A 49804-nucleotide genomic window follows, 5' to 3' on the forward strand; every position below is an offset into this window, starting at 1 on the left:
TCCGAGGGGTATATCCAGTGTTTTGGACGACCTTCTTCGGAACCGTTGTTTTCTCAGGACCACTCAATCGCTGCTTGTGCCATCTTGATTTCGAGGCCCTTTCGAGGATCAGGCAATCAAGGCCCAGGCTACGAAATCTAGATAGGGTGGAGGTGAGTCATGATTGGTAGTGTCAATAATCTGAGCTATACGCAAGCAGCTGGGTCCAACACACCTGAGCCAACGGGGAGTGGTCAGTCTCGCTTTGAGGTCGATGCCCGTGCACTGGGTAAGCCGCTGCCGGCCACGCAGCCAATCAACCCCCGTTTCGCGAACGGCGCCGACCGGCACTTCGACGGCCAGAACCTGTATGGAGGCATGACGAAAGTTGGCAACCCCTTCGTCAGCTCGGACGACCATCTGCTGGCGACCGACTTGAAAAACAACCTGTCATTGCTGGACGCTTTCAAGAAGGATGGCCGACTGACCCAAGGTTCATTGCAGGAAATCGCCAAAGAAGAACCCAGCAGTAGCAAAGTATCTGAGCGCACCATCATGTTGGTGCGAGAGATACTCAACCGTCCTCGATTGAACGATGCGATCACCGCGAGGGGTGGTGAAATCACGCATGACAGCTTGACTAAGGCTGGCGACTCGCAGATTGGCAATACCAACCCCAATACGCAGAGCGCGGACCCGTTCCATGCGAAAACCGATGCTCAGGTTGTCCAGGCGTTCAAGGGCATGTTTGATGACTGGCGGGACAAATCGGAAGACCGCACGTTCTTTTTCGGTACACAAAGACATCGGTACGTGAATAAAGACACGATTATTGAAATCGCCAAGGACCCCAATCAAATAGGCAACAACGGTGAACCTCTGCGGGATGTGCGCACCGGGTTTCCTTTGAAAAAGTACAGCGAGCAACAGGTGTACCTGGCCAAGAACCTGATGGAGAGGCCGGGTTTGATGGCCTCTCTGGACAGTTACAAAGCCAATGGTTACAGCCCTTTCGGAAGCCTGAATGACGATGGCTGGCTGAAGAACTACAGCATTGATCGCTGGCTTGAAAACGACAAAGAAGAGAAGGGGAAGTAGTCTACGCAAGCCCGCATGAGCCGCTTGAAGGACACAATCTGCTCATGCCGCTTGGTGTTCATACGCGCAGTATCTTTCCGCTGATTGCCACCGCCGCCAGCAGCACACCGATCAACAGGAACGCGGTCGCCAGGCTGCTGCCATGGGCGATGAACCCGATCACGGCCGGTCCAGCCAATATCCCCGCATAGCCCAGGGTGGTGATGGCCGGCACGGCGATATGTTCTGGCATGACCTTCTGCTTGCCGACAGCGGTATAGAGCACCGGCACGATGTTGGAGCAACCGGCGCCTATCAATGCATAACCCAGCAGGGCCATTTCCCAGGCCGGTGACAAGGTGGCGAGGAATGTGCCGGCGGCCGCCAGCGCGCCGCCGGCCACAATCACCCGGGTAGCGCCCAGCCGACGCACGATGGCATCTCCGGTCAATCGACCCGCAGTCATGGTCAAGGCAAAGGCCGCGTAACCCAGTCCCGCATAGGCTTCGTCCAAGCCGCGTTCGGCACTGAGGAACACCGCGCTCCAGTCGAGTACCGCACCTTCGGCCAGGAACACGATAAAACACAGGCAACCGATGAACAGCACCACGCCGTGGGGCACGGCAAACGCCGGGCCCGAACTCTCGCTGCCGTAGGGCAGCAGGTGCGGCGCGGCCTTGAGCAGTGCCGCCAGCGTGATGACGATCACCACCAGGGTCGCTTGCAGTGGCGAAAGTCCTAGTCCCAGTAACGCTGAAACGCCCGCTGCACCGACAATCCCACCCAGGCTGAACAGCCCGTGAAAGCCTGACATCATGGTCTTGCCGCTGGCCCGCTCGACGATCACCGCCTGTAGGTTGACTGTGGAATCCACCGTTCCCAGGCCGGCGCCAAACAGAAACAACCCTGCCATCAATAACGGAATAGAACTGACCGTCGCCAGCATCGGCAATGCCAGGCAGATCATGATCGTCCCGGCGCTGAGCACGCGTCGGCAGCCAAAACGTGAGGCCAACGCACCGGCGGCAGGCATGGCGATGATCGAACCGACGCCCAGGCACAACAGCAGCAGGCCAAGAGTGCCTTCGCTCAAATCGGCACGGGCCTTGGCATAGGGCACCAGCGGCGCCCAGGCTGCGATGCCGAAGCCGGCAATGAAGAAAGCGATACGGGTCGACATTTGCTCCAGCCGCCCGGGAACCACGGGCACTGAGGTGGGGATGGCAGTCATGAAAAATCCTTGGTTTTGCGTTCTACGAACGATGTCCGGCGTGACATCCTTGCACATCAGGCCATGGGGCGCGAGCCGCGTTCCCTTGAGATGGCGATGGTCATGAATTTTATTTTTACACATCTGGAACGTCACGACGGTTCGTCGCCACACAAGCAGTATCGAGTGCGTAGGAGACGGTCTGGAAGGTGCGTAATCCCTGTGGGGGCTTTTGAACCCCTGGGTTCTTGCGGTGGATTACCACCTTCCAGGCCGCCTCCCGCTGTAGGTCGCTTCTGTAATACGCTGTTGTCTCAATATTCAGGCAACGACAAGGACCCACCGATGAAGAACTTCAGGCGCACAGCGGCATGACCCTTTTCTACGACGCCCGCGGCAACATCTACGGTGTGGTCAGCCCGACCTCATTGAGAAACATGGGCATTGATGTGCCCGAGAACGCTGCACAGGCCGCGTACACTCGCAACGACTGGACCTCGTCGGCCATCGCGTCCGAATGCGAGTGGGGCTCAATGCCAAGTCCGGCCGGTGCCAAGGCCCATCGCTGTGATGGCTTGCTGGTCGGGCCGTTCCAGGCCGAGCCGCCATTTGACCTGCTGATCGTCAACACCGACGGTTCCCTGGCCGAGCGTAGTGGCAACGGCCTGACGATTTTCGCCCAGGCACTCACCGACCAGGCCCTGATGAGTGGGGCCTGTGAGTTGCGGGTGCACCACGACAAATCGGACGCGGTCTCACCTGTGTCGACTTGGGTTGAACCGGCAGTCCGTGAACAGGTTTCAGGGTTCTGGCTTGAGTTGGGAGCACCCGCTTTCGGGGCTGCGGCAGTGGGGGCGCAGGCGGATGTGAATGACACTGAACGGGGCCATGTGAGCGAGTTGGCGGCGATCAACCCTCAGTGGGCAACCAGCCAATTCGTGCGGGTGGGCAACCCCCATTGTGTGACGCTGGTCGAGCGGGTATCTGCATTGCCGGATAACGCACAGATGCAGCAGCCAGCCCTGTTCGAGCCCTTGAAGAACATTGCGTTTGCGCCCCCGGCGGGTGGTGGTCGGCCTTGTGCGGCAGGCGTCAACTTGCAATGGGCGGCACGCCAGCCCGGCAATCGAGTCATCGCGCGGGTCTTCGAGCGAGGAGAGGGACCCACCGCGTCTTCCGGAACCAGCGCCAGTGCGGTGGCTTGTGCGGCGTGGCGGGCGGGCTGGGTCGAGAGTGGCGAGGTAGCAGTGGTGATGCCTGGTGGCATTGCGCCGGTTCGCTTGCACACCGAGGGCGAGACGGTACTGAACGTCAGTCTGTTCGGGGCCGCAGAGCCGCAACCGTGAAGTTGTTTAACGGCTGATACTGTGATTCGGTGTCGGCTGTTTCTATATCGGTTAGTCATGTTGATGAATTGCGGTGTAGGGCGTTTCTTGTTCATAAACAGTGTTTCATGGGCTCGTTTTATTATCTTGTAAAAGATACTTCTAACTTCGTCGTACGAAACTTCTGTTTTATTTTGGAACGGCCGATTTTCGCCCGGAATGGCTAAGCTTTGAGATATTCAAGCGCTTGCTCTTGCTGACTGATTCGATGTCCAGCAAGGGGAAGTATCTCAGGGTTTTCATTCATTAACGGCGGGTGCCCACGGATGGTTAACGCGTTTGTTTCGTCACGTTTCAATTTGGTTCTTCCACATATAAACACTGCCTTGCAAGTCCTGGCATTCAAAGGTAATGAAGTCCTCGATCAACCCTTTTTCATCCATATACAGGTGGTCAGCGAAAACCCTTCCCTTGATCTGGAGGCGCTACTCCACCAGCCCGCCTACCTGGATCTTGGTGAAGCGAACGAAGGCTTGCATGGGCAGGTTTACGCTATCGGGCGGGACGACCCAGGTCGGCGCATCACGCGTTATCACCTGACCCTGGCGCCCCGGCTGGCCTGTCTTGCACATCGGCATGACCAGAGGATTTTCCAGCAACGCAGTGTGCCGCAGATCATTGCGCAGGTCCTTGAGCAGCATGGCATCCTGGCGGATGCCTACGTGTTTGAACTTGGCCCGGTGGTTTATCCGGCGCGTACGTTCTGCGTGCAGTACGCAGAAAGCGACCTGCACTTCATCCAGCGGCTCTGTGAAGAGGAGGGCATTCACTACCATTTTCGTCACAGCCTAGACAATCATCTGCTGGTATTTGGTGATGACCAGACGGTGTTTGGGCGTTTACCCGGGCAACGCTATAGCGCTCCCGGCGGACCCCAAGTCGAGACAAGGGTTATCCAGCGATTCAACGTGCGCTTGGCCACCCGCAGCCAAAAGACGGTGCGCCGTGATTACGACTTCGAACATCCTTCCTTGCACCTGCACGACAGCGCGGGTGTCGCGTCGACACTCCCGCTTGAGGACTATCAGTACCCGGCAGGATTCACCGGTCATGCCCGTGGCAAGCAATTGGCGCGGCGGGGCCTGGAGCGTCACCAGCGCGACCGGCATCGGGCATTGGGCAAGAGTGATCAGCCAGTGCTGCGCAGTGGGCACTTCCTTGAGATACGAGATCATCCCGATCCAACCTGCAACGACCTGTGGCTGATCACGTCGGTGCGTCATGAGGGTTATCAACCCCAGGTGCTGGAGGAAGCAACACCGGCAACCGACGCGTTCCACGGATATCGCAATCGCTTTACCGCAACACCTTGGCAGGCCGTGCATCGGCCGTCTCTCAGGCATCCCAAGCCGACCATCAATGGCAGCCAGACTGCAACCGTGACCGGTCCGGCCGGTGAGGACGTGCATTGCGACGCTTACGGCCGGGTGAAGGTGCGCTTTCACTGGGACCGCCGGGACAAGGCGGATGATAAAAGCAGTTGCTGGGTGCGGGTGGCGTCCGGGTGGGCCGGTGACGGGTTTGGCGCAACGATGATCCCGCGTGTGGGCATGGAGGTGTTGGTGACCTTCCTGGACGGGGATCCCGACCGCCCGTTGATCAACGGCTGCCTGCCGAATGCGTTGCACCGGCCGTCCTATCCCTTGCCGCAATACAATACCCGTAGCGTTTTGCGCAGCCGCAGTTCCCTTGGGGGGGAAGGCGCCAACGAGGTGTACCTGGAAGACCGCCGTGGCGAGGAGCTTGTCTACCTGCGTGCACAGCGAGACCTGGAGCAAAGGGTCGGCCATGACAGTCGGCTGGAGGTTGTGGGGGAGCGGCGAGAAGTCATCCATGGCTTGAGCACGGCTCACTTGGAAAGCGAAGAGCATCGCCACGTCACCGGCGACCGCAAAGTGGTGCTCAAGGCCAACGACTACCTTGATGTACAAGGCGATAGTCGGACCCAGGTGGCGCAGACCCTGGTCATCGAGGCTGGTCAGCAACTTCACCTCAAGTCCGGTGCCAGCCTGGTGATCGATGCCGGTGCGCAACTGAGCCTCAAGGCAGGTGGAGAGCATCTGGTCATCCAGGCCGGTGGCATTTTCAGCAGTCGTCCAATAGCCCTTGGCGGTTTACCGTCTGCGACCCCGTTGGCGAGCGCCTTGAGAATGGCCGGTGCGCCAGAGGTCTCCAAGGTACAAGGCTCGACCATGAACCTGGCCCGACAACTGGGGGCGGACTACTGCCCAGTGTGCGAACGCTGCCGTGAAGGCCTCTGTGATCTGCCGGGGAGGGCTGCCTGATGCAGGACATGCCAGGCCAATGGATGGCCCAACAACAGCAGGCAGGGCGGCACCTGTGTTTGATCCTCGACGGGCAGAGCGCTGCGCGCGAACCGCTGCTGGCGGTGCGCAGCTTGTCGGACTACCGCAGCTTCTATGGTGAGACTGTGCTGGCGGAACTCATGATGGAAGGTCCCGTCATCCTACTGCTGAAGCAGATGAGCGAGCCTGCATTACGAGACCTCTTGCAACAGCCCGAGGGTCACTGGGGTTGGCTGGGCAGCTTGCCAGGCGAGGACCTGACAAGCGTGACCCGGCACTGGCGCGACCGTTTGCTGACGGGGCCGGAGGGCGAGCAATCAATGTACCGCTTTCACGACAACCGTACCCTGGCGCGTGCGCTGGACTATCTATGTCCTGAGCACTGGCCGGTATTCCTCGGCCCCTTGATCAGCCTGTGTTACTGGTACGAAGACCGCTGGCGAATGGCTGATAACCCTGCTCCCGGCGAGTATCCGCTGCCTGATCCGGTCCCTTGGCTGTACACACCCAACCCAAACGCCGAAGCGATCCTGCACGCCAATATCCTGCGTTATCTGTTGGCCGAACACAGCGAAGACCTGGTCGCATTGGTGGAATTCCAGGACCCGAAAATCTGGCTGAGCCAGGTGCTGGAGCAGGCACGTGCCTGGCAATGGCGGGGGCCGGAGCGATTGGAGTTTCTGGTGGTACGACGGTTGGAGGAGGCCACCCGAAGCAGTGTCATTCGGTGGCAACCGTTGGTTGGGGAAGCACCGGCGGATCACTTTGAGCGGGTGGTGGAGCAGTGGCGAACAATGGAAGGAAAGGATGAATAAAAGAAGCCTAGGTGTATGGGGTGTGGTGGGGATGCTGGGGCTGACAGGGTGTGCGGGCAAGCCGGTTGATAGCTTTACGCTGGAGGTGGATCTGCCGGCGGAGTTCCGCTTCATCGGTGGTGCCAACTATGGGCCTGCGACAGGGGAAACCTGCATGTTGCCTAGGCGTCGGGGCAAGCGACCGGAGCGAAAGATTTTTATTGCGAGCTACAAGCCTGTGGCCGAGCGCGTGAGTTTTCAGTTGCCGTTGAGTGAGGTGATTGAAGGTTGCCCTACGGTTTTACGAAGTGTGGATTTTGATCTGTATGCGAAGTGGGGGAAGCGAGATACGGATGTTGGGGGAGACCTCACAGGTTTCCCAATTTTAGATGATTCGGACGTTGATGAATTGGGGATGCCAGCGACGGGGGTTCAGGAGTTGCATCGGCGTTGTCAGTGGTCGTTTCGGACGGTGGGGCCCCAGCACGCGATCATCAAGATTCTAAAATGCAGTTATGCGAGCAAAGTGAGTTCGTTGTCAGGTCTTGTGCAAAGAGATCAGCTACCAGGGAAAACGCTCAGGATGGTAGTGACTGTCGTTGGTGAGGAAGAACCCGCTGTTGGTGACAACTGGGTAGCAGTGCCAGGCGGCTGGAAGCGTTGTAAAGGTAAAAACTTTGAGGATCTTTATGCGTTTTGTAACGGCAACACCTCCGACTTTAAACCAGTAAAAATGCCGGATGGTCGCGTTTGTGATGTCTATCCATCGTGTAAATGACAAGGAGCAAGGCCATGAAGCTGGATGCAAGGAAGCAAGCTTTTTTCAGTGATAGCAAACCAGCCTGTTCGTTGCGCGGGCATTGGGTGAGCTTTAGCCTGGTCGATGAACTGGGCGTGGGAACGGTATACGGTGGCCTGCCTTACACCGTCTACGATAGTGCAGGGCAGGAGTACAAAGGCCGGCTCAATGGAGAAGGGTTTGCCAAGCTGCAAGATATTTACTGTGGGCCCGTGGTACTTACTTTTGATGACCTGTATTCAGGCGAAGATCAACCATATCATTGGCTGATGTTGCGTTCTACCTACAAGCTCCCTATCACCGAGCTTCAAGTTCGGGCTGAGCAGACTCGCTTTGCTGCCGCTGATGGTCAGCGCCCCGAAAGTAATCCTGCTCAGCAAAAGGCCAACCGGTTCTATCAGGTAGAAGTGCGTGATTTAGTCCGGCATGTCGCCCACTTGCCACCGATTGCACCTCGGAGTCATGAACCCCAGCGGCACGCATTGAAAATGATGGGCGACCTGGGGTTCGGACCACCCCAATCAAACTTGGCGGGAATCGTATTGTTTCCCAACAACCACACCGCTCTGGAGGTTCGACCACTACGGGCCTTCCGTCCGATACTTTCAACCGACGACAGCTTTTGCGCCTTGAATCTCTATCAACTAGCATTGATGGCGACTTTGAGTTACTGCAATTTCGGTCAGGAGCCATCTAAAAGTCCCCAAGACCAAGTTGGCTTCCCCCACGATCCCAGTGTTGGGCATCTATTCGCTGAAAGTCTTTCGGGTTACCAACAGGCTTGGCGGTTTGATGCAGAACAAGTGAAGCGTTTCTACCCCATTTACGAGGAGATCGCTTACTCTCAGCGCTTCGAGATTCTGCCCTTCGATCCCTCGTTGTACCCACAAAACCGACCAGAGCTTAGGGAAAAGCAAGAACATCCAGCGCGGTTGCATTTTTTCGATGATGAGCATTTTGGTACAGATACCCAAGCGTTTATCACCCACCACGATGAAGTAATCCTGATTGCAGTGCGTGGAACTGCCAGCGCCGCAGACGGGATGCGAGATGCAAACGCCCATCAGGTGCCTTTCACAGAAGGTGTCGGCAAAGCCCACCAAGGTTTTTATCAGGCTTACCGGGCGATGCGCGATTTCGTGCTGCGGTATCTCGATCAATTCCATACCGACCAACGAATAATCATCTGCGGCCACAGCCTTGGCGGCGCAATTGCCTTGTTATTGGCAGTAGGGCTACGTCGTACCCAGGACCGTAACTACAACATCCTCCTCTACACCTACGGCGCCCCCCGTGCCGCCGACTCCGAATTTACCGAGGGCGCCTCAACCCTGGTCCACCATCGCATCGTCAATCACAACGACCCCGTCCCCAGCGTGCCGGCCCCGTGGATGAACACTACCGCCAAACTCTGGATCCCCGGCGCCATCACCCTGTTCAGCGCCCCCGCGCCGGGCGGCCTGCTGTTCGCCGCCGGTTTGGTGCGTTTGGGTGGAAACCCTTACCAACACCACGGCGAACAACACCACTTCATGCCGATCATGCTGCCAGATGGCACACAGTCTTCGGTGTTGTGGAAGCCCGGTTGTGAGTCCATCCAGGAGGCGGGTTGCAACCGAGCCTTGCAACTCCATGGCGATATGCCCGAGCGGGATAACCTGCTGAAACAGCTGTTCCAGGCCAACCAGCACTTCATGACTGCCAGCTACATCCCGGCGGCCTGGGCGACGCTCCGTCGCTGGCAACAAACCCAGGAAAGCAACGGCCCGCTGGTCACGCCAAGAGAGTTCGAGTTGCTCGACCTGGCACTTGAAACCATGCGCGAGCAACTGCGCAACAAGCGTCGGGAGCTGGCCCGTCTCAGGCCCGCCAACGATCGGGGCTATGAACATCATGATGCCTTGAACAGCGAGATCGACCGCTTGCACACCAGCCGTGAGCGCCTTGCGACCCTACGTTGGCGACGCCTGGAAGCCCGTGATGTCTACGGCAGCCAGGCCCATAGCGCCCACTTGCAACCCAGCCTCAAGCGCTGGTTCAGCCACCGTGAAAACCGTGAACTGTCGCAAGTCGCCCGCATTCCTCCCGCGTTGCATCACGAATGGGGGAGGGCGCAAACGCTGGATATCGACTCGATTGTCTGAGCCTGGCGTTTACACAAACTCCACCTGCGCCGGCTGACGCTTCATCAACACCTTGCCGTTGCGGATCGAGTACAGCGGCAAGCCCTGGCTGCGAATGACCTCATAGTCGCTGTCCGCCGAGAGTATCAACAGGTTGGCTGGCCGCCCGGGCTCCAGGCCGTAACGCTCACCCAGGGCCATGGCCTTGGCGCTGTTGTCGGTCACCAGGTCCAAGGCGCTTTGCAGGTTGCGGTAGCCGAGCATGTGGCAGATGTGCAAACCGGCTTCCAATACCCGCAGGATGTTGCCGTTGCCCAGGGGATACCAGGGATCGACGATGGAGTCCTGGCCGAAACACACGTTCATGCCGGCTTCCAATAGTTCATTGACCCGGGTGACACCACGGCGTTTCGGGAAGCTGTCGAAGCGGCCTTGCAGGTGAATGCTCTCGGTGGGGCAAGAGACGAAGCTGATCCCCGAGTGCCCCAGCAGACGGAAGAGTTTGGCGCAGTAGGCGTTGTCGTAGGAGCCCATGGCGGTGGTGTGGCTGGCGGTGACGCGGGCCCCCATGTCGCGGCTGCGGGCTTCTTCGGCCAGCACTTCGAGAAAGCGCGAGTGCGGGTCGTCGGTTTCGTCGCAATGCACGTCCACCAGGCAGCCGGTACGTTCGGCCAGGTCCATCAGGAACTTCACCGAACTCACGCCCTGGTCGCGGGTGTATTCAAAGTGGGGGATGCCACCGATCACGTCGGCGCCCAGGCGGATGGCTTCTTCCATCAGTTCGCGGCCGTTGCGATAGGACTCGATGCCTTCCTGGGGGAATGCGACGATCTGCAGGTCGATCAGGTGCGTGCTTTCTTCACGCACTTGCAGCATGGCCTTGAGCGCGGTGAGGTCCGGGTCGGTGACGTCAACGTGGGTGCGCACATGCTGGATCCCGTGGGCGGCGAGGGCCTGGATCGTCTTCTTGGCGCGGGTCTTGGTGTCTTCCTGGGTGATGGTGGCTTTGCGTTCGCCCCAGCACTCGATGCCTTCGAACAGGGTGCCGCTCATGTTCCAGCGCGGTTCGCCAGCGGTCAGGGTGGCGTCGAGATGGATATGCGGTTCGACAAAGGGTGGAGTCACCAGGTTACCGGCGGCGTCCAGGTCGTCGGCCGCCGCAATCGGTGACCCCGATTGCAACGTGATACTGGCGATCCGGCCATGTTCCAGGTGCAGATCATGCAGGCCTTCACGGTTGCGCAGGCGGGCGTTGATGATGTGCATGGGCAAGTTCCTCTTGGCTAAAAACAATCAGGCGGACAGTCGCCAGATCATCAGCGCTATACCGATGTCCAGGCGATCATAAGCATTATCCAGCGTCAGCCCGCACAGGGCTTCGATGCGCTGGACGCGGTGTGTCAGGGTGTTGCGGTGCACGGCCAGCCGCTGGGCGGCGGCCACAAGGTTACCATTCTCATGGAACCAGGCTTCCAGGGTGGGCATCAGGCTGGGGCCGTGGTGCAGGTCGTGGCGCAGCAATGGACCCAGGCGTTCATTCAGGAATTGGTCGAGCAGGGCGCGATCACGCACGCCGCTGAGCAATTTGAGTACGCCCAGTTCGTCGTACACGCATAACCCGGCGCGTTCGCTGAAGCGTCGTGCAGCCGCCAGCGCCTGGCGGGCCTCATCCTGCCCCTGGGCCAGGCGTGCCGGTGAGTGAGCGGCGGCGCTCAGGCCGATAAACAATTTGAGCGGTGCCAGGCGCAGGTTCAATGGGTTGAGCCAGTTGGCCAATTGCTGGCGGTTAGCCAATGCTGCGACAGCATCCGGAGCCGGGAGCAGCATCGTCCATTGCCCGGCTCGCCCCAGTACCGGTAAACCTATCGAGAGTTGACGCAAGCGGCGGCTGATGCCGTCATGTTGGCGGGCCAGTTGCGCCTCCACAGAGGCTGCATCACCCTGGGCAAACAGCAACTCACTGCCTTCCAGTTGCAGTTGAACCACCTGCAAATGCTCAGCTAACGGCATGCCCAACTGCGTGGCCCGGTGCAACAAAAGATCCAGGGATTGGTAATCGCCGGTCAGCAAGCGCTCCAGCACATCGTGCCGCGAGCGTCCCAACTGCTCGGACTGGATCAGCGCCGAGCCAATGGCTTGGGTCACCAGCACCATTTTCAACGAATAGGGCTGTTCGATCAGCGGCATGCCGGCAGCTTCGGCGGCGTCGAGCAAACGCTGCGGAATCGCCTGGATATAAGCGGGCCCCGTCAGAATCACCAGTCCGGCCACCTGACGTTCGCAGGCTTCCTCCAGCAGTTGCAGCAGGTTGGTTTCGTCGCGTGGGTGATTGATCCCGGTGACGAACACCAACTCACCTCCCAACACCCACTCGGCGATCCCGCTGTTTTCCGCCACATAGGGCCAACGCACGCGATTATCCAGGCCAGCGGCGCCGGCACGCAGGTGCATGGACTCCAGGCCCGGCAAGGCCAGCACATCGGCGAGGGTCAGGCTCATGCCTGGGCGTCAGCCAAGGGCGCACGCACGCGCAGTACGGCGGTGAGCACGATGTAGGTCAACGACGCGGCCACGATACCCACCAACGGTGCGACCCAAGGTGAGTTGAACGCCAGCACCGTGCCCACCCCATAGGCCACCAACCCTGGCCAGTTGAATGCCGGCAGTCGCGCATCCGCCAGGCGTGGGTAGTGGCCGCGATAGCGATAGAAGAAGTCCGCCATGATCACCCCGCCAATCGGCGGAATCACCGTGCCCAGTAGAATCAAGTACGGCACCAGCATGTCGTACATGCCAAGCAACGCCAGCAGCGTGCCGATCACCGCGCCGGCCAGGGTCACGGTCTTGCGGCGTTTGGTGCGCAGCAGGTTGCAGCCGGCCACCGCGAAGTTGTAGATGGTGTTGTCCTGGGTGCTCCAGATGTTGAGCAGCAACATGGCCATCGCCGCCATGGCGAAGCCTTGCAGCAGCAATACTTCGACCACATCCGGTTGCTGATAGACGATGGCACCGTAGGCGCCGATCAGCACCATCAAACCGTTGCCGATAAAGAAACCGATCAGGCTGGCCAGCACGGCCACCTTGGCGGAACGCGAAAAACGCGTCCAGTTGGTGGCCTGGGTCGCGCCGCTGACAAAGGTGCCGAACACCAGGGTGATCGCCGTGGACAAGTCCAGTTCGCCAGTCGGCACCACCGCCAGCAACCCATCCAGCCCGCCGACTTTGACCGTGGCCACCCACATCGACAGAAACAGCAGGATACCCATCGCCGGCACCGCGATGTAGGACAGGATCTCCAGCCCGCGATAGCCAATGTAGGCCGTGGCGCAGAACACCAGGCCGAACAGCACCATCAACGCAAGGACGCTGCCCTGGCCCAGCTCGAAATACTTGCCCAGCACCACGGCGGCCGTGGCGGTGCCCCAGGCGTACCAGCCGATCTGGGTGAAACCGAGGATCAAGTCACTGAGCTTGCTGCCCACTTCGCCAAAGCAGAAGCGCCCCATCAACACCGAATTCAGCCCGCTCTTGAAGGCAATGTAACCCAGGCCTGCGGCGTAGATACCCAGCAGCAGGTTACCCAAGGCTACGACGCCAAGCATGTCGGTGAAGCTGAACGCCACACCCAGTTTGCCGCCAGCAAACATGGTCGCGGTAAAAAAGGTAAAGCCCAGCAGCACCATGGCGGTAGACGCCAGGCCTTTGCGCGCATGCATCGGGACTTCGCTGAGGGGGTAATCGTTGCCCGGTTCTTGCTGCGTCATGTGCTTGCTCCCTGAGTGAGTGACGCAGGCCTATTGCACCGCGCGTGCCAAACCGGCGGCAGTGATGTGCGCACGGCGGGCGCTGTGCACCGTGCACAGTATTTATAGCCAAACAGGGGAGAAACGCTGGAGGGAATGTTCGCCGTGCCCAATCGGGCACGAAAGCGGTGCAGCAGTGATACAAATTGGATCAGTCGAACAGCGTCTGGGTGGTCTCGCCACGATGGAAGGCGAATGCGGCTTCCAGGTCACTTTCAATGGTGCGCCCGCGGGACAGCGGCGGCAGCTCGTCCAGGCGGAAAAAGCCCACCTCGGTGGTCTCGAACCCCGCCATCGGCGCCGACTGGTCTACCGGTTCACAGAGGAAGTACAGTTTGTAGAAGTCGCGCACATCCGGTCGATACAAGCCCTTGGCCTTGTGCGTCAAGCTGTACAGGGCCCGCGCGGTCACCGTCAGTCCGGCTTCTTCGCGAATCTCCTTGACGATGTTTTCCGCCGCCGACAAGCCGATATCAGCGTAACCACCCGGCAACGCCCAGCAACCATCAGTCAACTCCCGCACTAGCAGAATCCGATCGCCTTGAATGACCGCACCGCGCACATCGATCATCGGCGTCGAGTAGCGTTTGGCGAAGTCCGTAACCAACCCAGTGATGCGCTCCAAGGGCACATTGCCCAACTGCGCGAGCATGCTGTGGGCAATCTCGGCAATCTCTTCCAGGCGCTCGCGCTCGAAATCATCGGTGCAAAAGTGCAGCCCCGTGGACGCCAACGCCTGCAAGCGTTTGGCCTGGGCCAGCCAAGTGTTCTCCATGGGTTACTCCGCGAGTTGTTTGGTCATGTACACCCGGCGCAGGCCGTGTTCTTCGGCCCGGTGGGTCTCGACATAGCCTCGACGGGTGTACAGCGTGATGTTCTCGGTCATGGCTTCGTTGGTGTACAGCCGAATGGCCATGAAGCCGGCATCGAGCGCCTGGTGCTCGGCAAAGTCCATCAGCAATCGCCCAAAGCCCAGCCCTTGGGCATCCGGGGCAATCGCCAGGTTATCCAGCAACAGCGCGTTGCCATCATCCAGCAGGATAATAAAACCCTGAACTCTCCCGGCATTTTCCAGCACATGTACGCCACCGGCCTGCACCCACTGGCGGTAATCCTCCAGCATCGGGCCGGGCTTGCGGCCGATCCGTTCGATGTACGGCGAGTAGGCGGCCTGGGCGATAGCCTCAATGGCAGCAACATCAGCAGCAGTGGCGGGGCGCATCATTGCAGCGGGCTCCTTGCGGGCAGGAAGTCACGACTGTAAGGGAGGCAGGTACAAAAAAACCACCGCGCAGGGTGGTTTTTTCACATCGCAGGTTTATTCGCCGCGATAGATGCAACCGCTGGTGCAGGTTTCGTGGATACGAATTGCACTGAGCTCAGGCAGCAGGGGCTTCAACTCGTTCCAGATCCACTTGGCCAGCACTTCGCTGGTGGGGTTTTCCAGGCCTGGGATGTCATTGAGGTAGTTGTGGTCGAGGCGTTCATAGAGCGGCTTGAAAATCGCCTTGATCTCCGAGAAGTCGCGAATCCAGCCGGTATGGGGATCCAGGTCGCCGCTCAGGTGGATCGCCACCTTGAACGAATGCCCATGCAGGCGCCCGCATTTGTGGCCTTCCGGTACGTGGGGCAGGCGGTGTGCGGACTCGAAGGTAAATTCTTTGAAGATTTCCACAGTGTTTTCAGCTCGGTCAGGTATCTGGCAGGCGGCGAGTTTAACAGCTTGAGCCCTTGCCGCGCATACCGTCCCTCTGTAGGTACCGGCTGGCTGGCGAAATATAGATTGCATGTGGTGAGGGAGCTTGCTCCCGCTGGCGGTCTGACAGGCGAACTGGATGTTGGAGGTGGGCGGGGTACATATCCGTTATTTGGATGACGCCTGATATTGGTTCCGCCCTTACGGCGGGTCACTTTCGAAAAGCGCGAAAGTAACCAAAGCGCTCTTGCCCCAACACTCGGCACCTCGCCTAGGCTCGGTGTGCCCGAACGAAGGCTTGAATCCGTGGGCCGCCGCGATGGGCCATCCTTGGCCCAGCGCGGCTAACCCGGCGTCCTGCCGGGTTACCCACGGATTCAAGCCTGCGTTCGGCCAGCGTGTTTGACGGGGCGCCTGAGATCAAAAGCAAGATCAAGATCACGATCAAGAGCGGCTCGCTTCGCATCGTGGTTAGTGGGGGGACGGCGGCTACAGGGGCTGTAGGCGCTCGCCCAATTGGCCGTTATCCGCCAGTTGCAGAAACTCATCGCCTAGCCGCTGGCTCTCGCTCATCGCGGTCTGCCAGTACTTGTTACGGCTTGGGTCGTCGCCCATGAAGCGCTTGAAGTCGCTGCGGTCCGGCAGTTTGCCGTGGGGCAGGCGGGCGAGGTAGTCCTTGGAAGGCGCCAGCAGCAATACATCCTGCAAACCCTGCGGGTTGCTGCGTCGCCACGGCAGGCCCTTGTCGAACCAGCCGGGGATGACCCGATCGGTGAAGTGCGGGTACAGCACGATGTCGTCGCCGTGGTAAGGCAGGTCGAGGTGATAGTCCAACAGGCCGCCGTCGCGGTAGGTGCCGGCGCCTGCACCCGGCAGGTCGCGCACGCCTTGCATCACCATGGGAATCGAGCCCGAGGCCAGCAGGGCCTGGCGCAGGTTGCCCAGTTCCAGGGCCAGGAAGCGCGAGGGGAAATCCTTTAAGGGATGCACCGGTGGCGCCTGGCGTGGGTCGTGGATGATCAGCCGTTCAAAGTGCCGCGACAGCCGCGCGCGGCCGCGCAGGTTGTCGGCGATCACCGACGACAGGCCGAGTCCCAGGCGCCCACGGTGGTCATCAGCGAGCAGGCCGTGGCTCTTGACCACCATGATGTTCAGGCGATAGTTCGGGTTGTCCAGCACCCGCGCATCGCGACCGGCCAGCAGGTCGTCGAGCATGCGCTGGCAGCTCTGGCTGACCTCGGCCATGGTCACGCCCTTGGCAAAGCTTTGTTCGTTGTACAGGCGGCCGAGGTCCAGCAGGCCTTGCACCGGGTCGGGCAGGCACGCACTGGCAAACCGCCAGGAGCCGATGGACGCGCCGACCAATGCCCGTTCCCGTGGCGCGCGGGGTAGCCAATCACCGAACAGCGCCAGGTCCAGGCCCTGGATGCCCAATGCCTTGGGGCCGCCGGCCGCGCCGGGCAGGATGCCGACGTCGGCCGGCGTGAGGCCTTGCTCGCGAATGCGGGTAAAGGCGCGTTTGCCGGCCTTGAGGGTCAGGGCGGGAAACTTGATGTGGATGGCTGTCATTCCGGTCTCTCATGCAACGAGCGGGGCAGTATAGGAAATCTCTCACGGCGATGGGTGAAGAGGCTTGTGGGAAATTGCCATGGTGGCAATTCAGTTTCAGTTAAGTTGCAGACGGTACGGTGGCGGACGTAGGAAAAATCTTGAAACGGAGACTCTCCATGAAGCGCCTCACAGTGCTGGTCGCCGCCGGTATCATCGTCCTCACGGCGACCCAGGCCCGAGCCGTGGACCCCGACAAGCCACTGAAAGTGCCTGCCACTGTTACTATTGTCGCCTTTGATCAACTGGAAGCCACGGCCCTGGCCCTGCATCCTGGCTCGACGCTGCTGGATACCGACCTGGACGAAGAGTACGGCAAGTACCTGTACCAAGTTGAACTGGAAGACACCAACGGCATCGAGTGGGAGATTGAATTGGACGCGCTCACTGGGCAGGTTCTCAAGAATCATCAGGAAACGTAATGAAGGTAAATTTAAACACCGGCAGTCGAGTGGCGTTGGTGCTCCTGGTTTTTTGCTCAAGCCTGGCGGCCCGCGATCTTGATCAGGATGAGGCCTTGGCACTGCGCCAGCAGGGGATCATCTTGCCGTTGGAGCAGTTGCTGGAGCAGGCCATGGGGCGTCATCCCGGTTCGCGTCTGCTGGAAGCCGAGCTTGAAAAAAAGCATGGCAAATATGCTTATGAAGTGGAACTGGTCACCGCCGACGGCGTGGTGCGCGAGATCAAGCTGGACGCATCCACGGGTGTGCTGATCAAAGACGAGGAAGACTGATGCGCCTGCTCTTGGTGGAAGACAACGTTCCCCTGGCCGATGAACTGCTGGCCGGGCTGCAACGCCAGGGTTATGCCGTCGATTGGCTCGCCGATGGTCGCGACGCCGCGTACCAGGGGCGCAGCGAACCCTATGACCTGATCATTCTTGATCTGGGCCTGCCGGGTTTGCGTGGGCTTGAGGTACTGGCGCATTGGCGTGCCGCCGCCCTGGCCATCCCGGTGCTGATCCTCACGGCCCGCGATTCCTGGGCCGAGCGCATCGAAGGGCTCAAGGCGGGCGCCGATGATTACCTGAGCAAACCCTTTCACCCCGAGGAACTGCACCTGCGCATCCAGGCGCTGTTGCGCCGCTCCCACGGTCATGCGAATCAACCGACCCTGCAGGCCGCCGGCCTGCACCTGGATGAAGGCCGCCAGTGCGTGCTGCGCGAGGGCGCGGAGATCCAACTGACCGCCGCCGAATTCCGTCTGTTGCGCTACTTCATGTTGCACCCCGAACAGATCCTGTCGAAAAGCCACCTGGCCGAGCATCTGTATGACGGCGAAACCGAGCGCGACTCCAATGTGCTGGAAGTCCACGTCAACCACCTGCGTCGCAAGCTGGGCCGCAGTGTGATCGAGACCCGGCGCGGCCAGGGTTACCGGTTCGGCGCCAGCGGCGCATGAGGTCGATCCAACGGCGCTTGAGCCTGGGCCTGGTCAGCGTGATGGTGGTCGTCGGCGTAGCGCTGGCGCAAACCAGCCTGTGGTTATTCGAAACGGGGTTGCAGCGCTATCTGGAAGCCGGCTTGCGCAACGACAGCGAGAGCTTGTTGGTGGCGTTGGTACGGGGTCCTGAAGGTTTGCAACTGCATGAGAAACGCCTGTCGCCGGCCTATCAACGGCCGTTTTCGGGGCACTATTTCCGCATTGATTTCGCCGATAAGCACTGGCGCTCCCGCTCGTTGTGGGACCAGGACCTGCCGCATCTTCCCGAGGCGGGACTCAAGGGCAACCTGCAACTGGGGCCGGAAGGCCAGCAACTGTTGGTGTTGCGCGAGGACTACAAACGCTTCGGCCAGTCGATTTCCATCAGCGTGGCCCAGGACTACACGCCAGTGCGGGAAAGCTTCCGCTTGATGCGCCAGATCGGCCTGGTGCTGGGGCTGGCGGCGCTGCTGCTGGTGCTGATCCTGCAACGGATCACTGTGCGCCGCGCCTTGCGCCCGCTGGAAACCGCGCGTAACCAGATCGCCCAACTGCAACAGGGCCAGCGTTCACAACTCGACACCCAGGTGCCGCAGGAGCTGGAGCCGCTGGTGGCGCAGATCAACCATCTGCTGGCTCACACCGAAGACAGCCTCAAGCGTTCACGCAATGCCCTGGGCAACCTCGGCCATGCCCTCAAGACCCCGCTGGCGGTGCTGTTGAGCGCTGCGTCGAGCGACGCGCTGAAGGATCATCCTGAGCTGGGTAAGCTGTTGCGCGATCACCTGGAGCAGGTGCAGCACCGCCTCAACCGCGAGCTCAATCGTGCTCGCCTGGCGGGCGAAACCCTGCCGGGCGCGCTGTTTGATTGCGAAAAAGAACTGCCCGGCTTGCTCGCTATCCTCAACATGATCCACGGTGAACACCTGGACCTGAGCTCCCATGCCGCGCCCGGCTTGCAGCTGCCCTGGGACCGAGAAGACCTCTTGGAGTTGCTCGGCAATCTATTGGATAACGCCTGCAAATGGGCGGATGCCGAGGTGCGCTTGACCGTTACCGAGGCCGAGCACAGCTACTTGTTGGCGGTAGAAGATGACGGCCCCGGCATTCCTGAAACCCAGCGTGACCAGGTCTTCAGCCGTGGCACGCGCCTGGATGAACAGATCCATGGTCATGGCCTGGGGCTGGGGATCGTGCGGGATATCGTCGAGGTGTGGGGCGGGGTGCTGCAGTTGCAGGAAAGCGACTTGGGCGGGCTGAAAGTGCTGATCGAATTGCCGAAGCGCCAGGGATAAGCCTGTCGCTTCGGCAAGGGGCTGATCACACCCTGAACTGATCCATCAACCCCTGCTGCTGATTCGCCAGGCTGTTCAACGCCTGGCTCACCCGTGCCGATTCATTCGCCTGCTCCGACAGCGACTCGGTCACATCGCGAATGGTTGCCACGTTGCTGTTGATCTCCTCGGCCACGGCGCTTTGCTCTTCGGCGGCGCTGGCGATCTGCAGGTTCATGTCGCTGATCACCGTCACGGCATCGCCAATCTGGCGCAGGGCCGTCACGGCTTGCCCCACCTGCTCGACGCTGCCCTGGGCCTGGCGATAGCTGTTGCCCATGGAGCCGACCACCTCTTCGGTGCCGCTTTGCAGGTGTTCGATGACCAGGCGGGTTTCTTCCACCGATTCCTGGGTGCGCTGCGCCAGGTTGCGTACTTCGTCGGCCACCACCGCAAAGCCACGGCCGGCCTCACCCGCGCGGGCGGCTTCGATGGCAGCATTGAGGGCCAGCAGGTTGGTCTGTTCGGCAATGCCGCGAATCACTTCAAGCACCGAACCGATTTTTTCGCTGTTGGCGGCCAGGCCTTCGACCTGGTTCATGGCCGTGCTCATGTCGGCCGCCAACTCGCCGATATTGCGCGTGGTGCGGTCGATCACCTTCAGGCCATCACGGGTGGCCTGGTCGGCGTCGCGGGCGGCTTGTGCGGCCTGGGCAGCGCTGCGCGCCACGTCCTGGGCAGTGGCGCTCATTTCATGGGACGCGGTGGCTACCTGGTCGACCTGGCGATACTGCTGTTCCATGCCGGCGCTGGTTTCAGTGGCAATCGCAGCGGATTGATCGGCTGTGCCACGGGCGTCCTGCACCGAGCGTTTCACCTCGGCAATGATCGGTTGCAGCTTGTCGAGGAAGCGGTTGAACCAGCCGGCCAGTTGGCCCAGCTCGTCCTGTTTGTCGTAGGCCAGGCGCCGGGTCAGGTCGCCTTCGCCGCTGGCGATGTCTTCGAGCATGCGGGCCACGCCGAGGATCGGGCGGGTCACGCTGCGGGCCATCAACCACACCAGGATCAAGCCGACCACCGCAGCCAGCAGGCCAAGGCCCAGTTCCAGCAAGGTGCCGCGGGTGTTATCGGCGTCCATCTGTGCTTTCAATGCTTCAGCTGGGCCGACCAGGACTTTCTCCGGCACATCCAGCAACACGCCCCAGGACTTGCCGTCCGGGATTGGCGCGAACGGTGCCAGTACCTTCAGTTGGTGGTCGGTGCGCAGGCTACGGATTTGCGTACTGCTGGCCAGGGCGCTGATCAATTGCGCACCGTTGGCGGTATCGACCTGGTCCAGGCGCTGGCTGAGCTTGCTCGCGTCCGGGCTGTAGCCGGCGAGCAAACCGGTGGGGCTGAGGATGCTGACTTGGGTCTGGCCGTCGTACAGCTTCTGGCTGGCCTGTTGGCTCACGGCCTGCAGGCTGTTGAGGTTGATGTCCACCGACAGCGAGGCGATGACTTTGCCGTTGACCATCAACGGGAACACGATGCTGGTCATCAGCACGTTTTGCCCGTTGATCCTGTAGAAATACGGTTCGATCACGCACGGCTTGAGTGTGGTGCGGGGGCAGGTGAACCAGGCGTTGGCCTTTTCACCGCTGGGGCCGACGCGGGTGTCGGACATGTCGCTTTCCGGCAACGCCATCGACTCCAGCTTGCCGGGTGTCGGCTGCGACCAGTACAGGGCGAAGCGACCTTTGTCGTTACTGCCCAGCTCGGCTTGGCCGGCGAACAGCTCATCCTTGCCGTCCAGGGCATTGGCTTCGAACACCAGGGACAGGCCGAGCAAATCCGGGTTGGCCTGCAACGCGGCCTTGACCTGGCGAGTCAGGTCTTCGCGAGTGTCGAAGGCATCGAGAAAGCGCTTCTCGGCCTGCTCACGCAAGAACAGCACCTGGCGGGAAAAACCGTGACCGTATTGGTAGGCGTCCATGAACTGGCGGCGAATGCCCAATGCCTGCACTTCGCCTTGGGCCTCGATGCGCGCCTGGGCGGCTTCATCCAGCATCTGCATGCTGGACGCCTTGACCTGCTGCGAACTCTGCTCCATGCGATACAACGACAGACCCACCAGCAGGGTCACGATTCCCAGCAGGCAGAGGCCAGCGAGCAGGGTGATTTTCCATTGAATGGAGAGCTGTCTGAGGGACATCGAGGAGCATCCTTAAACCTGAAAACACAGAGAGTCAGGCTATCGGCCACTTTTTCCGAATCTTTATTATTTAAACGTTCAATTGAAATCTGAAAGCGGCGCCGTTTTTTGACATGCGACGCCACCTGCTGCAAAGTGCGCGCCCTCTAATAAGACCTCCTTCAAGCCTGCACGCTGGCTGCCACCCCATGGCCGCCTGGGCGCGGGCATGCCTGTTTTTTTGTTTTTCTGCTTGAGGTAACCATGATTAACGCAGTCATTGCCGCGGTCGGCACCATGCTGGTGCTCAGTTTGTCCCGCGTGCATGTGGTCATCGCCATCATCGTAGGCGCCCTGGTGGGTGGCTTGACCGGTGGCCTGGGCATCGACGCCACGCTCAAAGCCTTCAACGGCGGCTTGGGCGGTGGTGCAACCGTGGCATTGTCCTACGCCTTGCTCGGCGCTTTCGCCGTGGCGATTGCCAAATCCGGCCTGGCCCACGCCTTGGCTGACAAGGCGCTGCTGCTGGTGGACCGTCAGGAAGCCAGCGGCGGCAATCACGTCAAATGGCTGCTGATCGGCTTGCTGTGGGTGGTGGCGATTGCCTCGCAGAATATTCTGCCGATCCACATCGCGTTCATTCCGTTGCTGGTGCCGCCGCTGCTGTACGTGCTGACCAAGCTGCAACTGGACCGCCGCCTGATCGCCTGCGTGATGACCTTCGGCCTGATCACGCCCTACATGTTCCTACCGGTAGGCTTTGGCAATATCTTCCTCAACCAGATCCTGCTGGCCAACGTGGCCAAGAGCGGGGTGGACATCAGCCAGGTCAACGTCACTCACGCCATGAGCCTGCCGGCGCTGGGCATGGTGGTGGGTCTGCTGGTGGCGGTGTTTATCAGCTACCGCAAGAAGCGCGTGTACGACCTGGAAAAAATCGAGCGCGTCGAGCAAGTGGCGGTGCAATACAACCCGCTGACCCTGCTGGTGGCCGGCCTGGCGATTGCCTCGGCGTTCATCATCCAGCTGTGGCTGGACTCGATGATCATCGGCGCCCTGGCCGGCTTCCTGATCTTCTCGGTGTCGGGCATCGTGCGCTGGCGCGATACCGACGACCTGTTCACCGAAGGCATGAAGATGATGGCTATGATCGGCTTCATCATGATCGCCTCGTCAGGCTTTGCCGAAGTACTCAAGGCCACGGGCGACGTGCGCTCGCTAGTGGAAACCTCGGCGGCGTTCATCGGCCATAACCGTGGGGTCGGCGCGTTGCTGATGTTGCTGGTGGGCCTGCTGGTGACCATGGGCATCGGCTCGTCGTTCTCCACGGTGCCGATCCTGGCCGCGATCTTTGTACCGCTGTGCGTGCAGCTGGGCTTCAGCCCGGTGGCCATCGTGTGCATTGTCGGCACGGCCGGTGCCCTGGGTGATGCTGGTTCGCCTGCTTCGGACTCCACCCTCGGCCCGACCTCCGGCCTGAATGTCGACGGTCAGCATCACCATATCTGGGACACGGTGGTACCGACGTTCCTGCACTACAACATCCCGTTGCTGGCGTTTGGCTGGCTGGCGGCGATGACCCTCTGATCTACAGGTTCAGCGTAACCGGCCGATAACCTCTCCAGTCGCCACTAATAAGAGAGAGAAAAGCCATGCGTCTGAGCCTCAAGGCCAAAGTCCTGTCCCTCGCCGTAGTGCCGGTGTTGCTGTTTGCCGTGGTCATCAGCCTGACCACCGTGTGGATCCTGCAGGGGCAGGCGCGCAATGAGGTGGATGAAACCCGCCAGCGCCTGCTCAACGACGCCAAGGCCACGCTGCAAAGTTATGTCGAAGTGGCCATGACCACCGTCAAGCCGCTCTACGACGCGGCGGCCCCCGGCGATACCGCCGCCCGCGCCCAAGTGGTCAAGCTCCTGTCGAACACCAGCTACGGCAAGGACGGTTACTTCTTCGGCTACGACTCCGAGACCATCCGCCTGTTCAAGGGCAACAGCCCCGACGGCGTGGGCAAGAGCTTCAAGGACAACCGCGACCCCAATGGTGTGTACGTCAATCGCGACCTGGTCAAGGTCGGCAAGGACGGCACCCACTACCTGCAATACAGCTCGACCCAGCCGGGCCAGACCGAACTGGTGCCCAAGCTCGGCTACACCGAATACCTGCCGAAATGGGACATGGTCATCGGTACGTCGGTGAACCTGGACGGCATTGAAGCCCAGGTGGCGGTGGTCGAAGCCAAGGTGCAGAAACGCATGGAGGGCGTGCTGCTGAGCATTCTCGGCGTGGCGGTGGTGGTGCTGTTGGTGATCGCGGCCGTGGGCATGCTGCTGGCCAATACCATCCTGCGTCCGCTGCACTTGATGAAAGCCAACCTCGACGACATCGCCGCCGGCGAAGGTGACTTGACCCGCCGCCTGGCCATCACCAGTCAGGACGAGCTGGGCGACCTGGCGGGCGCGTTCAACCGGTTTGTCGACAAGATCCACGGCCTGGTGCGCCAGATTACCGAGATGACCAGCCAGCTCACCGGCCTGGTCAGCCAGGTCTCCGATCAGGCCCAGCGCTCCGAACAAGCCATGGAACGCCAGCGCCACGAGACCGATCAGGTCGCCACCGCGATCAATGAGATGTCATCGGCTGCGCAAGAAGTGGCGCGCAGTGCCCAGGGTGCCTCGGTCGCGGCCCAGCAGACCGACGCCGAAGGCCAGGCCGCCAAGCGTGTGGTAGATGGCAGCATTGCGCAGATCCATGCGCTGGTGAACGACATCCGTAACAGCGGTGTGTCCCTCGACAGCCTGCAGCAGGACGTGTCCTCCATCGTCAGTGTGCTCAGCGTGATCCGCTCCATCGCCGAACAGACCAACTTGCTGGCGCTCAACGCCGCCATCGAAGCGGCGCGAGCAGGGGAGGCCGGGCGTGGTTTTGCGGTCGTCGCCGATGAAGTGCGCGCCCTGGCCAGTCGCACCCAGACCAGCACCCAGGAAATCCAGGGCATGATCGACCGCCTGCAAAAAGGCACCGAGGCTGCGGTGGAGGCCATGCGCCGTTCCAGCGATGCCGGCGACGGCACCTCGGCCCAGGCCAACGAAGCCGGGGCGTCCCTGGACACCATGGCCCAGTTGATCGGCACCATCAATTCGATGAACGCCCAAATTGCCAGCGCCGCCGAGGAGCAGACCGCCGTGGCCGAAGAGATCAACCGCAGCGTGCATCAGATTGCCGTGGCGGTGGACAGCGTGGCCGATGAGACCCAACTGGGCGCCCAGACCTCTCGCAGCCTGGCGGATCTGGGCCAGCGCCTGGGGCAGTTGGTCGGCCAGTTCCGGATCTGATCTTCCATAGGTAAAACGTATGTTTGCCTAACGTTAATACGAATATACCGATCAACGCCCCTCAGTGAGACTTGAGCCCCAACCACAACAGGGACTCATCTCATGTCACTTGTCGACCCGCTTCAGCGCCTGGCTGAACTCGATACCAACACGGTTTCCGACGCACTGGATTTCCTGCAACTGACGGGCGCGGTGGTCGGCATCCGGCCATTGTGGGACTGTCCCAAAGTGGTCGGCCGGGCCAGCACGGTCAAACTGGCCCCCAAGACCGATGACGCGCCCACGACGCATCTGATTTCCCCGGTGATCGACGCGATTACCACCGATGACCGCGTGCTGGTGATTGCAGGGGGCATCGATGGCATTTCCTGCTGGGGCGACATCATCGCCAACGCCGCCGTCGCCAAACATATCCGGGGTTCGGTGATCGACGGTTTCAGCCGTGACATCGACGGCAGCGCGTCCATTGGTTATCCGGTGTACGGCCGTGGCGTGACCATGATCAGCGCGCGTAACCGAGTGGTGCAGGTGGACGCCGGCGTCACCCTTAACGTAGGCGGTGTCGACGTCGCGCAAGATGACTTCGTGATCGCTGACCGCTGCGGCACGGTGTTCATCCCGGCTGCGGTGATCGAGCAAGTGCTCGACCTGGGCGAGCGCATCGCTGCCCGTGAAGCCGGCATGGTCGACGCCGTGCGCAGCGGCCGCGCGGTCGCCGATGTGATGCACGACAGCCAATTCGAAGCCATCCACGTGGAGTCTGCCCGATGAACGATCAACAGTTGGTCGCCCTGTTCGAAGGGCTGGACACCCCTGGCGTCTCGGATGCCATGGACAAGCTGGGCATCCCCGGCCAATGCCTGGGCATCGCGCCGTTGGATAACTACCGTGGCACCGTCGTGGGCCCGGCATTTACCGTGCAATACGTGCCGGCCAACACGCCGCCGGGCTCGGTGGGCGATTTTATCGAAGATGTGCTGCCAGGGGACGTGGTGGTCATCGCCAACGCCGGGCGCACCGATTGCACGGTGTGGGGCGACATCATGACCCAGTACGCCGGCACGCGCGGGATAGCCGCCACGGTGATCGACGGCGTGTGCCGCGACGTCAGCAAAGCCCTGGGCGATGGCTACCCGTTGTTCACCCGCGGCCGCTACATGCGCACCGGCAAGGACCGCGTCGAAGTGCTGTCGGTGAACCAGCCGGTGGCAATCAGCGAAACCCGCGTGTGCGCCCGGGACATCGTAGTGGCCGACGCCAATGGCGTACTGGTGGTGCCCCGCGCCCGTGCCGCTGAGGTGGCGCAGGTGGCACGGCAGATCGAAGCGGTGGAATCGCAGATCCGCGCGCAGATCGAGGCGGGCAAGACGCTGAAGCAGGCCCGTGAATCCCTGGGTTATCACACCTTGCAGAGGAAGGGCTCATGAATACCCTGAACAAGCGCCTGGCCCAGGCGCAACCGTCCGCCACCTACCGCATCATCGACCGCGTCGCCGCGCGCCGGGCCGAAGGCGCAACCGTCATTTCGTTGTGCGCTGGCGAGCCGGATTTCGATACGCCGGAGCATGTCCGCCAGGCCGGCATCGAGGCGATCCGCAATGGCCATACGCGCTACACCCAGGTCGCTGGCGTGCGCGCCCTGCGCGAAGCGGTGGCGGAGAAATTCCGTCGCGAAAACGGCCTGGACGTGACCTGGCAAGACACCCTCGTCAGCAACGGCGGCAAGCATGTGATCTACAACGCACTCGCCGCCACCCTCAACGAAGGCGACGAAGTGATCGTGCCCGCGCCGTACTGGGTCAGTTATCCGGAAATGGTCGAGCTGTGTGGCGGCACGTCGAAGATTGTGCCGTGCAACGCCGAGGACGGCTTCAAACTGACCCCGGCCGCCCTCGACCAGGCGATCAACCCCAGCACCCGCTGGCTGATCCTCAATTCACCGTCCAACCCGACGGGCGCCGTCTACAGTCGCCTGGAATGGCAGGCGCTGGCCGACGTGTTGCTCAAGCATCCCCATGTGCTGGTGCTGGCGGATGACATCTACGAGCATCTGCTGTTCGACGGCCAGGCGTTCCACACCTTGGCCCAGGTCGAGCCGCGCCTGGCGCCTCGGGTGCTGACCATGAACGGCGTCTCCAAGGCCTATGCCATGACCGGCTGGCGCATCGGCTTCGCCACCGGCCCGCGCTGGCTGCTGGAGGCCATGGAAAAACTCCAAGGCCAGCAGACCTCGGGGGCCAGCGCGATTTCCCAGCACGCTGCCATTGCTGCCTTGAACGGGCCACAGGACTTTATCCGCCAGTCACGGGCGGTCTTCGAGAGGCGCCGCGACCTGGTCGTGTCCTTGCTCAACGCCATACCTGGCTTGGCATGCATCAGCCCGAGCGGCGCGTTTTACGCCTTTGCCTCTTGCGCTGGCCTACTGGGGCGCACCTCGGCCGCCGGCAGGTTGCTTGAGACGGACGAGGACGTCGCCCACGCCTTGCTCGACGAAGCCAATGTGGCCGTGGTGCACGGCAGCGCCTTCGGCCTGGCGCCGTACCTGCGCATCGCCTATGCCCTGGATGACGACTCGTTGCGCCAGGCCTGCGCGGCGATCCACCGGTTCTGCGCGGCGACGCGTTAGAGGTCGCGCATCAGCAAGCCAAAGCGCAGGTCCATCTGCGCCGGGAGCGGCACATACACGGTGTGCCCATCCCCCGGCGCGACGTCGATGGCGTCGCCTTTGGCGTTGTGCAAAGTGGCCAGGTCGAAGTGGAAGTTGCCGGCAGGGGTCATCAATTCCAGGTGATTGCCCACGGCAAAGCGGTTTTTCACCTTGACCTCGGCCAGCTCGCCCCGGCGTTCGCCGGTCAGCTCGCCAACGAACTGCTGGCGCTCTGACACGGAGCTGCCGTTCTGGTAGTTCTGGTATTCGTCGTGCACATGGCGGCGCAGGAAACCTTCGGTGTAGCCGCGCTGGGCCAGGGATTCGAGGTCGGTCATCAGGGTGCGGTCGAAGGCGCGACCGGCCACCGCATCATCGATGGCCTGGCGATACACCTGGGTGGTGCGCGCGCAGTAGAAGTGCGACTTGGTGCGGCCTTCGATCTTCAGTGAGTGCACACCCATCCGGGTCAGGCGCTCCACGTGCTGCACGGCGCGCAAGTCCTTGGCGTTCATGATGTAGGTGCCGTGTTCGTCTTCGAAGGCGGGCATCTGTTCATCGGGGCGGTTGGCTTCCTGAAGCAGGAACACCTGATCGGTGGGCGCGCCAATGCCCAGGGTAGGCTGATATTGCTGGACGATATCCCCCGTGGCGTTTTCCACCGCCGGGGTGGCCTGGTACTTCCAGCGACAGGCATTGGTGCAGGTGCCCTGGTTGGCGTCGCGCTTGTTCATGTAGCCCGAGAGCAGGCAACGCCCGGAATAGGCCATGCACAACGCACCGTGCACAAACACTTCCAGCTCCATGGCCGGCACCTGCTGGCGGATCTCCTCAATCTCTTCCAGCGACAATTCCCGCGACAGGATCACCCGACAGATCCCTTGCTGTTGCCAGAACTCCACGCTGGCCCAGTTCACCGTGTTGGCTTGCACCGACAGATGGATCGGCATCTGGGGGAAATGCCGGCGCACCAGCATGATCAGCCCAGGGTCGGACATGATCAGCGCGTCCGGGCCCATGGCGATCACCGGCGCCAGATCCTTGAGGAAGGTCTTCAGCTTGGCGTTGTGCGGCGCGATGTTCACCACCACATAAAAGCGCTTGCCCAGGGCGTGGGCTTCCTGGATGCCAAGGGCCAGGTTGGCGTGATCGAACTCGTTATTGCGCACCCGCAGGCTGTAGCGCGGCTGGCCGGCGTAGACCGCATCGGCGCCGTAGGCAAAGGCGTAGCGCATGTTTTTCAGGGTGCCGGCGGGGGCGAGCAGTTCGGGGGCGAGGATCGGAGGCATGGGCACGGGTCGCAAAAGGTCGCGAAGGTAGCCGAGCGGCGAGGGCGGTTTATTGATCCAGGTCGTCCTTTGGGCTTTTTGTATCGCTGTGTATCGGCGGGGGCTGTGGATACGTATCGATTTATCCGCGCGGTTTTCCGACACAGGCGCGATACCTCAGGGGCTTTTAATTGATTCCAACGAGGCACACCGCCTCCCACCCTGAGAACCTGGAGCCAACCACCATGAACACCAAAGCCATCTACGCCGCCTGCCTGTTTGCCGCCCTGAACATCTGCACCTTGTCGGCCCGCGCCGAAGCCGCCGTTACCGCGCAGACCTACCACTACGGCACTCACCTGGACATCAAGCAAGTGGTATCGATGAGCCAGGACTCCAAGCCCACCTGCGGCGTGGTGAATGCGCGCATGACCTACCTGGACTCCCACGACAAGACCCAGGTACTGGATTACCTCAAGTTCGGCGACGGTTGCGTCGGCGATAACTGAGTCCTTCCAGCCATAAGGTGAACGTCATGCTACTGATCGCATTCCTGGGCGGCATCCTGACCGTCCTCAGCCCTTGTATCCTGCCGGTGGTGCCGTTTCTGTTCGCCTGCGTCGACCGCTCCCGCCGGTCGATCCTGCTGACGCTCGGCGGCATGGTCCTGACCTTCGCGCTGGTGTCCAGCCTTGCGGTGGTCAGCACGGAATGGGTGATACAGGCCAATAACACCGGCCGCCATGTAGCGCTGATCGTGATGGGGCTGTTTGCGCTGTCGCTGATCTCGGCGCGGGTCGGTGGCTGGCTGGCACGCCCCTTGGTGTTGTTGGGCAACCGTATCGATCCTGACAGCCGCACGCTGTCCGGCCCGCTGAAGTCGGTGATGATCGGCGTCGCCACAGGCCTGCTGTGGGCGCCGTGCGCCGGGCCGATCCTGGGAGTGATCCTGACCAGCGCAATGCTGCAAGGCGCCAATGCGCAGACCAGCCTGTTGCTGGTGGCCTAAGGCCTGGGTAGCGCCTTGTCCCTTGGCGCGCTGATTTTTGCCGGGCGTGGCCTGGTCAATCGACTCAAGGCCTCCATTCCGGTGACCGGCTGGCTGCGCCGTGGGGCCGGCGTGGCGGTACTGGCGGCGGCGGTGGTGATTTCCACTGGCGCCGACAAAACCCTGCTGGCCGGTACTTCGTCCGAAGGCGTCAGCAGCCTGGAGCAAGGCGTGCTGGAAACCGTCCCCAAAGTGCTGGATTACGTGGTGAGCAAGGTCAAGGCCGACCCGGCCCAGGACAATGCCCAAGGCGCCATGCCGTCGCTGGCCGGCGCGGTCGAGTGGCTCAACTCACCGGAACTCACCCGCGAGTCCTTGAAAGGCAAAGTGGTGCTGGTGGATTTCTGGACCTATGACTGCATCAACTGCCAGCACACGCTGCCGTATGTGAAGCAATGGGCGAAGAAATACGAGAAGGACGGCTTGGTGGTGATCGGCGTCCACACCCCGGAATACGGTTACGAGCGCATCATCGGCAACGTCAAGGACCAGGTGCGCAAGCTGGGTATCACCTACCCGGTGGCCATCGACAACAACTACGCGATCTGGCGCAACTTCGACAACCAGTACTGGCCCGCCCATTACCTGGTCGACGCCAAGGGGCAGGTGCGTTACACCCATTTTGGCGAAGGTCGTTATGACGCCCAGGAGCAGATGATCCAGACACTGTTGAAGGAGGCGAAGGGTATTCAGTGAGGCGGTCTATGCTTGTTCGATAACCGAGGGCACTCCCAGGTTTCGCTGCGGACTAAGCAACAGGGCCTACATGGGCCCGTTGCTTTTCTGACATGGACCGGACATGAATCAAACCAACCTGCAATTCAAGACCTTGCTGTTATTGCTCGGCCTGGTGACCATCGCGTTTATCTGGATACTGCTACCGTTCTACGGCGCGGTGTTCTGGGCGGTGATCCTCGGCATCATCTTTGCCCCGATGCAGCGCCGCTTGCAGCAGCGCTTTGGCTGGAACCGCAACCTCACTTCCCTGGCCACCTTGAGTGCTTGCCTGATCATCGCGATCCTGCCGGTGATCATTACCAGTGCCTTGTTGGTGCAGGAAGGCGCGACGCTCTACAAGAACATCGAAAGCGGCAAGCTGGACGTGGCGGGGTATATCGAGCAGTTCAAGAATGTGTTGCCGCCGTACTTCCAGCACCTGCTGGACCGTTTCGGCATGGGCAACCTGGAAGGCTTGCGCGAGAAGATCGTCAAGAGCGCGATGCAGGGCAGCCAGTTCTTCGCCACCCAGGCGTTCAGCTTCGGCCAGGGCACGTTTGATTTCCTGGTGAGCTTTTTCATCATGCTGTACCTGCTGTATTTCCTGCTGCGCGACGGCCCGGAACTGGTGCGCAAGGTGCGCACGGCGGTGCCGTTGGCCGAGCCGCAGAAGCGCCGGTTACAACTCAAGTTCAATCGTGTGGTGCGGGCCACGGTCAAGGGCAATGTGCTGGTGGCCGTGACACAGGGTGCGCTCGGCGGGCTTATCTTCTGGTTCCTGGATATTCCCAGTGCATTGCTCTGGGCGGTACTGATGGCGTTTCTGTCGCTGTTGCCGGCGGTGGGCGCGGGGATTGTGTGGGGGCCGGTGGCCGCCTACTTCCTGTTGAGCGGCGCCATCTGGCAAGGCGTGGTGCTGGCGTTGTTTGGCGTGTTTGTGATCGGCCTGGTGGACAACGTGCTGCGTCCGATCCTGGTGGGCAAGGACACCAAGATGCCGGATTACCTGATCCTGATCTCGACCCTGGGCGGTTTGTCGGTGTTTGGCTTGAACGGCTTTGTGATCGGGCCTTTGGTGGCGGCGTTGTTTATGTCCAGCTGGGCGTTGTTCGTGGAGAGCAAGCCGCGAGTCAAGTTGCCATTACCCTGAGCCTCAGGCGTGGAGCCTGAAATTCGAGGCGTGTTGCAGTTGTTTTTCGGCGTCGGACAGGGATGTCAGCGGGCCGCTGATGGTTTCGCCATCACGTACCAAGTACCAGCAGGCAAGCAGACCCAGCTTGCGCAGAGGGGCGGGAACGGCGCTGCCGATGACGGACATGATTTGAACAGTGTGCATAAGGACCTCCAATCGCTATGGTGGTCACTTTACGGGGCGGGGTAATGCAGGAAAAATCACCTGTCTCGATAGTCGACATCGACGCGAGGCGTCAGTCCACCACTTGATCGAGCATGTGCACCACTTCCTGCTCACTGAGCAGACCCTTGCGCACCAGGTTTTCCGCCAGTAGCGCGAGGAACTTGGCGCTGCGGTGGCCTTCCAGGTGCTTGAGCTCGGTGAGGGCGCTATAGACCTTGCTGGACGTACAAAGGCCAGCGGTGCGGTGCGGGTTTTGCGTGGGCATGGTCAGTCGTCCTTGTTGTTATTGGGTGGACAGGATCGATAGTGGAAGTATGTCGTGACACAAACATGACAGCGCAAGGCCTGTTCGGGCAAGTAGACATTGGTGTCGATGATGCGCGATTGGGCGCCGGGTATTGTCCCCAGAACGACCTCGACCCCCTGAATCCGGACTTTGCAGGCAAAAAAAGGCCCCGCAACGCTGCGAGGCCTGTTTTGTCAGACGATCCGATTACCAGCCGCGACCGTAGTAGCCGTGGGGAGGGCCGTAGTAACCGCGTGGTGGACCGTAATAGCCACGCGGTGGGCCGTAATACACCGGCGCCGGGCGGTAATACACCTGCTGCTGCACATACACCGGTGGTGGCGGTGCGTAGTAGACCGGCGGCGGCGCGGCATACACCGGCTGCGGTTGCACATACACCGGCTGCTGCACGTAGACCTCACGTGGCTGGCTGGCAACCACGGAGCCCACGACGGCGGCGCCGACTAAAGCACCCAATACGGCCGGCCCACCCCAACCACCACCGTGGGCGGAGGCTTGGCCTGCCATCGCGAGTGCGCCAACCAGCAAGGCGATCTTGGGGATTGTACGAATCATGGTCATTCCTCGGTTAGCCCCAGCGCTTGTGGTCTGCAATCAATAGACTCAAGTAATGTCGCGGGGATACTTTTAAGACAACGTATTTCTGAAAAACAGCACAGCCGCTAGGTAAAGGTTGTGTAAGGTCTGTACCCAATTGCTTACTCAAAGGAGTTACCCATGCAGATGCACCCCAACAAGGACACCCAGCTGTGCATGTCTCTGTCGGCGCGCCCCGGGAATTTCGGCCTGCGGTTTCATAACCACCTGTACGAGCAGTTGGGTCTGAACTTCTACTATAAGGCCTTCAGCAGCCAGGATTTGCCCGGCGCGATCGGTGGTATCCGCGCGCTGGGCGTCCGTGGTTGCGGGGTGTCCATGCCGTTCAAAGAGGCTGCCATTGCCTTGGTGGACGAACTCGACGATTCGGTTCAAGCCATCGACTCGCTGAACACCATCGTCAACACTGACGGGCACCTCAAGGCTTACAACACCGATTACATCGCCATCGAGCAACTGCTGAAAAAGCACGCGGTGCCGCAGGACTCGACCTTCGCCCTGCGCGGCAGCGGCGGCATGGCCAAAGCCGTGGCCAGTGCCTTGCGCGATGGCGGCTACGCCAATGGCGTGATCGTGGCGCGCAACGAAACCGCTGGCCGGGCATTGGCGCAAAACCTGGGGTATGAGTGGCTGGCCGAACTGGGTGACCTGCGCCCGCAAATGCTGATCAACGTCACCCCCATCGGCATGACCGGCGGCGCTGAAGCGGACGCACTGGCGTTTGATGCAGAGGCGGTGGACTCTGCCGAGACTGTATTCGATGTGGTAGCGATACCCGCCGAAACACCGCTGATCGTGCGTGGCCGTGCCAAGGGCAAACGGGTGATTACTGGACTGGAAGTGATCGCCATCCAGGCCCTGGAGCAGTTCGTGCTCTACACCGGATTGCGTCCTACCCCGGAGCAGTTTGAGAAAGCCGTGGCCTTTGCCCGTGCCTGACGCTTCATCCCATCGCATCCCCGACCCAGTACCCAAGTAGCATAGGTCTCCCCCCTGGCCCTTCGTAAACTGGTGCTTCAGAGGGGGAGCCAACGATGCACAACAGTGAAGGCGTAGTCAGTGCCATGTCCCAGGCCACGGATGCCGGGCAGGCCGCCGAAGAGCTGGCCCGGCAGCTGTTGCATCCGTACCTGGGTTTCGTGCTGTTTTTTTGCTCGGCCTCCTATGACTTGCAGGCCTTGGGCCAGGCGCTGCAACAATGCTTCGGCAGCGTGCGCGTGGTGGGCTGCACCAGCGCCGGCGAGATCACCGCCCACGGTTATGGGCGCAATTGCATCACGGCCGTGGGCTTCAACCACGCGCACTTTTCCATCGCCACCGAACTCATCGACCAGGTGGAGCACTTCAGCCTGATCAACGCCCAGGAGATGGTCGAGCGCCTGGTCGGCGGCTGTCGCAGCAATACGTTGGCGCCGATCAAGGGCAATACCTTTGCACTGACCTTGCTCGATGGCCTGTCCAGCCGTGAAGAAATGGTGCTGGCCGCCCTCAGTGCCGCCCTGGGCGATATCCCGCACTTTGGCGGCTCGGCCGGTGACGACAACTTCCTCACCCACACCCACGTGTACTTCAACGGTGATTTCCACAGCGGCGCGGCGGTGGTGGTGCTGGTCAATACCTGGCTGGATTTCGAGGTGTTCACCACGCACCACATCCTGCCGCGCACGGAAAAACTGGTGGTGACCGGCGCCGACAGCCCGTCACGTCGCGTCTTCGAACTCAACGCCGAGCCCGCCGCCGAAGAGTACGCACGGCATATCGGCGTGGCCGTGGCCGACCTCGATCACCGCGTCTTCGCCGCCCACCCGCTGGCGGTGCGCATTCACGACCAGTACTACGTGCGCTCGATCCAGCAGGTGCACGCCGACCTCAGCCTGAGTTTCTACTGCGCGGTGGAAAACGGCATCGTGCTCACCGTCATGCAGCCTGGCCCGATCCTGCCCAACCTGAAAGGCCTGTTCGACGGCCTGCAAGCGCGCCTTGGCGACCTGTTGCTGACCATCGGCTGCGATTGCTTCCTGCGCCGCCTGGAGCTGGAAGACACCGGCCGGCTGGAACCGATCGGTGCTTATTTGCGCGACCAACGGGTGATGGGCTTCAACACCTACGGAGAACAGTTCAATGGCATGCACATCAACCAGACCTTCACCGGGGTCGCCATTGCCCGAGGCCGGCGCTGACCTGTCCGCTCAAGTGACCCGGCTGCAACAGGACAACCACAAGCTGATGCGGATCAACGCGGCGCTGATCGAGCGCATCGAGTCCGGCATGACCCAGGGCAATAACCCGTACACCATCTTCCAGCATTCAGTGGTGCTGGCCGAGCAAGTGCGCGAACGCACCGACGCGCTGAACCAGGCGATGGCCGAACTCAAGGCCAGCAACCACCTGCTGATCAACGCCCGGCTGCGCGCTGAGGCCTTGTGCCGGCAGCAGGTGGCGGCGCAAAGGGAGGCCGAGCAGGCCAACCTGTCGAAGACGAAATTCCTGGCCGCCGTCAGCCATGACCTGCTGCAACCGCTGAATGCGGCCCGGCTGTTCACCAGTGCCTTGCTGGAGCGCCCGAGCGAAACCCTGGTGCGTAACGTGAATAACTCCCTGGAAGACGTGGAAAATCTGTTGGGCACCCTGGTGGATATTTCCAAGCTGGACGCTGGGGTGATCAAGGCGGATATCGCGCCGTTCGCCCTGAGTGAACTGCTCGACAACCTGGCCGCCGAATACACCGAACTGGCCCGCAGCGAGGGGCTTGAACTGCACTTCATCGGCTGCTCGGCGCTGGTGCACAGCGATATCCAGCTGCTGGCGCGGATCCTGCGCAACCTGCTGAGCAACGCGCTTCGCTATACCTACAAAGGCCGTGTGGTGCTGGGCTGTCGGCGTCAGCAGCAGCGCGTGCTGATTCAGGTGTGGGACAGCGGCATGGGCATTGCCGAAGACCGGCTGGAGGAAATTTTCCAGGAGTTCAAGCGCGGCGATGTGCAGCGTCCGGATCAGGATCGCGGGCTGGGGTTGGGCCTGGCCATCGTGGAAAAGATTGCCGGCATCCTCGGCCACCGGATCAGCGTCAAGTCCTGGCCGGGCCAGGGTTCGATGTTTTCGGTAGAAGTGCCGTTGAGCGCGACCGCGCCCAAGGCCGTGCCGGCGCCGTGCATGAGCGAGCCGATGCTCGAACGCCTGCAAGGCGCGCGGGTGTGGGTGCTGGATAACGACGCGGCAATCTGCGCCGGCATGCGCACCTTGCTCGAAGGCTGGGGCTGCCGTGTGATCACCGCGCTCTCGGAACAGGACCTGGCGCGCCAGGTAGACAACTACCATGCCGAGGTGGACCTGCTGATTGCCGATTACCACCTCGACGACAACCAGAACGGCGTGGATGCCGTGGCGCGGATCAACGCCCACCGCGGCCGTGCGATTCCGGCGATGATGATCACGGCGAACTACAGCAACGAGTTAAAGCAGCAAATTCGTGAGTTGGGGCATACGTTGATGCATAAGCCGGTAAGGCCAATGAAGTTGAAAACCGCGATGAGTCACCTGCTCAGCCGACCCTGAGGGTTCAGCGACGCAGGTACGAGCCGAAATCGATGTCTCCCGCACTCAAGATCGCCTGTACCCGATTATGCACATTCAACTTGCGCAGAATCGCTGACACATGGGCCTTCACCGTGGTCTCGGCAATCTCCAGGGTATAGGCGATCTGCTTGTTTGACTCGCCCTTGGTCATGCGTTCCAGCACCAGCAACTGTTTGCGCGTGAGGGCCTGCAGCAGCTCCGGGGCAAACCCCGGGCTGTCGTGCATGCGCCGTTGCCCGGGGTTTTTCTGGGTGCGGATGATGTCCGGCGGCAGGTACACGTTACCGTTGAGAATCTGCTGGATGGCTTCGGTCATTTGCAGGCGCGGTGATGACTTGGTGATGAAACCCACGGCGCCGTAGGTGATGGCTTGCAGCACGATCTGCTTGTCCTGCTCGGCCGAGACGATCACCACCGGGATGGTCGGCGACTCGTTGCGCAGGTTGATCAGGCCGTTGAGGCCGTGCATGCCGGGCATGTTCAGGTCCAGCAGGATCAGGTCGAGGTCGTCGTGTTCCTGGGTCAGGGCGAGGGCGCTGTCCAGGTCGGCGGTTTCCATTACGTCGCTGCCGGGGAAGCCGTCGCTGATGACGTTATGAATCGCCTCGCGAAACAGCGGGTGATCGTCGGCAATCAAAATTTTGTACATGGCCGTTCACCTTCTTGTTGTGGTTTTTTATTCAAAGGGTTCGGGTGTCGCAGCCATCACTGGCAGTTTTTCCGCTTCCCATGCATCCAAGCCATCGCGGTACCAATACACAGAGGTATAGCCCAGGCTGGCGGCTCGTTTTACCGCGTTCCAACTCAGCCAGCAATCGGAGCGGCAGTAGAACACGAGCGGGCGTGCCAGCTGGCCGTCGGTGAACTTGTACAGGTGGCGCACGAAGTAGCCCTGCCATTCCGGGGTGAGGTCGCCGTCGCCGGTATTGGCCAGCCAGTGGCTGCCGGGCAGGTTGGCGTGGGTCTGGTCTTCGATGAAGCGGCCTTGCAGCCATTGGCGGCGGTACACATCGATGAGTACCGGTGCGGGCGTCTGGTTGAGCAGGGTCTGCAGGGCTGGGGTGTCGACGATGGTTACGCCGGGCAGATTATCGGGCGTAGGGCTTCGATACAGGCTGGTGCGGTAGCCCTCGGCGGAAAACAATGGGGTGTCGGCCTGTACGTGGCTGATGAACAGGCACAACAGTGCCGCAAGGGGCAGTCGAGCGGGCAGCATGGCGGGTCCAATCCTTATCGTTATGCGCCCATTACACGCGACTCCCGCTGCCTTGGGAATGCGACGATAGACAGCAAAACCAGTACCAAAGTAGTAGGTCGCCGCAGGCCTTCGGGTTCTAGCATGCACAGCAAGCACTGCCATTGGAGGCCGCTATGAACATCCTGTTGGTCGACGATCACGCCGTGGTCCGCCTGGGCTATGCCGGGCTGTTGCGCAGCGGCTTGCCGGGTGTAGACGTGCGCGAAGCGGCCAGCGGCGAAGAGGCCCTGGCGCGGGTGCATGAGGCGGTGCCTAACCTGGTGATCATCGGCTTTGGGCTGCCCGGTATCAGTGGCCTGGAAACCACCCGCCGCCTGCGTCAGCGCCTGCCGCAATTACGCGTGCTGTTTTTCAGCCAGCATGCCGAACTGCCCCTGGTGCGCCAGGCTCTGGAGGCGGGCGCGTCGGGTTATCTCACCAAGCGCGCTTCGCCTGCGGTGATGCTTGAAGCGGTAGAGCGCATCCTCGATGGCCACACCTATATCGAACAGGACCTGGCTACCCACCTGGCGTACCACCCCACCGATCGCCGCCTGCACAGCATGACCCAACGCGAGTTAGAGATTTTCCTGATGCTCGCCAAGGGCACCCCGGCCCGTTCGATTGCGGTCCAGCTGAGTATCAGCAACAAGACCGTGTCCAACCACCTGACCTTGCTCAAGAGCAAGTTGCAGGTGAGTTCCCATGCCGAACTGGTGCACCTGGGCATCGACATGGGCGTGGTGCGGGTGGCGGGTTAGCGGTCCCAGGTGGTGGGGCAGTCTTTGCAGCCCTCCATATTCGCGTCCTGAAAGTTGGCATAGTGCTGGCGGCTGCCGCTGAGGGTGGCTTTTTCCAGGTTGCTTTCACCGAACTTGGCTTCTTGCAGGTTGGCGTCGCTGAGGTCCGCGCCTTGCAGGTCAGCCTTGCTCAGCCAGGTCATTTCCAGGTCGGCCGCGCGCAGGTTGGCCTTGTGCATTTTGGCCCCCGACAACCGCGCAAATTGCAGGTAGGCGGCGCTCAGGTTGGCGTTTTCAAATTGCGCGCCCTGGGCAAACATCCCCCAGCCTTGCACGGCCATCAATGTGGCGTCGGTGAAGTCGGCCAGGCGCAGGTTGGCTTGTTGCAGGCTGGCGCGGGTCAGGTTGGCGCCTTGCAACTGGGCTTTTTCCAGGTTGGCAAGGTCCAGGTTGGCGTGGCGCAAGTCGGCATCGCGCAGATCGGCACCGGCCAGGTTCATGCCGCTCAGGTTCTGGTTGCGCAGGTTGGCGCCCTTGAGATTGGCGCCGGGGCATTGGCTGTGCTCGGCAAGCGTGCAACCGTTGATGACCAGGGGGGCGTCGTCGCCGTCGTCGGCGTGGGCGAAGGGTAGGGACAGTAGAAGTAACAACGGCAGATATCTCATCAAAAAACCTCGAAGGTGGCGGGGTACCTGTGGCGAGGGAGCAAGCTCCCTCGCCACAAAAGGCGGCCCCCGCATATTCCATGGGTTATTTCTGGGCAGTTTTCTGATCCCAACTCGGAATCTTGAACACCCAGAACGACCCACCCTGTGCCACCGGCTTGGTCAGCTCGGCCATGTCGCCGCCCCACAGCGGTACTGCGCCGCCGTAGCCAACGGTGACGCCGATATACTGTTCGCCATCCTGTTCCCAGGTGATCGGCGGCGAGACGATGCCGCTGCCGGTCTGGAACTTCCACAGTTCCTTGCCGGTTTTCGCGTCGAAGGCCTTGAAGAAACCGTCGCCGGTGCCGGTGAACACCAGGTTACCCTTGGTTGCCAGCACGCCAGCCCACAGTGGCAGGTGCTCCTTGTGCTCCCACACCACCTTGCCGGTGGTCGGGTTCATCGCCCGCAAGGTGCCGACGTGATCGTCATACATGCGCTTGATGCGGAAACCCATGCCCAGGTACGCCGAGCCCTTCTTGTAGTTGACCTCTTCGGTCCAGTATTCCTCTTTCCACTGGTTGCCCGGAATGTAGAACAGACCGGTGTCCTGGCTGTAGGCCATGGGGTTCCAGTTCTTGCCACCCAGGAACGGCGGCGAGACTTCCACCGGCTTGCCCTTGGTTTCACCCGGCAGCGGCTTGGCCGGACGCTGGCCTTCGTTTTCCACAGGGCGGCCGGTCTTCAGGTCAATGTGGCTGGCCCAGGTGATGTTGTCGACGAAGGGGAAGGCGTTTTGCAGCTTGCCGTTGTTGCGGTCGACCACATAGAAGAAGCCGTTGCGGTCGGCGTGGCCGGTGGCCTTGATGACCTTGCCGTCCTTGTCCTTGTAGTCGAACAGCACCAGTTCGTTGTTGCCGGAGAAGTCCCAGGCATCGTTCGGGGTGTGTTGGTAGAACCATTTCACTTCGCCGGTACTGGGGTCGACGCCGACCTGGCCCGAGGTGTAGAGGCTGTCGAAGTCGTGGGGGTTGCCGTCCTTTGACGTGCGCGCCCAGGTATTCCACGGGCCGGGGTTGCCGGCGCCGACGATGATGGTGTTGGTCTCGGCATCGAAGCTCGCGCTCTGCCAAGGGGCGCCACCGCCGTGGCTCCAGGCTTCGACCTTGCCGGTTTCGGTGGTCGGGTCATCTGGCCACGACGGCGCCTTCACATCGCCGGTCGGGGTGCTGTCCTTGCCGTTCAAGCGGCCCATGTGGCCTTCCACGAACGGACGCATCCAGACTTCTTCACCGGTGTCGGGGTCGCGCGCATACAGCTGGCCGACCACGCCGAATTCATCGCCGGAGCTGCCGTGGATCAGCAGCACCTTGCCGCTGACCTTGTCTTTGATCAGCACCGGGGCGCCGGTCATGGTGTAGCCGGCGGCGTGGTCGCCGAATTTCTTGTTCCACACCACTTTGCCGGTGTTTTTGTCGAGGGCGATCAGGCGCGCGTCGAGGGTGCCGAAGTAGATCTTGTCGCCGAAGATCGCGGCGCCGCGGTTGACCACGTCACAGCACGGGCGAATGTTGTCGGGCAGGCGGTGGTTGTAGGTCCACAGGCGTTTGCCGGTCTTCGCATCGAGGGCGAACACACGGGAGTAGGAGCCGGTGACGTAGACCACACCGTCGCTGACGATGGCCTGGGATTCCTGGCCGCGTTGTTTCTCGTCGCCGAACGAATAGGACCAGGCTGGCGTGAGCTTGAACACGTTCTTGTCGTTGACCTGCGCTAGAGGGCTCCAGCGCTGGGCGTTGGTGCCCATGCCGTATTGCAGCACGTCCTTGGTGGTCAGGTGATCGTTGGCGATGTCTTCCCAAGTGACATTACGGGTTTGCTTGGCGACGGCAGGTTCGGCGGCTGCAAAGCTCGCAGCACTGAGGCACAGGCTGCCCACCAGCACAAAAGCTTGCACGGCAAGGCTTAGCGGTGAGCGGGCGGGTAGCGATCTTATTGTCATGGTTGCAGTTCCCAGTGGAGGTTTTGGCCTGCACAGGTTGCTGCCTGGCTGGGTTGGCGAATACGGAAAAAGTCCCGGTGTTGCCGGGACAATTTCCCGAACCGCCTCTGATTTAGCAGTGCCCCACAAGGCCTGCTACCAACGGATGAGAACCCGCCCACCAAAGCAGCATACGGGCGCTGCCGGGGGCTTCCTAAGATGGTCGCCATAGCCTCTGCCAAGAGGTTTTGCGTGCACTCCTGAGGGAAAAATAATGACAACAAAACGCAACGCCTTGATCACCGCCTGCCTGCTCGTCGGTGCAATCAATACCGGTTCGGTCTGGGCCCATGGCAACGTGACGCCCACCGCCGTGGAAACCAAAGGCCTCACCCCGATCAAGGATGCCGGCGTGCCGCTGGACGCCGATGGCTGGGCCGCCACCAACCCCTATCGCACCACCGCCGAGCATGACAAGGCCGTCGAAGTCGGCGCCTCGGCGTACAACCAGAACTGCGCGGCGTGCCATGGCCTGGAAGCCAAGTCCGGTGGCATCGCCCCCGACCTGCGCATGCTCGATGCCGGTGACGCCGGCGATGAGTGGTTCGTGGAAAGGGTGCGCCACGGCGCCGTGCGCGATGGCCGGGTGTACATGCCGAAAATGGCCGATTACCTGAGCCAGGAAGCCCTGTGGGCGGTGCGTACCTACCTCGACAGCGTGCACGTCGAGGAGTAAGCCGTGGGCCTGCGCGGGTGGTGGGTATGCTGTTTGCCGATGTTGGCCTGGGGCGCGCCTGTCGACCCGGTGCCCTCGGTGATGTGGGCCTATTATCACCAGCGTTTTCTCGACAATGCGCCGTTCGTGTTCGACGAGCGGGTGAAGGTCCTGGCGCCGCCGTTCGCCGAGGACGCGCGCCAGGTGCCGTTGGAAATCGACGCCCGTGCGTTCAAGGGTGACGTGGTCAAGATCCTCGCCTGGGCCGAGCTGAATCCGCTGCCGCAGATCGTCGACTTCCAACCCGTGGAGCGCGTGCTGCCGTGGCTGTCGATCCGGATTCGCATCGAACAGGCCACGCCGTTACGCGCGGCGGTATTGACCCGGGATGGCCTGTGGCACGTGGGCTCGACCCTGATCGATGCCGCCGGCGGCGGATGCACGGCGCCCAGCGTGGTGCGCACCCAACCCGGTTGGGAAGACCACCTCGGCGAGGTGCTTGGCGGGCGTTACCCGCGCGCCGCGTTCAGCCGCGTGAAGCTGCAAGTCGCCCACCCGATGGATAACGGCATGGTCAGCGGCATTCCCGAATTCTTCATCAACCAGGCCGAACTGCACGGTGCGAATAACCAACTGTTGGCGCGGCTGGCGCTGTTCCCTGCGGTCAGCGAAAACCCCAGCCTGGCCTTCGACATCGAGGGCGCCGGGCCCACGCGCCTGACCCTGCGCGACACCAGCGGCAGCCAGTTCGAGGCGGCCATCCCATGACCCAGCGCTGGATTCTGCTGTGGCTGCTGCTGTTCAGCCTACCGGTGCTGGCCGAGTTGGACTACGGCCTCAAGCCGCGTTTGATTGCCGACAACACCTGGCTTTTGGAAGGCAGCACCGACAACTTTGCCAAGGACAACGGCGGCAATATCGTCAACGTCGGGTTCATCGTCACCGAACCTGGCGTGGTGGTGATCGACACCGGGCCGTCCAAACGCTACGGCGAAGCCCTGCGCCAGGCCATCGCCCGTGTCACCGACAAACCGGTGATCCAGGTGCTGCTGACTCACCATCACCCCGACCACGCCCTGGGCAACCAAGCCTTCAAGGACGTGCCGATCGGCGCCCTGACCGGCACCACCGAGCTATTGCATGAGCAGGGCGACAGCCTGGCCGAGAACCTGTACCGGATGGTCGGTGACTGGATGCGCGGCACCGAAGTGGTGTTGCCCAACCAGACCCTGCAACCCGGCGTAAAAAGCTTCGGCAGCCACGACCTGCAACTGCTGCAGCTGCGCGGCCATACCGGTGACGACCTGGCGATCTTCGACCAGAAGACTGGCGTGCTGTTTGCCGGTGACCTGGTGTTCTACCAGCGTGCGCTCACCACGCCTCATTCACCGGGGCTGTCGATCTGGTTGGCGGATCTTGCCACCCTGCAAGGCTTGCCCTGGACCCTGATCGTGCCCGGCCACGGCCCTGTCGCGAGCGACGCCAAACCCTTCGAGCAGATGCGCGACTATCTCGCCTGGCTCGACCAGTTGCTGCGTGACGGCGCGGCCCAGGGCAGCGACATGCCCGAGCTGATCCGCAGCCCGATCCCCGAGCGATTCGCCGCGATCAGCCTCAGCCGCTATGAACTGATCCGCAGCGTGACCCACCTGTACCCCCACTACGAACGCACCCAGATGCAGCCCATCCACACCCAACAATAAGCAGAGGCCTCACCATGATCTACGCCCAACCTGGCACCCCCGGCGCCATCGTCAGCTTCAAGCCGCGCTACGGCAATTACATCGGCGGTGAGTTTGTCGCGCCGATCAAGGGTGAGTACTTCACCAATACTTCGCCGGTGACGGGTGAAGTGATTGCCGAGTTCCCGCGCTCCAGCGCCGCCGATGTCGACAAGGCCCTCGACGCCGCCCACGCCGCCGCCGATGCCTGGGGCAAGACCTCGGCCCAGGACCGTGCCCTGGTGCTGCTGAAAATCGCCGACCGCATCGAGCAACACCTCGAAGTGCTGGCCGTGGCCGAGACCTGGGACAATGGCAAGGCCGTGCGCGAAACCCTCAACGCCGACGTGCCCCTGGCCGCCGACCATTTCCGCTACTTCGCCGGGTGCATCCGCGCCCAGGAAGGCGGCGCCGCTGAGATCAATGAACACACCGCGGCTTATCACTTCCATGAACCCTTGGGCGTGGTCGGGCAGATCATCCCGTGGAATTTTCCGTTGCTGATGGCCGCCTGGAAACTCGCCCCCGCCTTGGCGGCCGGTAATTGCATCGTGCTTAAACCGGCCGAGCAGACGCCGTTGTCGATCATGGTCTTCGCCGAGCTGATCGGCGACCTGCTGCCGCCTGGCGTGCTCAACATCGTGCAGGGCTTTGGCCGCGAAGCCGGGGAGGCGCTGGCCACCAGCAAGCGCATCGCCAAGATCGCCTTCACCGGCTCCACCCCGGTGGGTGCGCACATCATGCATGCGGCCGCCGAGAACATCATTCCGTCCACCGTGGAGTTGGGCGGCAAGTCGCCGAATATCTTCTTCGAAGACATCATGCAGGCCGAGCCGCAATTCATCGAAAAAGCCGCCGAAGGCCTGGTGCTGGCGTTCTTCAACCAGGGCGAAGTGTGCACCTGCCCGTCGCGGGCGCTGGTGCAGGAGTCGATCTACGAGGCGTTCATGGCGGAGGTGATGAAGAAGATCGTCAAGATCAAGCGCGGCAACCCGCTCGACACCGAGACCATGGTCGGTGCCCAGGCGTCCGAGCAGCAATACGACAAGATCCTCTCCTACCTGAAGATCGCCCAGGAGGAGGGCGCGGTGCTGTTGACCGGCGGCGCGGCCGAGCGCTTGGAGGGCGACCTGTCCAGCGGTTATTACATCCAGCCGACCCTGCTCAAAGGCCACAACAAGATGCGCGTGTTCCAGGAGGAAATCTTCGGGCCGGTGGTGGGCGTGACCACCTTCAAGGACGAAGCTGAAGCCTTGGCGATTGCCAACGACAGCGAGTTCGGCCTCGGCGCCGGCCTGTGGACCCGTGACATCAACCGTGCGTACCGCATGGGCCGGGCCATCAAGGCCGGGCGTGTGTGGACCAACTGTTATCACCTGTACCCGGCGCATGCGGCATTTGGTGGGTACAAGAAATCCGGGGTAGGGCGTGAGAACCACAAGATGATGCTCGACCATTACCAACAGACCAAGAACCTGCTGGTGAGCTACGACATCAATCCCTTGGGCTTCTTCTAAGCCATGGGGGGCGACGAATGCACCAATGGGTTCGTTCGAAAGTAGCATTCGCCCCCTCAACTCCCCATGCATTAATGACCCCACCGGAACCCTCCGGCACACCAAGAGGACTGCCCCCATGTGGACCAAACCTGCGTTTACCGACCTGCGTATCGGCTTTGAAGTCACGATGTACTTCGCTAGCCGCTGATCGCGGGAGCGGCTGGAAGGATGCCTCTTTGGTCTGATTGCATTCGCAGCCGGATCGGTTAGTGTGGAGCGCATTCTTCCAAAATAATAAAAACAGGCTTTCCAATGAGCCAGACCCTGAGCCAACTGCGTAAATTCGTCTCGCCTGAAATCATCTTTGGTGCCGGCTGCCGGCACAACGTCGGCAACTACGCCAAGACCTTCGGTGCGCGCAAGGTGCTGGTGGTCAGCGACCCCGGCGTGATCGCCGCCGGTTGGGTGGCCGATGTGGAAGCCAGCCTGCAAGCCCTCGGCATCGACTACTGCCTGTACAGCGCCGTTTCACCCAACCCCCGCGTCGAAGAAGTGATGACCGGCGCCGAGGTGTACCGCGAAAACCATTGCGACGTGATCGTCGCCATCGGCGGCGGCAGCCCCATGGACTGCGGCAAGGCCATCGGCATTGTGGTGGCCCACGGGCGCAGCATTCTTGAGTTCGAGGGCGTCGACACCCTTCGCGTGCCCAGCCCGCCGCTGATCCTGATTCCCACCACTGCCGGCACCTCGGCGGATGTCTCGCAGTTCGTGATCATTTCCAACCAGCAGGAACGCATGAAGTTCTCCATCGTCAGCAAGGCGGTGGTGCCGGACGTGTCGCTGATCGACCCGGAAACCACCGCCAGCATGGACCCGTTCCTGTCTGCCTGCACTGGCATCGACGCGCTGGTGCATGCCATCGAGGCGTTCGTCTCCACCGGCCATGGACCACTCACCGACCCCCATGCGCTGGAAGCGATGCGCCTGATCAATGGCAACCTGGTGCAGATGATCGCCAACCCCACGGACATTGCCCTGCGCGAAAAAATCATGCTCGGCAGCATGCAGGCGGGGCTGGCATTTTCCAATGCGATCCTCGGCGCGGTGCACGCCATGTCCCACAGCCTCGGTGGTTTTCTCGATCTGCCCCACGGCCTGTGCAACGCGGTGCTGGTCGAGCATGTGGTGGCGTTCAACTACAGCTCGGCGCCGGAGCGCTTCAAGGTGATTGCCGAAACCTTTGGCATCGACTGTCGCGGCCTCAATCACCGGCAGATCTGCGGACGGCTGGTGGAGCACCTGATCGCGCTGAAGCACGCCATCGGCTTCCACGAAACCCTCGGTCTGCATGGGGTGCGCGTGGCGGATATTCCGTTCCTGTCCCAGCATGCGATGGGCGACCCGTGCATCCTCACCAACCCGAGGGAGTCGAGCCAGCGTGATGTCGAGGTCGTCTATGGCGAAGCTCTCTGACGACCAGCAGCGCGCGCTCGCGGGGCTGCTGGGGCTCAGCGACCAGTCGGCCCGCAAGAGCCATTACCCGGAGCTCACCGCGCGGTTGGATGAACTGGAGGCCGAGCGCAAGCGTTACATCCGCCTCAACGATGAACTGGAACAACGCGTGGCTGCGCGCACCGATGAGCTGCTGGAGGCCAACCACAACCTGCAACAGCAGATCGCCCAGCGCGAACAGATCGAACAGGACCTGCGCGATGCCCGCGACGCCGCCCAGGCCGCCAACCGCAGCAAGGACAAATACCTCGCCGCCGCCAGCCATGACCTGCTGCAACCACTGAATGCCGCACGGCTGTTGATCGCCACGTTGCGTGAACGGCAGTTGCCCAGTGTCGAACAGGTGCTTGTGGAGCGCACGCACCAGGCGCTGGAAGGCGCCGAGGATTTGCTCACCGACTTGCTGGATATCTCGCGGCTCGACCAGGCGGCGGTCAAACCGGATGTGGCGCTGTATCGCCTCGACGAACTGTTCGCGCCGCTCGTCTCGGAATTCCAATCAGTGGCCCAGGCGACCGGGCTGAACCTGCGGGTGCACACCGGGCGTTATGCGATCAGCACCGACCTGCGGCTGCTGACGCGGATCCTGCGCAATTTCCTCAGCAATGCCTGCCGTTATACCGACGATGGCTGCATCCTGTTGGGCGCACGCCGGCGTGGCCATTGCTTGCGCCTGGAGGTGTGGGACACCGGGCGCGGGATTGCGGCGGACCGGCTGCAGGCGATCTTCCTGGAGTTCAACCAACTCGATGTCGGCCGCGCCTCCGACCGCAAAGGCGTGGGGCTAGGGTTGGCGATTGTCGAGCGGATCGCCGACATCCTGGGGTATCCCATCGCCGTGCGTTCCTGGCCGGGGCGGGGCTCGATGTTCAGCATCGAAGTGCCGTTGAGTGATGAGATGCCGTTGCCGATCAGCCAATTGCCGGTGCAACCGACCACCGGCAATCCGCTGCCGGGGCGGCGTTTGCTGGTGATCGACAACGAAGTGAGCATCCTCGAAAGCATGCGCGCGCTGCTCGGGCAATGGGGCTGTGAAGTGGTCACCGCCACCGATCAGGCCGGCGCGCTGTTGGCCTTGCAGGGCAGGGCGCCGGAGCTGATTTTGGCGGATTACCACCTGGACCATGGCGTGGTGGGTTGTGCGGTGGTCAAGCAGTTGCGCGAGCATTTTGCCTGCAAGATCCCGGCGGTCATTATCACGGCCGATCGCACTGACCAATGCCGCCGTGCGTTGCGTCGCCTGGACGCACCGTTGCTGAACAAACCGGTCAAACCCGGCAAGTTGCGGGCGGTGTTGAGTCAGTTATTGGCCTAGGTCAACAGGTCCCAGATGGTTTTGCCCCATGCTCAAGGCTTGATCTAGAGCCTTGGAGCACCCGATGAGCGCGGCATCCTATAAATTACCCCTGGGCCTGGTGGTCGCCGTGCTGGTGATGGCCGGCGTGCTGCTGTTGCCGCTGCCCGCCGACTTGCCGGTGGCCGGGCATCGCATGCTGGCAATCCTCGCGTTTGCCGTGGTGGTATGGATCACCGAGGCGGTGTCCTATGAAGCCAGCGCGATCATGATCACCTCGTTGATAGCCTTTCTGCTCGGCACCGCGCCGTCGCTGCAAGACCCTACCCATTTTATCGGCAGCAGCCCGGCCATCAGCATGGCGCTGACCGGCTTCTCCAACCCGGCGCTGGCGCTGGTGGCGGGGGCATTGTTTATCGCCGCCGCCATGACCCACATCGGCCTGGACCGGCGCATCGCCCTGGTCACCCTGAGCCGCGTCGGCACCAGCACCCGACGCATCCTGCTGGGGGCGATTGCGGTGACTATTTTGCTCAGCCTGGTGGTGCCCAGCGCCACGGCGCGCAGTGCTTGCGTGGTGCCGATCATGATGGGCGTGATCGCTGCGTTCGGCGTGGACAAGCGCTCGAACATTGCCGCCGGCATCATGATCGTGGTGGCCCAGGGCACCAGCATCTGGAACGTTGGCATCCAGACCGCCGCCGCGCAGAACCTGCTGACCGTTGGCTTTATGGACAAGATGCTTGGTCAGCGCGTGTCGTGGATCGACTGGCTGATCGCGGGGGCGCCGTGGGCGTTGATCATGTCGGCGGTGTTGCTGTTCCTGGTGCTCAAATTGTTGCCGCCGGAGACCGACAGCATTCCCGGTGGCAAGGAGGCGGTGGCGCAATCGCTGGTAGATATCGGGCCGATGACCGGGCCGCAGAAGCGCCTGTTGACGGTGTCGGTGATGTTGCTGCTGGCCTGGGCTACGGAAGGGCGTTTGCACAGTTTTGACACCACCTCGACCACGTACGCGGGGTTGGTGTTGCTGTTGCTGCCGGGTATCGGCGTGATGACCTGGAAAGATGTGCAGTCGCGGATCCCGTGGGGCACGGTGATTGTGTTCGGGGTGGGCATCAGCCTGGGCACGGCGCTGTTGACCACCCAGGCGGGGCAGTGGTTGGGGGCTGCGGTGGTGGCGCACACGGGGTTGGATCAGGTGGGGCCGCTGGGGGTGTTTGCGATTCTGGGGGCGTTTTTGATTGTGATTCATTTGGGGTTTGCCAGTGCGACGGCGTTGACCTCGGCGCTGCTGCCGATTTTGATTGCGGTGTTGCAGACGTTGCCGGGGGAGTTCAGTCGGCTGGGGATGACGATGCTGTTGGGGTTTGTGATGAGTTATGGGTTTATTCTGCCGATCAATGCGCCGCAGAATATGGTGTGTCTGGGGACGGGGACGTTTACGGCGCGGCAGTTTGCCAAGGTGGGGGTTTTGGTGACGCTTGTTGGTTATTTGTTGATGTTGGTGTTTGCGGTGACTTACTGGAGTTGGTTGGGGTGGGTTTGATGGGGTTGGGTTGGGTTTGATTGGGTTGGGTGTATATCCGTTATTTGGGTAACGGCTACTTATGGTTCCGCTCTTACAGCGGCTCACTTTTGGAAGAGCGCAAAAGTAAGCAAAACGCTCTTGCCCCAACACTCGGCACCTCGCCTAGGCTCGGTGTGCCCTCACTCCGGCTTGAATCCGTGGGCCGCCGCGATGGGCCATCCTTGGCCCAGCGCGGCTAACCCGGCGTCCTGCCGGGTTACCCACGGATTCAAGCCTGCGTTCGGCCAGCGTGTTTAACGGGGCGCCTAAGATCAAAATCAAAAGCAAAAGCGCGGCGGCCTGGTAGCCGACCGGTTTCTGGAAGCCGGTCTCAGTTTTAAATGTGGGAGCGGGCTTGCTCGCGAAGGCGGCGTGTCAGCGATTACA

The 49804-nt window shown here is 61.6% G+C and carries 46 protein-coding genes and 1 pseudogene; 30 read left to right on the plus strand and 17 right to left on the minus strand.

Translation table 11 applies throughout. From position 1 onward, the window contains the following. The first annotated feature begins 159 nt into the window (after positions 1-159). Positions 160-1077 carry a hypothetical protein gene (locus tag H096_RS15570; RefSeq protein WP_241495509.1) on the plus strand — a complete coding sequence of 306 codons (918 nt, stop codon included), beginning with the start codon at positions 160-162 and terminating at the stop codon, positions 1075-1077. A gap of 58 nt (positions 1078-1135) precedes the next feature. Here H096_RS15570 and H096_RS15575 read toward each other — a convergent pair whose 3' ends face one another. Beyond that, positions 1136-2287, minus strand: a complete 1152-nt coding sequence (locus H096_RS15575; RefSeq protein ID WP_033899719.1) for an MFS transporter — start codon at positions 2285-2287, stop codon at positions 1136-1138. A 350-nt stretch (positions 2288-2637) separates the two neighbouring features. Between H096_RS15575 and H096_RS15580 the strand changes: the two genes are divergently transcribed. The 5 genes from H096_RS15580 (at position 2638) to H096_RS15600 (ending at position 9694) form a co-directional block, all read left to right on the plus strand. After that, positions 2638-3612 (plus strand): DeoR family transcriptional regulator, encoded by a 975-nt coding sequence (locus H096_RS15580; protein ID WP_033899720.1) that lies wholly within the window; start codon positions 2638-2640, stop codon positions 3610-3612. 305 nt (positions 3613-3917) lie between these two features. Further along, complete coding sequence (gene tssI / locus H096_RS15585; protein WP_033899721.1) at positions 3918-5936, plus strand: type VI secretion system tip protein TssI/VgrG; 2019 nt, start codon at positions 3918-3920, stop codon at positions 5934-5936. Next, the gene (locus H096_RS15590) at positions 5936-6772 is read left to right on the plus strand and encodes a DUF4123 domain-containing protein (RefSeq protein WP_033899723.1); all 837 of its coding nucleotides are present in this window, start codon (positions 5936-5938) and stop codon (positions 6770-6772) included. Before tssI ends, H096_RS15590 begins: the two co-directional genes overlap by 1 nt. Continuing rightward, positions 6765-7529, plus strand: a complete 765-nt coding sequence (locus H096_RS15595; RefSeq protein WP_033899725.1) for a hypothetical protein — start codon at positions 6765-6767, stop codon at positions 7527-7529. Before H096_RS15590 ends, H096_RS15595 begins: the two co-directional genes overlap by 8 nt. A gap of 14 nt (positions 7530-7543) precedes the next feature. Then, positions 7544-9694 (plus strand): lipase family protein, encoded by a 2151-nt coding sequence (locus tag H096_RS15600; RefSeq protein ID WP_033899726.1) that lies wholly within the window; start codon positions 7544-7546, stop codon positions 9692-9694. Between the two features lie 9 nt (positions 9695-9703). Here H096_RS15600 and codA read toward each other — a convergent pair whose 3' ends face one another. From codA to H096_RS15635, 7 genes are all read right to left on the minus strand, one after another. Further along, positions 9704-10939 carry a cytosine deaminase gene (gene codA / locus H096_RS15605; protein ID WP_033899727.1) on the minus strand — a complete coding sequence of 412 codons (1236 nt, stop codon included), beginning with the start codon at positions 10937-10939 and terminating at the stop codon, positions 9704-9706. Between the two features lie 27 nt (positions 10940-10966). Beyond that, a complete protein-coding gene (locus H096_RS15610; RefSeq protein WP_033899729.1) occupies positions 10967-12172 on the minus strand; it encodes a PucR family transcriptional regulator ligand-binding domain-containing protein in 1206 nt (401 codons plus the stop codon). Further along, the gene (gene codB / locus H096_RS15615) at positions 12169-13437 is read right to left on the minus strand and encodes a cytosine permease (RefSeq protein WP_033899730.1); all 1269 of its coding nucleotides are present in this window, start codon (positions 13435-13437) and stop codon (positions 12169-12171) included. The genes H096_RS15610 and codB overlap by 4 nt, the downstream gene beginning before the upstream one ends. Before the next feature lie 190 nt (positions 13438-13627). After that, positions 13628-14251 carry an NUDIX hydrolase gene (locus H096_RS15620; RefSeq protein WP_033899731.1) on the minus strand — a complete coding sequence of 208 codons (624 nt, stop codon included), beginning with the start codon at positions 14249-14251 and terminating at the stop codon, positions 13628-13630. 3 nt (positions 14252-14254) lie between these two features. Then, positions 14255-14701, minus strand: coding sequence for a GNAT family N-acetyltransferase (locus tag H096_RS15625; protein WP_033899733.1), 447 nt, complete (start codon positions 14699-14701; stop codon positions 14255-14257). A 93-nt stretch (positions 14702-14794) separates the two neighbouring features. Continuing rightward, positions 14795-15151, minus strand: coding sequence for a 6-carboxytetrahydropterin synthase QueD (gene queD / locus H096_RS15630; RefSeq protein WP_003190259.1), 357 nt, complete (start codon positions 15149-15151; stop codon positions 14795-14797). 510 nt (positions 15152-15661) lie between these two features. After that, positions 15662-16741, minus strand: coding sequence for a patatin-like phospholipase family protein (locus tag H096_RS15635; RefSeq protein ID WP_033899736.1), 1080 nt, complete (start codon positions 16739-16741; stop codon positions 15662-15664). Between the two features lie 158 nt (positions 16742-16899). Here H096_RS15635 and H096_RS15640 point away from each other — a divergent pair, with 158 nt between their 5' ends. Genes H096_RS15640 through H096_RS15655 form a run of 4 tightly spaced genes read left to right on the plus strand, consistent with a single transcriptional unit; the run spans position 16900 to position 19497 of the window. Then, entirely contained in the window at positions 16900-17202 is a 303-nt protein-coding gene (locus H096_RS15640; protein ID WP_033899739.1) for a PepSY domain-containing protein, read from the plus strand. Beyond that, entirely contained in the window at positions 17202-17513 is a 312-nt protein-coding gene (locus H096_RS15645; RefSeq protein WP_033899740.1) for a PepSY domain-containing protein, read from the plus strand. Before H096_RS15640 ends, H096_RS15645 begins: the two co-directional genes overlap by 1 nt. Further along, complete coding sequence (locus tag H096_RS15650) at positions 17513-18181, plus strand: response regulator transcription factor (protein ID WP_033899742.1); 669 nt, start codon at positions 17513-17515, stop codon at positions 18179-18181. Before H096_RS15645 ends, H096_RS15650 begins: the two co-directional genes overlap by 1 nt. Beyond that, positions 18178-19497, plus strand: a complete 1320-nt coding sequence (locus tag H096_RS15655) for a sensor histidine kinase (protein ID WP_033899744.1) — start codon at positions 18178-18180, stop codon at positions 19495-19497. The genes H096_RS15650 and H096_RS15655 overlap by 4 nt, the downstream gene beginning before the upstream one ends. A gap of 25 nt (positions 19498-19522) precedes the next feature. Here the strand turns inward: H096_RS15655 and H096_RS15660 are convergent, their stop codons facing one another. After that, on the minus strand, positions 19523-21670 hold the full coding sequence (locus H096_RS15660) for a methyl-accepting chemotaxis protein (protein WP_033899746.1): 2148 nt from the start codon (positions 21668-21670) through the stop codon (positions 19523-19525). Positions 21671-21916: 246 nt separating this feature from the next. On the opposite strand from H096_RS15660, the gene H096_RS15665 reads away from it, so the two are divergent. The 5 genes from H096_RS15665 to H096_RS15685 all read left to right on the plus strand — a co-directional run bounded on the left by H096_RS15665 (position 21917) and on the right by H096_RS15685 (position 27607). Then, complete coding sequence (locus H096_RS15665) at positions 21917-23236, plus strand: Na+/H+ antiporter NhaC family protein (protein ID WP_162240118.1); 1320 nt, start codon at positions 21917-21919, stop codon at positions 23234-23236. A gap of 65 nt (positions 23237-23301) precedes the next feature. Beyond that, entirely contained in the window at positions 23302-24981 is a 1680-nt protein-coding gene (locus tag H096_RS15670; protein WP_033899750.1) for a methyl-accepting chemotaxis protein, read from the plus strand. Between the two features lie 102 nt (positions 24982-25083). Then, positions 25084-25752 carry a diguanylate cyclase gene (locus H096_RS15675; protein ID WP_033899752.1) on the plus strand — a complete coding sequence of 223 codons (669 nt, stop codon included), beginning with the start codon at positions 25084-25086 and terminating at the stop codon, positions 25750-25752. Continuing rightward, entirely contained in the window at positions 25749-26408 is a 660-nt protein-coding gene (locus tag H096_RS15680; RefSeq protein WP_033899754.1) for an RraA family protein, read from the plus strand. The genes H096_RS15675 and H096_RS15680 overlap by 4 nt, the downstream gene beginning before the upstream one ends. After that, positions 26405-27607: a pyridoxal phosphate-dependent aminotransferase gene (locus H096_RS15685; protein WP_033899756.1), complete on the plus strand. Its 1203-nt coding sequence runs from the start codon at positions 26405-26407 to the stop codon at positions 27605-27607. The genes H096_RS15680 and H096_RS15685 overlap by 4 nt, the downstream gene beginning before the upstream one ends. On the opposite strand, the gene yegQ is transcribed toward H096_RS15685, so the two are convergent. Then, entirely contained in the window at positions 27604-28917 is a 1314-nt protein-coding gene (gene yegQ, locus H096_RS15690) for a tRNA 5-hydroxyuridine modification protein YegQ (RefSeq protein ID WP_033899758.1), read from the minus strand. The two genes, H096_RS15685 and yegQ, sit on opposite strands and share 4 nt — an antisense overlap. 224 nt (positions 28918-29141) lie before the next feature. Between yegQ and H096_RS15695 the strand changes: the two genes are divergently transcribed. The 3 genes and pseudogenes from H096_RS15695 to H096_RS15705 all read left to right on the plus strand — a co-directional run bounded on the left by H096_RS15695 (position 29142) and on the right by H096_RS15705 (position 31811). Further along, entirely contained in the window at positions 29142-29405 is a 264-nt protein-coding gene (locus H096_RS15695; protein WP_033899760.1) for a DUF2790 domain-containing protein, read from the plus strand. A 26-nt stretch (positions 29406-29431) separates the two neighbouring features. Further along, positions 29432-30640 (plus strand): annotated as a pseudogene (locus H096_RS15700) (cytochrome c biogenesis protein DipZ). Between the two features lie 103 nt (positions 30641-30743). Further along, positions 30744-31811, plus strand: a complete 1068-nt coding sequence (locus H096_RS15705) for an AI-2E family transporter (RefSeq protein ID WP_010211353.1) — start codon at positions 30744-30746, stop codon at positions 31809-31811. A gap of 3 nt (positions 31812-31814) precedes the next feature. Here the strand turns inward: H096_RS15705 and H096_RS15710 are convergent, their stop codons facing one another. The 3 genes from H096_RS15710 to H096_RS15720 form a co-directional block, all read right to left on the minus strand. After that, positions 31815-31997: a hypothetical protein gene (locus H096_RS15710; RefSeq protein WP_033899763.1), complete on the minus strand. Its 183-nt coding sequence runs from the start codon at positions 31995-31997 to the stop codon at positions 31815-31817. Positions 31998-32088: 91 nt separating this feature from the next. Beyond that, entirely contained in the window at positions 32089-32283 is a 195-nt protein-coding gene (locus H096_RS15715) for a hypothetical protein (protein ID WP_033899765.1), read from the minus strand. Between the two features lie 228 nt (positions 32284-32511). Next, a complete protein-coding gene (locus H096_RS15720; RefSeq protein WP_016980060.1) occupies positions 32512-32886 on the minus strand; it encodes a hypothetical protein in 375 nt (124 codons plus the stop codon). A 156-nt stretch (positions 32887-33042) separates the two neighbouring features. Here H096_RS15720 and H096_RS15725 point away from each other — a divergent pair, with 156 nt between their 5' ends. The 3 genes from H096_RS15725 to H096_RS15735 all read left to right on the plus strand — a co-directional run bounded on the left by H096_RS15725 (position 33043) and on the right by H096_RS15735 (position 36477). Next, complete coding sequence (locus tag H096_RS15725) at positions 33043-33861, plus strand: shikimate 5-dehydrogenase (protein ID WP_033899767.1); 819 nt, start codon at positions 33043-33045, stop codon at positions 33859-33861. 95 nt (positions 33862-33956) lie between these two features. After that, entirely contained in the window at positions 33957-35102 is a 1146-nt protein-coding gene (nosP, locus tag H096_RS15730) for a nitric oxide-sensing protein NosP (protein ID WP_033899769.1), read from the plus strand. After that, positions 35044-36477, plus strand: a complete 1434-nt coding sequence (locus tag H096_RS15735; protein WP_051422056.1) for a hybrid sensor histidine kinase/response regulator — start codon at positions 35044-35046, stop codon at positions 36475-36477. The genes nosP and H096_RS15735 overlap by 59 nt, the downstream gene beginning before the upstream one ends. 4 nt (positions 36478-36481) lie before the next feature. Here the strand turns inward: H096_RS15735 and H096_RS15740 are convergent, their stop codons facing one another. Both H096_RS15740 and H096_RS15745 read right to left on the minus strand, forming a co-directional pair. Beyond that, positions 36482-37147, minus strand: a complete 666-nt coding sequence (locus H096_RS15740; RefSeq protein ID WP_033899773.1) for a response regulator transcription factor — start codon at positions 37145-37147, stop codon at positions 36482-36484. Between the two features lie 27 nt (positions 37148-37174). Continuing rightward, the gene (locus tag H096_RS15745) at positions 37175-37714 is read right to left on the minus strand and encodes a PQQ-dependent catabolism-associated CXXCW motif protein (protein ID WP_033899775.1); all 540 of its coding nucleotides are present in this window, start codon (positions 37712-37714) and stop codon (positions 37175-37177) included. 155 nt (positions 37715-37869) lie between these two features. Between H096_RS15745 and H096_RS15750 the strand changes: the two genes are divergently transcribed. Next, positions 37870-38496, plus strand: coding sequence for a response regulator transcription factor (locus H096_RS15750; RefSeq protein ID WP_033899777.1), 627 nt, complete (start codon positions 37870-37872; stop codon positions 38494-38496). On the opposite strand, the gene H096_RS15755 is transcribed toward H096_RS15750, so the two are convergent. Both H096_RS15755 and exaA read right to left on the minus strand, forming a co-directional pair. After that, a complete protein-coding gene (locus H096_RS15755) occupies positions 38493-39140 on the minus strand; it encodes a pentapeptide repeat-containing protein (protein WP_033899779.1) in 648 nt (215 codons plus the stop codon). The genes H096_RS15750 and H096_RS15755 overlap by 4 nt on opposite strands. A gap of 85 nt (positions 39141-39225) precedes the next feature. After that, entirely contained in the window at positions 39226-41124 is a 1899-nt protein-coding gene (gene exaA / locus H096_RS15760) for a quinoprotein ethanol dehydrogenase (RefSeq protein WP_080642433.1), read from the minus strand. Between the two features lie 253 nt (positions 41125-41377). On the opposite strand from exaA, the gene pedF reads away from it, so the two are divergent. From pedF to H096_RS15795, 8 genes are all read left to right on the plus strand, one after another. Beyond that, positions 41378-41839: a cytochrome c-550 PedF gene (pedF, locus tag H096_RS15765; RefSeq protein ID WP_033899783.1), complete on the plus strand. Its 462-nt coding sequence runs from the start codon at positions 41378-41380 to the stop codon at positions 41837-41839. 39 nt (positions 41840-41878) lie between these two features. Then, positions 41879-42586: a quinoprotein dehydrogenase-associated SoxYZ-like carrier gene (locus H096_RS15770; protein WP_051422060.1), complete on the plus strand. Its 708-nt coding sequence runs from the start codon at positions 41879-41881 to the stop codon at positions 42584-42586. Further along, a complete protein-coding gene (locus H096_RS15775; RefSeq protein WP_033899786.1) occupies positions 42583-43521 on the plus strand; it encodes a quinoprotein relay system zinc metallohydrolase 1 in 939 nt (312 codons plus the stop codon). Before H096_RS15770 ends, H096_RS15775 begins: the two co-directional genes overlap by 4 nt. A gap of 14 nt (positions 43522-43535) precedes the next feature. Continuing rightward, positions 43536-45056 (plus strand): aldehyde dehydrogenase family protein, encoded by a 1521-nt coding sequence (locus H096_RS15780; RefSeq protein ID WP_033899788.1) that lies wholly within the window; start codon positions 43536-43538, stop codon positions 45054-45056. Positions 45057-45174: 118 nt separating this feature from the next. Next, the gene (gene pqqA, locus H096_RS33270; protein WP_010209364.1) at positions 45175-45246 is read left to right on the plus strand and encodes a pyrroloquinoline quinone precursor peptide PqqA; all 72 of its coding nucleotides are present in this window, start codon (positions 45175-45177) and stop codon (positions 45244-45246) included. A 104-nt stretch (positions 45247-45350) separates the two neighbouring features. Beyond that, positions 45351-46514, plus strand: coding sequence for an alcohol dehydrogenase-like regulatory protein ErcA (gene ercA, locus H096_RS15785; RefSeq protein ID WP_033899789.1), 1164 nt, complete (start codon positions 45351-45353; stop codon positions 46512-46514). After that, complete coding sequence (locus H096_RS15790; RefSeq protein WP_033899790.1) at positions 46498-47868, plus strand: hybrid sensor histidine kinase/response regulator; 1371 nt, start codon at positions 46498-46500, stop codon at positions 47866-47868. Before ercA ends, H096_RS15790 begins: the two co-directional genes overlap by 17 nt. Before the next feature lie 64 nt (positions 47869-47932). After that, positions 47933-49396, plus strand: a complete 1464-nt coding sequence (locus H096_RS15795) for a DASS family sodium-coupled anion symporter (protein ID WP_033899791.1) — start codon at positions 47933-47935, stop codon at positions 49394-49396. Positions 49397-49804 lie beyond the last annotated feature (408 nt).

This window comes from Pseudomonas sp. FH1 (assembly GCF_000510895.2).
Taxonomy (GTDB): domain Bacteria; phylum Pseudomonadota; class Gammaproteobacteria; order Pseudomonadales; family Pseudomonadaceae; genus Aquipseudomonas; species Aquipseudomonas azotoformans_A.

Excerpts from the sequence above, each read along its gene's own strand:
- H096_RS15570 (WP_241495509.1), top strand. The coding sequence starts at position 160 with ATGATTGGTAGTGTCAATAATCTGAGCTATACGCAAGCAGCTGGGTCC.
- H096_RS15575 (WP_033899719.1), bottom strand. The coding sequence starts at position 2,287 with ATGACTGCCATCCCCACCTCAGTGCCCGTGGTTCCCGGGCGGCTGGAG.
- H096_RS15580 (WP_033899720.1), top strand. The coding sequence starts at position 2,638 with ATGACCCTTTTCTACGACGCCCGCGGCAACATCTACGGTGTGGTCAGC.
- tssI (WP_033899721.1), top strand. The coding sequence starts at position 3,918 with ATGGTTAACGCGTTTGTTTCGTCACGTTTCAATTTGGTTCTTCCACAT.
- H096_RS15590 (WP_033899723.1), top strand. The coding sequence starts at position 5,936 with ATGCAGGACATGCCAGGCCAATGGATGGCCCAACAACAGCAGGCAGGG.
- H096_RS15595 (WP_033899725.1), top strand. The coding sequence starts at position 6,765 with ATGAATAAAAGAAGCCTAGGTGTATGGGGTGTGGTGGGGATGCTGGGG.
- H096_RS15600 (WP_033899726.1), top strand. The coding sequence starts at position 7,544 with ATGAAGCTGGATGCAAGGAAGCAAGCTTTTTTCAGTGATAGCAAACCA.
- codA (WP_033899727.1), bottom strand. The coding sequence starts at position 10,939 with ATGCACATCATCAACGCCCGCCTGCGCAACCGTGAAGGCCTGCATGAT.
- H096_RS15610 (WP_033899729.1), bottom strand. The coding sequence starts at position 12,172 with ATGAGCCTGACCCTCGCCGATGTGCTGGCCTTGCCGGGCCTGGAGTCC.
- codB (WP_033899730.1), bottom strand. The coding sequence starts at position 13,437 with ATGACGCAGCAAGAACCGGGCAACGATTACCCCCTCAGCGAAGTCCCG.
- H096_RS15620 (WP_033899731.1), bottom strand. The coding sequence starts at position 14,251 with ATGGAGAACACTTGGCTGGCCCAGGCCAAACGCTTGCAGGCGTTGGCG.
- H096_RS15625 (WP_033899733.1), bottom strand. The coding sequence starts at position 14,701 with ATGATGCGCCCCGCCACTGCTGCTGATGTTGCTGCCATTGAGGCTATC.
- H096_RS15635 (WP_033899736.1), bottom strand. The coding sequence starts at position 16,741 with ATGACAGCCATCCACATCAAGTTTCCCGCCCTGACCCTCAAGGCCGGC.
- H096_RS15640 (WP_033899739.1), top strand. The coding sequence starts at position 16,900 with ATGAAGCGCCTCACAGTGCTGGTCGCCGCCGGTATCATCGTCCTCACG.
- H096_RS15645 (WP_033899740.1), top strand. The coding sequence starts at position 17,202 with ATGAAGGTAAATTTAAACACCGGCAGTCGAGTGGCGTTGGTGCTCCTG.
- H096_RS15650 (WP_033899742.1), top strand. The coding sequence starts at position 17,513 with ATGCGCCTGCTCTTGGTGGAAGACAACGTTCCCCTGGCCGATGAACTG.
- H096_RS15655 (WP_033899744.1), top strand. The coding sequence starts at position 18,178 with ATGAGGTCGATCCAACGGCGCTTGAGCCTGGGCCTGGTCAGCGTGATG.
- H096_RS15660 (WP_033899746.1), bottom strand. The coding sequence starts at position 21,670 with ATGTCCCTCAGACAGCTCTCCATTCAATGGAAAATCACCCTGCTCGCT.
- H096_RS15670 (WP_033899750.1), top strand. The coding sequence starts at position 23,302 with ATGCGTCTGAGCCTCAAGGCCAAAGTCCTGTCCCTCGCCGTAGTGCCG.
- H096_RS15675 (WP_033899752.1), top strand. The coding sequence starts at position 25,084 with ATGTCACTTGTCGACCCGCTTCAGCGCCTGGCTGAACTCGATACCAAC.
- H096_RS15680 (WP_033899754.1), top strand. The coding sequence starts at position 25,749 with ATGAACGATCAACAGTTGGTCGCCCTGTTCGAAGGGCTGGACACCCCT.
- H096_RS15685 (WP_033899756.1), top strand. The coding sequence starts at position 26,405 with ATGAATACCCTGAACAAGCGCCTGGCCCAGGCGCAACCGTCCGCCACC.
- yegQ (WP_033899758.1), bottom strand. The coding sequence starts at position 28,917 with ATGCCTCCGATCCTCGCCCCCGAACTGCTCGCCCCCGCCGGCACCCTG.
- H096_RS15695 (WP_033899760.1), top strand. The coding sequence starts at position 29,142 with ATGAACACCAAAGCCATCTACGCCGCCTGCCTGTTTGCCGCCCTGAAC.
- H096_RS15705 (WP_010211353.1), top strand. The coding sequence starts at position 30,744 with ATGAATCAAACCAACCTGCAATTCAAGACCTTGCTGTTATTGCTCGGC.
- H096_RS15710 (WP_033899763.1), bottom strand. The coding sequence starts at position 31,997 with ATGCACACTGTTCAAATCATGTCCGTCATCGGCAGCGCCGTTCCCGCC.
- H096_RS15715 (WP_033899765.1), bottom strand. The coding sequence starts at position 32,283 with ATGCCCACGCAAAACCCGCACCGCACCGCTGGCCTTTGTACGTCCAGC.
- H096_RS15720 (WP_016980060.1), bottom strand. The coding sequence starts at position 32,886 with ATGACCATGATTCGTACAATCCCCAAGATCGCCTTGCTGGTTGGCGCA.
- H096_RS15725 (WP_033899767.1), top strand. The coding sequence starts at position 33,043 with ATGCAGATGCACCCCAACAAGGACACCCAGCTGTGCATGTCTCTGTCG.
- nosP (WP_033899769.1), top strand. The coding sequence starts at position 33,957 with ATGCACAACAGTGAAGGCGTAGTCAGTGCCATGTCCCAGGCCACGGAT.
- H096_RS15735 (WP_051422056.1), top strand. The coding sequence starts at position 35,044 with ATGGCATGCACATCAACCAGACCTTCACCGGGGTCGCCATTGCCCGAG.
- H096_RS15740 (WP_033899773.1), bottom strand. The coding sequence starts at position 37,147 with ATGTACAAAATTTTGATTGCCGACGATCACCCGCTGTTTCGCGAGGCG.
- H096_RS15745 (WP_033899775.1), bottom strand. The coding sequence starts at position 37,714 with ATGCTGCCCGCTCGACTGCCCCTTGCGGCACTGTTGTGCCTGTTCATC.
- H096_RS15750 (WP_033899777.1), top strand. The coding sequence starts at position 37,870 with ATGAACATCCTGTTGGTCGACGATCACGCCGTGGTCCGCCTGGGCTAT.
- H096_RS15755 (WP_033899779.1), bottom strand. The coding sequence starts at position 39,140 with ATGAGATATCTGCCGTTGTTACTTCTACTGTCCCTACCCTTCGCCCAC.
- exaA (WP_080642433.1), bottom strand. The coding sequence starts at position 41,124 with ATGACAATAAGATCGCTACCCGCCCGCTCACCGCTAAGCCTTGCCGTG.
- pedF (WP_033899783.1), top strand. The coding sequence starts at position 41,378 with ATGACAACAAAACGCAACGCCTTGATCACCGCCTGCCTGCTCGTCGGT.
- H096_RS15770 (WP_051422060.1), top strand. The coding sequence starts at position 41,879 with ATGTTGGCCTGGGGCGCGCCTGTCGACCCGGTGCCCTCGGTGATGTGG.
- H096_RS15775 (WP_033899786.1), top strand. The coding sequence starts at position 42,583 with ATGACCCAGCGCTGGATTCTGCTGTGGCTGCTGCTGTTCAGCCTACCG.
- H096_RS15780 (WP_033899788.1), top strand. The coding sequence starts at position 43,536 with ATGATCTACGCCCAACCTGGCACCCCCGGCGCCATCGTCAGCTTCAAG.
- ercA (WP_033899789.1), top strand. The coding sequence starts at position 45,351 with ATGAGCCAGACCCTGAGCCAACTGCGTAAATTCGTCTCGCCTGAAATC.
- H096_RS15790 (WP_033899790.1), top strand. The coding sequence starts at position 46,498 with ATGGCGAAGCTCTCTGACGACCAGCAGCGCGCGCTCGCGGGGCTGCTG.
- H096_RS15795 (WP_033899791.1), top strand. The coding sequence starts at position 47,933 with ATGAGCGCGGCATCCTATAAATTACCCCTGGGCCTGGTGGTCGCCGTG.